Consider the following 57671-nt stretch of genomic DNA (forward strand, 5'->3'; position numbering starts at 1 on the left):
GTGGCATTAACGGAGTGCCGCCATCGGACAATTTGTTCCAAACCTCATTAATTTTTTCACTTGCGTCATTTTCTCGTGATGGGTCAAAATTAACAATGAAGGACACAGATGGATTGATTTTGAAATATGGGCCTGCACTGATTGCCATGAACCTTTGCCCCCAAAGCTCAAACGTTACGATATCGGAGTCGCCTGATGGTGTGTCGTGGATGGTTTTTACATCCGTAATTTTTGAATCCGGGAATATGGAAACATAGAACTCAGCGGCTTCTTTTGCCTCTTTGTCATACCATAAATGCGGTACAATTATCTGTTTTGAATTTGACATGGGTAGTTCTCCTTTATTTTTTAATAATTTTTAGACAATATGAGTATGACCTATTTTCGTGTATTTGTAATCATTTCACAGATATGTTCCCTTATTCGATTACTTAACTTTCTATAAATAGCAGGGGATTCTATCCTTATGGAAATAACCTCTCCGACGTGCGAGGTGATAAATATTTTCATTTTCTATAATATTATAGTTTAGTATAGGACAATCCTGATAGAATGAAATAAGTTGTAAAAAGCCATAAAGGGGAAAGATATGAATGACAGAAGTAAAGGATTGGAAAAATGGTGCCCACGGGCATAAATTTATAGCTTCTTTTAGCGGAGGAAAGGATAGTGTCTTAGCTCTCTATAAAGCTATGAAGGTTGGAGAAGCAATGGGTCTTATTGTTATGCTGGAGGAAGAAGGGAAACGTTCCAGATCTCATGGAATGCCCCCGGAGCTCATCCATGCCCAGGCTGCCTCGATAGGTTTGCCAGCATATACCGCTGCTGCCAGTTGGACAGATTATGAAACTGTATTTATGGGTTTATTAACAAAAGCTAAAGCCCAAGGAGCAGAGGTGTTAGTAACAGGAGATTTGGATATACCTGAACATGGCTGTTGGCATGAAAAGGTTGCGAACAATGCTGGTTTAAAACTTGGTATGCCTTTATGGGATATGAATCATCGTGAAGCTGTCGAAGAATTCATAAATCTTGGATTTACAACAATCATTGTGACAGTTAATTTATCATTGGGAATGCGAGAAGACGACTTAGGGCGAACCTTTACCCACGAATACGTGAAGGAACTTGAAGCACGTGGTATTGACCCCTGTGGAGAAGGCGGAGAGTTTCATACAACCGTCATAGATGGACCCATTTTTAAGCACCCTATTCCAGTTCGTAAGGGAGAGATTATTAAAAACGGAGAATATGCCTTTTTGCCTTTGGAGCTTGATCAGATTTAGCTGGATGGATTTAGTTTCTGACTCATCACCAAGATATAGAAGATCATCTTATTACAAATTAAAAGAGTAGCTTTTTCTATTCGTTACCAGCTTGCTACTTTTCAAGCAAGAACGGGTACGATTAACCTCTATTCGTTACCGCTAACACCCTTTTTTAGCCTGAGTGGGCACGATTAGCTTTATTCGTTACCGTTAAACTCTTTTTCCAGCCTGGGCGGGCACGATTAGCACTTATTCGTTACCGCTAACCCCGTTTATCCAGAAAAACGGGCACAAATACCTTTTTTGGGAAAAAACCTTCTATTCCAAAAATACCCAGTCAATAATTTGGCTGATCTCTCACAAAACCTACGCACATGGATCGGATCGTCACAAAAAATTTAAAACCTTAGTCCGCATACAAAGGGCTAAGGCTTTTCCTATGTTGGATTATATTAATCTAGTAGAACGAGTCGATAGCCACGGATCAATCGCAAACGCAAACTGGCCGGTTAAGCAAAGGGATACATGCCCTGCTTCCACATGCTGATAGGTTTTATCTACACTTGAAATAAGGTCCATGATAGGAAGGCTTTGTGATTCTAGCACTAATTCATCCCGAGTGGATGTGATCACCAATGTACTGCATTTAATATTGCTTAAATCCACCTTCTGACCGCCAATCTTCATTTCACCTTTTACAAGTTTGTTATCTTTGTATAAATCATTCATCATTTGCTTAAATGCAGCACCTGAAAATGTAACGGCATCCTTCATCCATTTGTCCATATTCCGCCACTTATCAACATACTTTTGATCGTGAGCACGGGTGACTAGATTTACTGTTGGTCCAACGTTAAAGCCTTGAAGCGCCATAAAGATTGCATATAAAAACTCTGATGGAATAACCTCGTAAGCATCTGCAAACCGGTCAAAATTTAGTGTGCCGTTTTGAAGTGCTTTCACCCATTTATTCGGAATAATGGCATTGCTGTAGTCAATTGGAACTGCAGCCAGAATGAGATTTTTGATTGGCAAATCTGTTAGTGATGTTAGCATTGCCGAAAGCATACCGCCAATACAATACCCTACCAAAGATATCTCTTTTGCAGCTGAATGCCTTATGGCTCGTTTTACTGCAACTTCCAAATAGTCGATAAGGTAGTTATCTAAAGTGAGATCCTTGTCCTCCAAACCAGGTGAACCCCAATCTAGCAAATAGACATCGTAACCCTGTTTTGTAAGGTTGCCAACCACACTTCCCTCTTCAGAGATATCAAGAATATACGCTTTATTTAATAGAGAATAAACCAAGAACAGTGGCGTACTATACTTCTTCTCTGGAGCAGCGTGATACCACAAAACAGCTTTACCTTTTTTCCAAACCGCCTTTCTAGGTGTTGATTCAATATCAGGCTTCGGTTCGCTCAAAACTTTATAAATATTATTCCACCGCTTCTTCTCACTTTCAAGATTGAGAACAGGGATATTTACTAATGATTTAACCGCCATCATTTATTCTCCTTCACCTTTATTTGGCTACTAGAACTGGTTCTTCCTTATCTTTCTGCAAAAGCTTCTTCATCTCTTCAAATTCATTTTTCATCTCAGATAGTGCAGCAAGCTCCTGTGAAGTTTTTTGCCATTCAAAGTGGATATGTTTGGTGAATTCTAGTATTTCTCCAAGCACCTTATTTTGCTCTTGTGTTGCTAACGCAAAACTATCTTGTAAATTCCAGATTTGCTCTTCAAGAATATCGATCTTTTCTTCCGCTTGCATCGTTTGTTTGACCGCATTGGCTACATCATTTTTTGTTGGTAGATTCATATAACTTGCCATTAGTTCTCGGTTTCTTTTTAACAACTCAATATATCTAGAATTCGCCTCTATGCCCAACTTCGTCACTTGTATTAATGGATTGTTATTTATCGATTGAAATAATAAGCCATTTAATCCCTTTTCCAACATTTCACTTAATTGCCTAAAAGAATCGTAAGGATTCATTTCTGACACTTCCCTCACCTCTGTTTAATATTGTGTACTACAACCCTCTATTTGCGATGTAAAATCCATTCTCCTTCCCAATGAATGAATACTCATTCATTACTAATTACCTGTATTTTACATCGAAAAATAGTCACTTACAATAGGTGAAATTGAAGATTCTGAAAACAAATAATAGATTTTTATCTGCTTATGCTAAATGTTTTCTTTACAAAGTGACCGATTTCTTTCACAGCCTTGTTCGCTTCAGGTAATCCAGCACTGATTTGCCATACATGCCACATACCCTTCCAGACTTTGAAATGAACCTTCACCCCTGCCTGACGTGCTTTATCCGCCAGCATTTGGGCGTCACTTAACAAAATTTCAATACTACCCGTCTGGATAAACATTGGCGGAAATCCACTAAGGTCTGCAAAAACAGGAGAAATTAGGTGATTGTCAAGAGACTCACCCCCTGCATATTGCTGAGCTGTTTTTCGAACAAGATCGGACCTCAAATACGGATCTTTTTCACTGTTTTCCTTGTAACTTTTACCAGAGCTCGTTAAATCAACCCAAGGGGACAAACATACTAACGCTGCTGGAAGTGGATTATATTGGTCTCTAAGCACATGAGTGGCCGCCAACGATAAGCCTCCTCCTGCTGAATCACCGGCAAAGATGATATTGGAAGAGTTATAACCCTGCTTAAGTAGCCAGCGATAGACAGTAAGAGTATCTTCAATCGCTGCAGGAAATGGGTGTTCAGGCGCAAGTCGATATTCCGGCAGGAGGACTTTTACACCTGAATCAATCATGATTCTCGCAGCCAAGGTTCGATGGGTATCCGCAGAACAATACAGATACCCTCCTCCGTGCAAGTAAAGAATCACCTTTCCTTCCACACTTTGATTGTTGGAAATCCACTCTGCGTAAATTCCTTCAATCTCAATCTGTTCCACCTTACAGCCCTTTGGGAGCTTGGAGAACTTCCGAGCAAACGAATCAATGACCTGCCTGCTTTCACCCACTTCCTTTTCTTCCAATTTCAGTTTCTTTGCCCCTGCCTTAATACCTTTTTTTAAAATATAACTACTAATACTAGGCAAAACAATCCTCCCCTTCGGTTTTTAACAACCTCGAATGAATTATTTGTAATCGTCTTTACACCCAATTTTACCAAAAACTGTTTTCATGGGAATATTCACTTTTGACAATATTTTGTAAGAATAATTTATACTTAATCCAAGTTCATTTCATTTAGTATTTTCTTTAATTGAATTAACTCCTCTTTTGACAAGGTAATCCCTTTGCCCATTTTCTCATGTGTTTGGTCCCAATCCCGCAAATCATATTTTGGCTCGCGGTCATTCCAACTGATCAGATTTAGTTCCTTGTTCCATCCCTTTGCACCTTCTGATATAATACCCACGGTTTCTACTATTTCATATTTCAAATTCGCCATAATTGCACCCCTCTTATTTTCTATAAATTAATCTTCCCTTTTAAAAAAAATGTAAAAGGGCTTTCCAAAGGAAGCCCAATTTGTTTCATTTATGATTAGAAAATATTAGCCACTTAAACGCGTTTCAGCAATAAAGTTAGAGACTATAAAAAATTAATGGAGGTGAAAGTCAACGATGATACTATCCTCCATGCCTATCTTCTTCAAATAGGTGACAATCTCCTGGTGTGCGGGATGGGGACCATAGTGGTCCAATGAAGCTTTGTCCTCAAATCTTACCGTCAATCCGATTTCATACCCTTGACTTCTATTAGAAAAATTAAAGCCCTGTTGAATGTCCAGAATACCTGGAATCATATTTTTTAACTGTAAAGTCCTGCGAATAAGTTCTTCCTTTTGTTCTTTCGTGGTTTCAGGTGAAAATTTTATTAGGACAATATGTTCTACCATTATTGAACTCCAACTTTTCGGTTTAGAATATCTTTGTCAAAGCCTGCAATTTGCTTGTACTTACTCGCAATTTCTTCTAATTCACGCTGAGAAATAACATCGTGTAGATTCACGAAACCATTTGGAGCCCGATCTTCTACAATTTGCATAACTTCTTCAGGACCATTCTTTCGATTTGCAAAAACAATCTTGGAAGTTGGTTCTAGTCTCGCATCTTCATATGCTTTCAATGCCATTTCGGCGCTGTGATGCACCAGTATGGCTTGTCCTAAAGCATCTGCATCGAGAATTGCCTGCGAAGCACCATTTGATCCAATTGGATACATAGGGTGGGCTGCATCTCCAAGTAGCGTTACCCGGTCAAACGTCCATTGAGGCAGAGGATCCCGATCAACCATCGGAAATTCAAACACCGTATCCGTCTGCTCAATTAATTTTGGCACATTGAGCCAGCCAAAATCCCAAGATGAAAATGCTGGAGCAAATTTCTCTTTTTCGACTTTCTTGTTCCAATCCGCGCGTGACGGCATTTCATCTTGGACTGTTAGCTCCGCAATCCAGTTGACGAGTGAACGCCCTTTTGCAGCAGTTTCTAGACACACCGGATACGCAACAAATTTTTGGTCTTGGTAACCTGCCATAATCATGGACCTACCTGTTAAAAATGGAGTAGACTCTGTCATACCACGCCATAAAATCCGACGGCTAAATTTGGGTAATCCTTCATCTGGATAGTAGAATTTCCGCACAGTCGAATGGATGCCATCGGCTGCAATCAAAATATCTGCGCTATACGATCCTAACCTTTCCCCTGTCTTTCGATTTTCAAACTGAGCTGTTACTTTGTCACCCATTAACTGAAAATATTTTAAATGATGTCCGGTAAATACAGCATTTGCTCCCAATTGTTTTTTAACAGCATTTAGCAGCAGCATTTGCAGACGTCCTCGATGTATCGAGTATTGTGGCCACTGGTATCCAGCGTCTACTCCCCTCGGTTCCTGCCAAATATTTTTCCCGAATTTATTTACATAAATAAGTTCTGCTGTTCGTAAACCGATTTTATGAAGTTCATCAGCCAAACCTAATTCTGTCAAAACTTTAACCGCATGGGGTAGTAGATTGATCCCTACTCCAAGTGCCGTTATATTTTCCACACTTTCAAAGACTCGCACTGACACGCCAACGCGTTGAAGCCTGAGAGCAGTCGTGAGCCCTCCAATGCCGCCTCCAACAATGATTGCACTTTTAACTTTAGACAAATCCATCCCTCCAAGAAGCAAAAGATTTTAATATGTATTTCGTTAATAGATTTTTGAACTATTCTTAATTTTACAATAGTAGACAAATATTTCAACATTAATTTGTTATCTTCCAACTTTCGCTTCAACCGATAGGTACCAACTCTTACTCTCGTAAAAAATAATTCTAAGAAAAATATCCGATTTTTAAAAAAATGATGGTCATTTTTATTTGTTGTGTTATATAATAACTAATAATAATAAATCTGTTATATAACATTTAGAAAAGAGGTAATGGAGATGAACAAAACAGATTCAATTGCAAGGAGAATTCTAGGTTGGAAGTTAAATCGGTGGGATCGTTGGTTTGATTATGAAAAGGGTGTTTTCATTCATGATTCGGAATTTCAACCTGAGGATAACCTTGAACATGCGATGTTGATTGTTAAAAGGCTGGAGGAATTCGGGTTTACTTTTTCTACAGCTGGAGAATCTGAAGTCAGTTTCAATAACATTCGCGCGAAAGGTGAAACATTAGCACAAGCCATAACTAATGCAGCCTATTCCATCATTGAACAACACTCCGTTGCCACCACCACTAGAATTTGGAGCACCTTGTGCTAACAGATTTGTAAAATTCCTCCATTTTAAAATATCAATCTACTAAAGCCTGTAGCTATGATAAAATCTAGTAAGATATAATACACCTGAGAGGAATAAACAACGATGATATACGTTTGGGCAATGATAATAAGTGCGGTAGTAACCATTCTTTTTGATATGATTTATTCCAAAATTCAACATGAGCGAGAAGTAGAAAAATCGTGGCAAGCTTTGAATGATCAGCTGGAACGCGAAGGAAAACCTCGTTGGGATCAAATGAACCATGATGATGAAGGTAAATAAAATGCAAAAAGAGTCCCAAGACACTTTATGTTTTGTCTTAGGACTCTTTTTAATTTATTCTTTCTCACCGACAACAGTAAATCTTTCATTAAGGTGCTTTGGCTTTTCAACTTCATCTACTAATGCAATGGCAAAATCTGCATAGCTGATATAACTTTCCCCTGTGGAATTAACAAGAAGGTGATCCTTCCCTGACTGATAAGATCCTGTTCTTTTACCTTCCGCATTAAATACAGCCGAAGGACTAATAAATGTCCAAATTAAATCATTTGTATTTTGTAATTCTTGCAGGTTCCTTCCTTGTCCGTTAGCTGTTGGTTTAACGAAATCCGGAAATTCAGGAGTATCAATCAATTTTAGTGTTTTGTTCTCGTCGACAAAAAGACTTCCTGCTCCTCCAACAACTAATAATCTTGTTTTTGTTCCTTTTAACGCCTCGATTAACGCATGACCCGCATCCACATGAGCTTGTTCCTCTCCAAGCGGAGCTCCAAAGGCATTTACAACAACATCAAACGCAGTTAAATCATCCCCTGTTAAATCGAATACATCTTTCTCAATGACATCTACATTTTTATCTTGAAGTTTAGAAGCATTTCTTACAATCGCTGTTACGTCATGCCCTCTGCTTACTGCTTCTTTCAATATTAGACTTCCTGCTTTACCACTTGCTCCAACTATTGCAATCTTCATTGTGATTCCTCCAATTCATTATTTACTTGTTGCTTTTTTTATTACTGGGACAACCTTAGTTGCTAATAATTCAATGTTTTTCGCTACTTTATGATAAGGTAACCCGCCTATATCCACTTGAGCTAGAAAACGTTTATGACCAAAAAGCTCATGCTGATGAAGAACCTTCTCCACAATTTGCTGTGGACTTCCTACGAGTAAAGCGGTATTAGGACTTGCCATATGCTCAAAGTCCGCCCTTGACATCCTTGATCCCATCCCTCTTTGACGATTCACATAGGTCCAATAATTTGAATAGTAAGGGAAGAACTCGTCTTTGGCTTGCTGAGTTGTTTCAGAAATGTAGGCATGACCTGTTACAGCCACTTTTAAAGCTTCAGATGAATGACCTGCTTCCATTCCCGTCTTCCGATAAAGATCTACCAGCGGTTTGAAACGCAATGGATCTCCGCCTAAAATAGCCAGCCCCATTCCAACCCCAAATTTCCCGGCACGAACGGCACTCTCAGGCGTCCCGCCAACACCAATCCAAATCGGTATTTTTTTCTGTATAGGTCGTGGTGAAATTTCTGCATTTCTTAACGGAGAACGAAAATTACCCGACCAAGTGACTCTTTCATTTTTGTTTAGTTGCAAGAGCAATTCCATATGTTCTGTAAAAAGCTCATCATAGTCGTTGGTACTGTATCCAAATAGTGGAAATGATTCAATAAACGCTCCCCGGCCAGCCAAGATTTCTGCACGTCCATCAGAAAGCAAATCCAAAGTCGCAAAATCTTCGAATAAGCGCACAGGGTCAAGCGTACTTAACACACTTGTCGTACTGGTTAGTTTAATGTGTTTTGTTGCTTGTGCAATAGCAGCTAAAATGACCGCAGGAGAAGAAGAGGCATAATCCAAACGATGATGTTCTCCTACCCCTAAAACATCCAGACCAGCTTCATCAGCAAGTTTTGCTGCTTGAATCATTTCATTCATTCGCTGTTTGGGTGTTATAGTTTTACCCGTCAAGGGATCCGGACCGATATCAGCAAGTGTATAAATTCCTATTTCAATGCCAGTATGATTAGTGATAGACATTCGGAGTCCTCCTTATCTTAAACTGCTAACTCGACTTGGTTTCCCGAAGGGTCATGGGTGATAAATGCATTGTTTACTTCCATCACATTTGCACCAATTGCTTTCAAATTAGATACGCATTTGTTACGAGCTTCTTCATTCGGTAAAATGAGTGTAAACGATTCTAAACCTACACTATTTACGGCTGGAGTTGGTGCCCCTGCACCGTTCCATGTATTGACCCCAATATGATGATGATACTTTCCAGCGGAAAGGAACAGTGCCTGCCCGCCATATCGATTGACCACATCAAATCCAAGTCCTTTTACATAAAATTCTTCTGTTTTCCTTAATTCAGAAACATGTAAATGAATATGACCCATTACCGTTCCTTCTGGCATTCCCTGCCACGTTTCACCTGATTTAACAGTTGTTAAAAGATTTTCAAAATTTAGTGGATCCACCGTCATTGCTACTTCTCGGTCTTTCCAGCTCCATTCAGAAGAATCCCGGTCGATATAAATCTCGATACCGTTTCCATCTGGATCATTTAAATACAATGCCTCACTTACAAGGTGATCGGAAGACCCAAATTTTATCCCCTTGTTCACCAAGTGAATCACAATTTTGGCTAAGTCCGGTCTTTCTGGTAGCAGGATAGCGAAATGATATAAGCCAGTTGTTCTTCCCTGTTTCGGAATGACATTGTCAGGTTGTTCAAGTGATAAAATGCTTGTTCTTCCATCACTTGTTAGTTTTACTGTTGAATTGGTTTGTTCTAAAATATCAAAACCAAGAACATCTTGATAAAATTTTAATGAACGTGCTAAATTTTCTACCTTTATTTTGACATGCCCCACAAATGTTGTTGGTTTAGTATGAAATCCCATAAAAACCCTCCTAAAATCATTTTTCTTATGAAAATTTGTCAGCTGCAAAGAAAATATAAGTTAGTTACTTTATGTAAGTAAGTATATTAATGTTATTATATACTGTCAAGTAACTAGATTTACTTTTATTAACGGATGACATTTTGTGGTATACTATTTATAAGAGAGGTGTAATGTAGAATGAAACAACCTACTATATGTCCAAAATTTGAAAAAGCCATCTCCCTACTTAGTCAAAGATGGAGTGCATTAGTTATTTATCAACTATTATCTGGTTCGCAGCGGTTTTCTGAGATTCAGTCTGCTATTGGCATAAGTGGAAAAGTATTATCCGATCGTTTAAAGGATTTAGAACACCAAGGAGTAGTAAAACGTGATGTAATACCCGAAACACCAGTGATAATTGAGTATTCATTAACAGAAAAAGGTCGTTCACTCGAACCGGTCTTACGAGAAATAGAAAGCTGGTCTCAGCTTTGGGTCAAACCGGAAGGTGACCTATCCTAAATGCTGACCTATTATGGAAGAAAACAATAAACCGAAAATGACATTTTCAAAAAAAAGAGCAGGATACCTACGTAAGGTTCCTGCTCTTGTCTATTTCGTTTAGTCAATGCTTTTAAGCAAATTTTTAAAATAGCTCTTCAGCTAATAAGGTATAAGACCGGATTTTGTCCTGAAAGTTATTGATATTTGTAATAATCATGAACTCATCGGTTTGGTATTTTTCACTCAACCGTTGAAGTTCTGTTTTGACCTTCTGTGGGGTACCAATAATCATCCGTCTTCTATTGTTCTGTATCTTCGTTCTTTCATCGGCAGTTAAGGTGAGTTCCTTTGCTTCTTCGACCGATGGAATCCTGGTTTCGATCCCCTTTTCAACACCAAGCAGCCATAAATCCTGACTCACCGCTAATTCTTCCGCTTCTTCTTGGGTTTTGGCACATACCACAAATACACAAACATTCGTTTTAGGTTCTTGTAAAAAAGGCGATGGCTGAAAATGAGTGTAATAATAGTCCATAGCCCGGAGACCATTATCCGGAGTAATGAAATGTCCATATGTAAATGCCGTCCCATGTTCCGCAGCTATCCTTGCCCCTCGATGCGTAATGCCCAGAATCCACATTTCCGGTAAACTTTCTATAGCAGGATAGGCTTTAACATCATGAAAACTGTGCTCATTTGGTAGTTGATTTAGCAAAAATCCCTGTAAATCTTGAACCTGTCTAGGGAATTCATTCATGCTTTTGCGCAGCCCATCGGTTAACGCCATCCGTGTACTCGGGGAACCGCCAGGAGAACGCCCCACTCCGACATCGATTCTGTTTGGAAACAGTGCCTCTAATACCTTGAAGTTCTCGGCAATCTTATAAGGGCTATACTGCGGGAGCAGGACACCGCCGGATCCCACGCGAATTTTTTTAGTATTTGAAGCGATATGAGAAATCAGAACCTCTGGTGAGGAACCAGCGATTCCATTTGTATTATGATGTTCCGCTACCCAAAACCGTGTATATCCCAGCTTTTCTGTTACTTGAGCAAGTCTTACCGTATTTTGTAAAGCAGTGCTTGCTGAATCCCCTTTACTGATGACTGATTGGTCGAGAACACTTAATTTCAATGAATCCCCTCCACCATTTTAGTTTTTTTCAGTCAAAAAACGAGCCTTAAGATAATAAGAAACCCCATCTTCATCGCATGTGAATTCAGTAACGTCATCTGTGATTTCTTTAATTCGATCAGGAGCATTTTTCATGGCGACCGAATAATGAACGAGTCTCAGCATTGGCAGGTCATTATCACTATCGCCTATTGCCATTGTTTCTGTCTCTGACAAATTAAAGTGTTTTAACATTTGCTGAATCCCTGTTGCCTTATTCACGTTAGCTACCATGACCTCGACGTTATGATTAGACGAAATCGAGGTGGTAAAGTCTATTTCCTTCTTTAATTGTTCTAGTTCTTCTTTCCATCGATTGATATGTTCTTTTGACTTAGCAAAGAAATAGAACTTAGAAAATTCATGCCCAACAATCTCATCAACCCACATAATTTTCTCTTTAATCGCTTCTTTCCGGGAAAGCCACTCATTGATGCCGACTCTTTCGGGCTTTGGTTCTGTTATCTCATTTTCAACATAACTTTGATCCTGTTTTAATGTGATACGGTCATATCCATACGGAAATAATTCGTAATAGACTTTGCTTTCCCTTGCTCTTTTAATTACTTCCTCCACCAGGTTAAGCGGAAGAGAATGTTTAAAGATTACCTCATTACCAACATATCCGGCCATTCCATTTGAAGTTACGACTCCATCTACTTCAAAACCTGCCGGTACAATTCCCTCGATTTCATCAAACGCTCTGCCGGTTGCGATAAAAACATATATCCCCTGATTGCGCAGCTGTTCAATGACATCCTTCGTATGTATACTTACCTGATTTTGATGATTTAAGATCGTGCCATCCATGTCTAAAAAAATCACCTTTGGTTTAAAGTCCATCTGTATTCCCCCTATGATCTGAAAAAGTTCATTAAGTAAGTATACACTTTGGCAATACCCGAAACAATTTAGAAAAAAATAACTACTACAAGCAAAAAAATGAGTAAGGATGGAAGTCCCTACTCTTCAGCAAACATTTTATTTAACCAGCATTTCGGTATCTTCAGTTTTGACCAGTCTATTTTTCCAATTTCGTAACCATGCGATCATTATTTCTTTTAATTCAGAATCAATAGGTTGTTTCAGTGATTTTTTATTATTATTCATGATTTTGCTGAAGCTGAATTCCACATCTGTTTTCGAAGCATATGAGTCATGTCTTGTATAATATGCGTTTCACATTCCCCCTGAACAAGCCTCTTTATCTTTTCTAAATCACTAACCTTTACGTTTACATCCTTTGTACCAGTTATAGCAAGAACAGGACAAGTGACATTTTGCAGCGGTTTTGATACGTCAAAATGTATATGCTCTCTATTCCATTTCGCATTGATTTTTTTCCCTTTATACTTTATAACCGGCTCATCTGATGCAAGTAGTGCCTGTATTAAGTCTTCATTCTTTTTTGTAATTTTTTGATCTACTTTTAATAATCGAATTATCCATCCTTGAAATCCTTTTACAGATCTTACATCCTTGATTATTTCCTCGCGTTGCCAGGTCAAGGTTTCTGATAACGGTTCAGCTGTACCTGCAAGAAGAATCATTCCATCTACTGAAACCTTTTCATTCACGAATGGTGCGATAATACTTCCCTCACTGTGGCCTAGTAAAATCACATTCTCTGAGTCTATGTTTGGATGCTGTTTAGCAAATTCTACTACAGCCTGTGCATCGTTGATTAAATCGTGCACGCCCATTTCATAAAAGTCCCCTTTACTGGCACCTATCCCCCTTTTATCATACCGAATACTGGCGAATCCTTCTGCCACCACTAGATCACTTAATTGCTTAAAGATATTCATAGGCATGCCTTTAGCATTCGAATCTCGATCCGTTGGACCACTTCCATGTACCATAACAACCAAAGGGTACTTTTCATTTGACCCTTCTGGAATCGTTAAGCTTGCCGCTAACGGAAATTCTCCTTCTATCATCACTTCCATCTCTTTACCCATCACTCGCATCATCCTTATACATTTCATTTTAAAATAATCAATTACAGATAGTCCGTCTAGGGCAGGAAAATTGTTCATCATTTTTTTAAAAAGATTCTATAAGAATTTATTCCAAGAGTGCAGCCAGTATGAATGGAAGCCATGGATTGGTATGTCTGTTTAAAAAACTACAAAAAAAGACTATTGAAATGTTTTACAAATCAATAGTCTTTTAGAGTTGACATACCATTCCTAAACGCTCTTTGCATTTGTCGCAAATGCTGAAATTTTTCGTTTCTTTATCATCTGACGAATATTGGAAATGCTGAAGATTACTAAAGCCAGCCAGATGAATGAAAAAGTAACCGCATGATCCTTCGTAAACGCCTCTCCATAAATAAGGACTCCAAGCAGTAAACTGATAGTCGGAGCAATATATTGTAAGAAGCCCACTAGGTAGAGTGGAATCTTTTGTGCTCCAATCCCAAACCATAAAAGCGGTAAGGCTGTAGCAATACCCGATCCTAGTAAAAATAAATCATTCTTAAGAGACCCGGTTGCAAAGCTATGCTGACCATTTACACCTAAATATGCTATAAACAATAAAGCGAACGGTACAATAAACAAGGTTTCCAGCAGTAAGCCTAAAATCGAATCTACTTTTATTAGTTTCTTTGACAGGCCATAAAAACCAAAGGATAAGGCTAATATTAGCGCAATCCATGGGAAAGTTCCAAGCGATAGTGTCATATAAATTACACCGATTCCGGCTACCACAAATGAAACTGCCTGCCATTTATTCATCTTTTCACCTAGTATAAAAACCCCTAACAATACCGCAACAAGCGGATTGATAAAGTAGCCTAAGCTAGCCTCCACGATGTGGTTCGAATTCACCGCAAAGATATAGACAAACCAGTTAATACTAATTAATAGAGAAACAAGGAAAAGTCCCAGCCATGTTTTTTTCTGCTTCATTTGAACTTGGAAAAAGTTTTTTAATAGTTTTCGCTTCAAAAGACCTACAATCAGTAAAATGAAAACAAACGACCAAATGACCCGATGCGCTAAAATCTCAAGCGCTGAAACTTGGTCAATAAATTTCCAGTAGATCGGTAAAACTCCCCAAAATATATACGCACCTGCAGTATAGTAAATGCCTTTAGTATTTTCACGTTCCATCTCTGTTTTTCACCTAGTTTCTGTTTTATCGTAGCTGGTAACTCATAAAAAACACATGTAATTATATCACACTATTCTTTTTATGCCAGGATTATAATACTTCTCAATTACTGTAAATGTACTATTACCAATGAATCATTAACAGGAAGTATCTTCATGTTAAACTTTATGGGAATGTTTTTTACCAACAAATACATAATTTTTGGACGAGCAAGAGGAGAGGATATATGTGAAACGACATAGCTTTTTGTTATTGCTGCTCATTTCATTTGTCCTATCGGCATGCAGTAATGAAAAAGAAAATGCGACTACAAAACCTGTTGTGAAGCTAGACGTAGAAAAGCAGGAAACTAGGTTAAAAGAGGTAGAGAATATAAATTTAGAAATATCTAAGGAAACTTTGATGAGTTTGCCATCTGGGACGTTAATGGCAGATCTATCATATGAAGAAGATATTGAAGAGATTGGCAACGATATTCCTGAACTCGATCCTAATATTAAAAGCCAATTACCATCACAGCTGGAACAATTGACAAAAGACTCTGATGATCTGGACACTATAAAAAAAGGATTGGTAGGCCTGCTTGCCAGTCCCCACTATAAACAGGTCATTGAAAGCAGCATCGCTTATCAACCTAATTTTGAAGAACCATACCTGCCGGATCCGACCAGGTCTGAGGGTGACGAAGAAATAACAACTACCAAAAAGGCAATTATCCTACTCGATGCCAGTTCGAGCATGCTGCTGCAATCAGGTGACAGGGTAAAAATGGACATTGCCAAGGATGCTGTTAAAAGCTTTGCGCAAACCATCGGGCAATCTAGTGAGGTTTCTCTCGTAGTCTATGGTCATAAGGGTTCAGAAGCAGAAAAAGATAAATTCGAATCATGCTCTGCAATTCAGGAGCTTTATCCAATGGGAAATACTCCAAACAAGATTTCCAGACAGCAGTTGACTCATTTGAAAGTAAAGGTTGGACACCACTCGCAGGTGCGATTCAAAAGGCTGCAGAAATGAGCAGTAATTATCTGGAAGGCACAACGATTTATATTGTCAGTGACGGAGCAGAAACATGTGACGGGGATCCTATCCAAGCCAGCAGACATTTAGCTGCAAAAAACAGTAACAATACCGTCAACATCATCGGCTTTGACGTTGATGGCAATACAGAAGACCAATTGAAAGCTGTTGCTGAGGCAGGAAATGGCGAGTACTTTAAAGCTGACAGTCCAGAAGAATTGAGTAAAACGATCCAAAATGAATGGCTTCCCTCCACACTTGATTTGGCATGGGCCTTTACCATGGCACCTGATGGTTGGGAATTAGGTGATGAGTACAAAATTGGGGAACAGTATCCATTACAGCTATGGACCATCGGCCGACGCGAGTCACATCGTTTAAGAGATGCCATTACCATAATGGGTGAAAATAATTGGATTACCGATGAACAGGAAACAGAACTAAGAGATTGGGCAATGGAACGTAGTGACGCTATAAAAGAATTCTATATTTCAATGGCTAAGGAAAATCGAGATAAAGCCGATGCCAAAAGCAAAGAAATTCGGCAAAGAATCGATGAATGGGTTGCAAAGATGAAGGAATTGAAACAACAGCGTGGAGATATTTGGTAGGAAGTGAGTAAGATTTTTTTAGAGTAACACAATGAACCTGGTAATAACATACCTTTAGTAGGTAAGGGAGGACAGTAATTATCTGTTCGCCCTTACCATTTTCAATTGAGTTTTCTACTATTATTACTTGTAATGAACATGTAAAAGATTCCAGTCAGTGTTTGAGTTAGTAAAAATATCGGAAAAGAATACGACAAATGATAGTTATTTTGATAGGTAAGAATATGGAGGAGTGTAAATACCCATTGGACAGTAATACCAATCAAAGACCAAGCTGTAATATAAAAGATAAAAGTAATTTTATTAATCTGTAACACATGATAAAAATACATAAAAAAGTAACCAAACGGTGCAAATAGCGAATAATAGAACAGGTCAAATAATTCATAGTGGTTCGTATCATTTTGCTTGTAAAAATCTACCAGACCTCCACCAATCGTAAAATCAAACAACATACCGGTAGATACACCTGCAAGTACACTTATAAATGCTACTTCCCTACTTAGTTTTTTCGGTAAAAATGTCATTAACGAGTAGCCGATCACATTCATGACGATGAGGGATATTTCATTTAGGCTAAAGTTTCCAATCCAAATCATTTAATTTTTAGCTCCTTTTAAAACAAATGAATTGTAACAATATAAAATAAAATATCCTAACAAATGTAACAAGATATAATATAGATAATCATAAATTAAATTCCATTGATGAAAATGGACCACATCAAAACTTAGGAGAACGATTTTAATTAAAACTAAAACAAAGGAAGAAATAAGGATTGCAGAAATTTTCATAACTATCGACGAGTTTCTAGGTATACTATTCATGCCAATTACAATATAGAATGGAGTAATAAAGGTGCGATGAATAATATATGCAGAAAAATTTAGTGGAACATTTGAATATGTAATATATTTTAGTTCATCATTTGTAATCCAACTCCGGTTAATATCAATAATAAATATGAAGAAAATGATTGCCGAAATTTCGATTTTTGAAAATGGTTTCTTCATAGCGTAAAGGATTGTAATACCTAGCCACGCTAAATAGATAATGATTGATAATGCCATCGTACATCCACCTCTTTTTTCTTTCATCACCTACATTTAAGCTTTGAATAAATGAAATCATTTATTCAATTAAATGCCAATTTTATTTTTTTGACGTTTAAGAAATTCTGAAACATCGGATAAACCCATGTTCTTGGTAGACAAAACTCACATTAATAAAAAATGACATATGTCGGTCCATATGTCATTTTCCCGGATGAATACCTTAATGGGAGTACTTTTCTGCTCTGGATTTGCGAATATAATGGATAATAAATGTCACTATAAATGATAAAACCAAGAAACCGATAAAAATTTCGTTTGCAATGTGAATATCCACGAGGGTTAATCCCATTTTGATCGCAATAAAGGTAATCAAAATATAGGCAGTTGTTTCAAGCTCAGGTACTCTGTCCATTAATGCAATGAAGAAGGTTGCCACACCCCTCATGAGTAGGATTCCAATCATACCTCCAAGTAAGATGACCCATACTTCTTCAGAAACGGCAAGTGCTGTCAAAATACTATCGACGGAAAAGGCTAAATCCATAAGCTCTACAGAGATTACCGTGGCCCAGAAGAAACCAAATGTCTTTACCAGCCATCCTTTTGGTTGTACCTGTTCCTCTCCTTCTCCACCTTCCTTTTGAAGCAGCTTGTCCTTAAAGAATTTAACAGCAAGCCACAACAAGTAAAGTGCCCCGATTAATTTAATCCACCAGAGTTTTATTAAAAATGTTCCCAATCCGATGAAGATAAAACGGAATAAATAAGCTCCCCAAAGACCATATACTAAGGCTTTCTTTTGCTGCTCTTTTGGTAATGGTCTTACAAATGCAGACAACACTAACGCATTATCCGCAGATAAGATACACTCTAGTACGGCTAACGAAAGTATTAATCCCCAAGCTTTTGGTGACGTTAAAACCTCCGCCCACATATGCCAATCTAACATCGAAGCGTAGGTTGATACAATGCCTTCCCACATTATGCATTTCTCCTTTAAGTTTTACAGTCTACGTTCATTATGCATTTCTTCTTTACCATTTAGTCACTAGGCTCAGTCCATATTTTCCAGCAATTTATTTAATTTTTTGAGACCATTGATGATTTCGTGCAGCGATTGGTCTGTTTCCCCTTGAATGGCTTTTGAAATTTTCTGGATCAATTCTGAATTGATCTCCTCTACCACACTTTTGCCCTTATCTGATAAAGCCACCTTTACCACTCTTTCATCGCCTTCATCTCTTACACGTGCAAGGAGTCCTTTACCTTCAAGCTTTTTGCACATGGTTGAAATATTGGTTCCAGCAATATGCAGCCGGGTGGCTAAAGTGCCGATTGTGTGCGAACCATGCTGCTCTATTTCTAGAAGAATTCTCCCTTGCAACGTGGTAATCCCATGGTGATCACATAGTGTGCTAATTAAATTACTAGTTCTTTCATTTATTTGCCTTGTATAGCTCCAAAGGATATTTTTAAAATTGATTACATCCATGGCTACCTCCTTTAGATATAATTCATAATATATATAATCTATATATATTATAGTTCATAATGTTTTCTTTATCAAACTGTTATGTTATCAACACTTTTCTAAAAAATGGGCAATTTATTAGCAATGTTATGGAAACACTAACTGAATATGTATAATCACGATATTAGAAGGAGGTAGATGTTTTGGAACATACGTGGCTCTCTCTTTTACCATTTATCATCGTAATTGCCATGTCCATCTGGCTAAAAAACATCTTACCGGGTCTAGTCGTTGGACTTGTGGTTGGTTCTTTGATCTTCACATCGGATTTATTAGATGGAACGATTCAAAGTGTTTCCTATTTGGTCACCACCCTATCAGATGAGACCAATATAAAAATTATTGGATTTCTCTACTTGTTTGGCGGTCTGGTGGGAATGATGAACATTTCTGGAGGGATTAAAGGTTTTTCAGAATGGGTTGGCACGAAGATAAAGAATGAACGCGGACTTCTCTGTTTGATCTGGCTGACTCTCCCCTTTACTTTTATGATGCCGATGTTTCGAATTATGATGACAGGTCCTGTCGTCAAATCTCTTGCGAAAAAAATGAATGTCTCGAAGCAAAAAGTTGGATTGACGATGGACATATCAACGGAATCCGTCATCGTCCTCTTACCAGTGGCGACCGCGTTTGTTGGGTTTATGGTTTCTTTGGTAGAAGGCAGTATTCGGGATTTGGATTTTGGCATGTCGCCCTATGAAGTATTCTTACTAAGTATTCTGTTTAACTTTTTTGCGATTACCACGCTGATCATCGGATTAATTCAAACCTTTTGGAATCGTGATAAGAAGGATTCGAGCGTAAAAGGTGTTCAAGAGCATTTAGAAGAGGAAGAGCATGAATTTCACCGCATTGGTATTAAAAAAGAATTGTCGATGGTAAAAGCGCAGCCATGGAACCTGATTGTGCCAGTATTCTTACTGTTAGGATTGTCTTTGTACTTATTATGGCAGGACGGAAAAAGTAAAGGAGCAAAAACCGTATTCGATGCCTTTTCTATCGCAGACGCCACCTTTGTCATGCTATTAGCGGTTTTTATCACACTGATCCTATCCTTCATTTTTTATATTATTAGAAGGCAGCACCTTAGTGAGTTATTGTACCATTTTTATGATGGCGGGAATCAGATGATGGAAGCCATTAGCTTACTGGTATTGATTTGGTCATTAACCCTTTCAGCTGAGGACCTAGGTTTTTCTACCTTTATAAGTTCAACTTTAGGTGCCTTTCTACCAGCTTGGTTAACTCCGGCAACGATCTTCCTCCTCGGCTCAGTGGTAGGCTACTTTATTGGTTCCTCGTGGGGAACATGGGGATTATTTATGCCGTTGGGTGTTAGTCTGGCAGTCTCAACCGGTGCATCCATCCCGTTAACCGTAGGTGCTGTGTTTGCTAGTGGAGCCTTTGGGGCACTTGCCTCACCTTTAGGAGACACGACGATTACGACCGCTTCCATAATGGATTTGCCAATTGTTGAATACGCGCGATATAAATTGAAGGTCTCTGTCATAGGAGGAGTGATTTCAATCGTCTTCTATCTTGCGGCTGCCTTCTTTATATGACTTGTGATATGAATTAAGCACAGAAAACTATTAAAGGATTTGTCCTTTATATAGGGGATTAAGGACAAATCTCAGTATGCTACTCATTGATTTGTCCTTTATAGAGGGGCTTAAGGACAAATCTCGGTAAGCTACTCATTGATTTGTCCTTTATATAGGCTCTTAAGGACAAATCTCAGTATGCTACTCATTGATTTGTCCTTCATAGAGCGGCTTAAGCACAAATCTCTGTAAGCTACTCATTGATTTGTCCTTTATATAGGGAAAGGTCTAAGAATTTTATAAACGAAAAGAAAAAACCACTCAGCGTGGTTTTTTAATCTTGCATGGCTCCAGCCTCTCGGGAAGTCATAGCACCTTGTCCCTGGCTTACATCTTTTTGAATTTGTTGCTTTACCTTCTGTGCATCTGTTCCGGCAAAATTTGGCTGCATAATAGAACTAGTATTCTTTTTAGCTTGGTGATCAGGTTGCATCGTAGTCCTCCTCCATAATCGTGTCACTTTCTTATTATTTACAGAACTCCGGCAAAATTAATCTAGCTCATCCCTAAACAACTCAATAAATAAATTTCCTTTTGTCCCTACGACAGCGTAAGAGATTTCATGAACAGTTAGGTTCCTTTTATTAAGCTCAGCCATTAACCATTTTTCATCGTAGGTATGTTTGGTTAAGTTTTCGTATAGGATGTTCCCATCATAGACCAGTTCTACCGGTGCATTTTCGGCAGTGCGACGTAAATTTAAATCTTGCTTGGTTGTATTTTGATATTGTGGTTTTTTTAATACAGAGAGTGAGCCATTTACCTCTAAAATAGCGCACTCGACCTCTTCTATGTTGAAGATATCTTTCCCCCGCAATGCCTGTTTAAGAGAATCTAGTGAATACCCCATACGTTCCATTGACTCTTCAAGAATTTGTCCCTTTTCAATTAAAGTAGCAGGTTCTCCAGCGATCCATTTTCGGAAGCGGTGATTTCGAACCGCAACAAGATTCAGCACAAACACGATACCACCCATGATAATAATGGCGATTATAAAATAAAGAAATTTAACTTTTATATTGAATGCTAGATTTCCTGCAATAGTCCCCATTGTAATAGAAGCGATATAAAGGTGATAGGTCCTCTGGGCAATGGTCTGTTTACCCAGCAGCTGGACAAATATCCATAATAAAATAAAAGAAGTAAAGGTCCGAAAAATAATTTCTACAGATCCTAACATCGACGTTTCTCCCTTTTTTAAATCCAAAAAGTTCGTTTGTATAGTTTGTTCCTAAAACATGCCCTTTATAAAAAGCATTTACCTTTAAAATCAGTTAGAATGACTCTTACTCCTAAGTAGGGGGATATCTACTACATATAGGGTTTACCAAAACAAAAAAACTCATCACGTTATAATGAGCTTCTTTGTTCCAGATTATATTTTCACTTAGGATATTTGGGGTAACAGAATTATAAACTCAGTCCCAACATCCTTTTCACTGTTCACTTGTATTTTACCTTTGAAGGAATGTATAATTTGAAAACTCACCATCATTCCCAGTCCTGTCCCACTTTCCTTTAAGGAATAATACGGAGATCCAAGCCTATCAATTTGTTTTTTTGTCATTCCAATTCCTTGATCCTTAATGGAAATCTTAATATACCGATCATCTGTTGTACATGTAATCCAAACCGTTCCACCGTTTGGCATAGACTCGATCGCATTCTTTAATATATTAATTAAAGACTGGTTCAATCTTTGAGGATTCACATATATCCAACAGTTTTCTAGAATATCAGTTTCTATCTCAACATTACGATTTAAGGTGTAGCTGTGAATAATATTTACTACACGCTGTATCTGATAACCTATATTGATCCTTTTCTTATCTTCTATGGATGGTTTGCCAAGAGATAAAAAATCATTAATTATTTCATTTGCGCGGTCTAATTCTTCAAGGGATATTTGGATATATTCCTTCTTTTTATCGGATAAATCAGGCTCATTGAGAAGCTGCAGAAATCCGCGAGTTGCTTGCATTGGATTTCTAATTTCATGAGCGAAAACACTGGTTAACTCTCCGATAACACGTAATTTTTCCGAGTTTTGCATTTCTAAGCGCAGCTGGTGTATTTCTCTTATTGCTTCAATTAACATAGTGAAACACCAAGTGACTAGGACTGCAAAGAAAAGATGAATAATCGGAACCGTAAGATACTCCTTTGAAAAACCTCTTAAAATACCTAACAACGTTAGGCCAATTAGACAATAGTAAAAGGAAAGACCTACAGCAATTTTAACTCTCCTATCTTTTTTCGAACTGGCAAACGATTTTTGAAAATGCACGATGACTGGCAGTGAGAACAGTAAGACAAGGACTGTATTATAGAACCCTATATCCAGTCCAAAGGAAAGTCGATAAAAAATGATAAGTGCTGAAAGAAAGATTCCTGGCAAAAATCCGCCATATAACGTTCCTAACAATGAGGAATTATTCTCAACTCCAAACGAGCATTTTGACCAAAAACCACAGGAAAGGACATGCATGCTATTATTGATATTCCCCATAAAATGGTCATTGTTACTTTTCTATTTTTATAATTTTTTACCCTTTCTGTAATAAATGTATAGTAAATAAATATGGGTATAAGCATAAACGTAAGCTGCAGCAAAAAATCCTTTATTATACTCATCTTTGGTACCTCTTCAATATTGAATCCTTCACTATTTATGTGTGTTCACTCAAACAATATTATACTTTAACTTGGACCAATAATATTATTTTTTTCATTACACATTATACTTTATTATTACCATAAAATGGTCGATATTGTTTTCTTCTTCATTAAGGTCCTGCCTTAATGCCTCACTTTATCATAAAGACTCGATGAAAAACCGCACGCACTCTCCACAATGTATACAACAGAATCCCACTCTAATTAGTAATAATATGGTATGATAATCATGATTTGTTAACCAGTTTATTATTCCTGTTAACATTAATTCAATTGAAACTGTATGAATGGGGGAAAATTTATGTTTAAGCTGAGAGGCCATCATCTATTTTGCCTTTTGGGCTATCGGGGAATGGGCTATTCCCAAGAATACGTTGAAAATATGACACTCCTGCACCAAACCTTGAGAGAAAACCCCAAGAGCAAAATTCAACTTGTCAAGGGTCCTGACCAGTTATGTGAAAGGTACCCAAACTCAGGTGTGTACCACTGCCAAGATGACAATATTTATGAAAGAGACGCTGCGATTTTAGAAGAATTAGGGCTTAAAATTGGACAAATTTTGAATTGGGAGGACATTGAGTTTCTTATCCGAAGGCATATCGTCCCCACCGATATAGAACGTGTATGTAAATCTTGCTCATGGAGATCCTATGGTGTTTGTGAAGAAGGAATTCAAGAGATACTTGATGGGAAAGGGTTAAGGGAAGTTAAATAATCCCGCGAAAAAAACCAGTAATTTTTAACTATTTAGAATAGCGCAAACATGGAAATTCAATTACAATATAATCAGACTTCTTTGAGACAAACCGCATAAATAATATTGGTAATAAGAGAGGCGGTAAAAGAAATGGAAACATCAAAAAAAATAGTCGTAGAAACAACGGTCCAAGCACCAGTAGAAAAGGTCTGGGAATATTGGACAGAGCCAACTCATATCAAGAAATGGAACTCTGCTTCAGAAGAGTGGCACACTCCATTTGCTGAAAATGATTTGAAAGTTGGCGGGAAATTTCTTTCAAGAATGGAAGCTAAAGATGGCAGTTTTGGATTCGACTTTGGCGGGGTTTATGATGATGTTCGATTAAATGAGGTTATTGCTTACTCCTTAGAAGATGGAAGAAAAGTTACGATCAATTTTATTCGTCAAGGAGACGAAACAAAGGTAATTGAAACTTTTGACGCTGAAAACAGCAATCCTATTGAAATGCAAGAAGCCGGCTGGCAGGCGATTTTAGATAATTTTAAAAAATATGTTACTGACTCAAAATAAAATCACGATATAAGGTATAGAACCGGGCAAAGGAAAGTATTGACTCTTTAATTTTGCTCGGTTCTTTCTTTATTTCTCCTGTAAACACAACTCCATAAATATACTGAACTTTATTTATACAATATGTCGTCTCGTAGGGATGCCACTTTTGTTAATGCTGTATCGATATCTCTTTCATTCACTCCAAAGTGAGCAAGCGCGTCGTGAAGATGTTTTACTATTGCATTAAAATGCTCTGGATGCAAATTCATCCCTTCGTGAGCTTTTGCCATAGATTGTCCAGTATATTGATTTGGACCGCCTAAAGCAAAACTAATAAATTTTGACTGATGACGGCGTTGTTTTTCCATATCTGTTTCTTTAAAAAATTGATTTACTGTATCATCCTTAAGAACCAACTCGGAGTAAAAATAGTCCACCACTTTTGCAATCGATTCTTCTCCGCCAACTTTTTCATAAAGGTTTTCTTCCATATGTACACTCCTAACTAGAATTTAATAGAAGTAGTTTTCTTCAGAGAAGTTGTATTTATTCTATAACGATTTTTAAAACCTTTCCGATCGTAAACTCTAGTTTTTGTTTTATGTTCCGCAATAGGTTGTTATAATAGTGGTTATGAAATACTTAGGAGGTTGTCACAATGACCACATTTGAAAAGTTAAAGCCTATTATCGCAGACCAACTTGGTGTCAAAATGGAGAATATCAAAATGGAATCATCATTCAAAGATGACTTCGAAGCTGATTCACTTGATATGGTGGACCTGACGATGGAAATAGAAGATGAATTCGCTATCGAAATTAGCGATAAAGTAGCAGCGACGCTTCAGACAGTCGGCGATGTTGTTACCTATATTCAAAACCAACGTAATAAATAAGAAGACAAATAAATATAAATGAATAAAAAAATCCTTCTCGGTTAAGAAGGATTTTTTGTTATTCCATTTTTTCATTGATTGTAATCGATTCGCTGGCGTCATGACTAGATTCTCCATGTCCTGGTCCAAACAAATTTAATATTACAACTCCAGCAAGAATCAGTATGATTCCTGTAATGCTGGCAGAGTTAATTTTCTCTTTCCAAATTAAAACTGAAATAATTGTCGTAGCCACAATTCCAACTCCTGACCATATTGCATACGCAGTATTTAATGGAATTGTTTTCAATGACAATGACAAAAAGAAAAAACAACCAACGAAAGCTACTATTACCCCTATTGTAGGAAAAAGTTTTGAGAATCCTTCTGATGCTTTTAATAAAGAAGATCCAATAAGTTCCCCAACTATTGCAAGTGCTAAATACAGATACGACACTGTTTCCCATCCCCCTAGGCAACTTTATTTCTTTGCACAACAAAGCACCGCTGTTTGCGGTGCAAGTTGAGATAAAATTACTTTAGATATTTATATAACTCCTTAATTATCAAATGGACACCATAATTTTTCAATAAATAGTACCTACCCAAATAAAGTCATAATAATAACTTGTTATTTTTGTTTCGTTTTTAATAGTCTATATAAGCCAAAACCGATTCCACCAAGAATTACTAGCCATAAAACAATCGGAAATATCGTACCAAATGTTTCCAATTCATTCATCCCTTTCCTCAACTATACAAAATTTTTTCCAATACATCATCGCTAGCCTGCTTAAACCCTTTAAAAAAACAGTTTATATAAAACATAACCCGCTATTAAAACAATAATTAAGATTCCTGTTCCTTTCCAACCTAAACCACCAACTAAATCTGCTAAATTTCCATTTTCAGCTCGATTAAATCCATCTCTTAATGCACCACTCGGATTTTTATTTAGTTCTTTTTGTCTTAATTTCTCTCTTTTTTCTTCGGAAGTTTCTATCGGATTAGTCAAGTCTACACCCCCTATGAATAACGTATTCTCTAATTTTCTTAGTAATACCTTCTTTCATATCCTGCCTTTGTGTTCCATAAAAATTATTTGATTAGTAAGTAGTTGTATCTTACCTTAATCCTCATAGAAAATAAGCCAATAATTACAGGATTTTATGCAAATCTGTAGTTATTGGCTTCCTTATAAAATTCTCTTTATTAATAACCCCACTTGTTCTGCCATGACACGAGGCGGATAAGGCATTTCTTTCTTGAACCACCATTCAACTACCTCTACATAAGCAGCTGCAACAAATCGGAGAATAATCTCTTCACTTAATCCCTTATTTTTGCCTTCTTCTGTATTCACTTCACCCTTTAGAAGTTCAACTGAAAACTCAAGGTATTGAGTCCGAAATTTATCGGCTCCACCGCCGACCAACATTGTTGAAAAGAATAAATAATTCTCTTGAAAATATTCAAAAATTGCTTCTCCACCAGTGATAAAGTCCACATCAGATAACTCTTCAAACATTTCTTGCAGCTTGTTAATGTGTTCTTCGATAATTTTTTCAAGCAGATCAAATTTATCCATGTAGTGAAGGTAAATAGTCCTTCTGTTAACATTCGCTCTATCGGAAATATCTTGTAGCGTAATTTTATCGAAATGTTTTTCATTCATTAGTTCAATTAATGCTTTTTTTATGGCTTCTTGAGATTTGGCTATTCTTCTATCCACTTTAGTCACCTTGATTGACCTCCAAACTCCTTGTATTTATTGCACAATTTTATCGAATTCGTGTATTAATTCTCGAATCAGGATTATTTGGCAATTGAGTACGCCCTTTTTTTATTTTATATTATACACAGTTGTGAATTAAAACCACAATACGAATTTTTAATATGAAACATTTTAAAATTAGTTAAATCAAGATTTAAAAATAAATGAGATTTCGGAGGAAGAAACATGACATAAACAAATTTAGAGAAAAGAATTGAAGAATTAGAAAACGTAAGAGCCCTTAGAGAACTTGTTGATAATTTCTCAATATTGGCAGACAAGAAAGACGTTTGGAAGCAAACGGAGCTTTTTACTAAAGATGCTACTGTAGAATCCTATGTAAATGGACAGTTAACATCAAGTTTAAACGGGACTAAACAAATAGGAGAAGCTTTTGAGGCCTTCTTAGCGAATTTCGAAACGGTTTATCATATTAATGGTCAACATGTTGTGGAAATAAACGGAAATAAAGCTGAAGGGACTCTCTATTGTAGAGTAGACCTAATTGGTTCCGAAAATGGGAAGAAAATAAATAACGCTTCAGCAGTTTCTTATAAGGATGAGTATATCTTTGAAAACGGACAGTGGTTGATCGCTAAAAGAACATCCACTTTTGTGTGGAATGATAGACAAGAATTAAACCAGTGATTGCTTAGTTTGAGTAAATTCCGAAATGGGTTATCCAGTTAATGGATCGACCCATTTACGGCTTTAAAGGCAATAAATCCCATAAATTTATCAAATTCATCAAAAAAATAGTATGAGAACTATAAAGGAGTTGTAAATAATTGAATTCGAAAACAAATAACCATCAGGTTAGATTTGCCCTTTTATTAGCCGTCTTTTGTGCATTGGTGCCATTCACCGTTGATATGTATCTTTCTTCATTTCCCGAAATTATGAAGTTTTTTGGAACAAACGCATCGATGGTCCAAGCTAGTTTAACCTCCGCCCTGTTAGGATTAAGCTTAGGTCAGATTGTAATCGGTCCTTTAAGTGATGTTCATGGCAGACGAAAGCCTTTGCTATTCTCTATGATTCTATTTTTCATTTCCTCTGTCGGCTGTGCCATTTCACCAAACGTGGAAGTTTTTATTATTTTGCGTTTTATACAAGGATTCTCAGCTTCTGCAGGGCTTGTTATAGCCCGTGCAATCGTTCGTGATCTATATAATGGTGTTGAATTAACTAAGTTTTTCGCACTGCTTACCACCATTACTAGTGTTACTCCATTACTTTCACCACTTGCAGGAAGTGCCGTCATTTCTTTTACTTCGTGGATAGGAGTATTTATCGTTACAGGGATTGTTGGAATATATTTGACCATCATGACGGTTTGGAGAGTAAAAGAAACATTACCAAAAACCAATCGTATCTCAAGTGATTTTAAAATATTAGTAAAAAACTATAAAACCTTGCTTAAAGATAGAAGATTTATGGGTTATGGTCTTGCATCTGGCATTTTATTTGGAGGCTGTTTTGCCTACATTTCAGGAAGCCCTTTTATTTACCAAAACATTTAAGGTGTATCTCCTCAGATGTTTTCAATCCTCTTTGCTTTAAATGGAATTAGTTTAATGCTAGGGGCTCAATTCGAAAAACGATTGGCAGGACGAACAACTCCACATACTATTTTTCAGATTGGATTGTTATCTTCCTTAATTTCTAGTATTGCTGTACTTATTGTGGTTCTTTCTCATGGGCCGTTAGCTGCTTTGGTTTTCTCACTTTTCTTATCCAATGCATCATTAGGAATTGTTGGACCAATTTCTTTTACGTTAGCAATAGAATCACAAGGGCACATGGCTGGCAGTGCATCTGCACTTTTAGGAATCCTACCCTTTTTATTAGGCTCAATTACTTCCCCACTTGTGGGAATGGCGGGTGAATATTCTGCCATACCATTAGGAGTAATTATCTTTGCAACCAGTTTGTTGGCTGTCTTTTTTAATGCCGTCCTAATAAAAAACGGAAAACCTGTGCCTGCTCCTCAAGAAATAAATTTGGATTAATTACGTTTAGGAGCGGGGTAGCTTGTTTAATGTGTCTAAACCGTTTTCGTTAAGATAAAATAGAAAAAAAAAGCCGATTATCCTATTAAGAAATCGGCTTTTCTTTGTCCTTTTTGAAGAAATATACTTAAATTCCTAAAGTTCTTTACATTTTTTTACTTCATCAGCAGCAATACCCATACAAATGCAATGGTACGAGCAGGAGATAATGGTTGTACGAACGACAACCTTATCTCTTTTCTTTTCGATTTTAATCTTCAATCTTAAACCATGGACCTGAAGCTTGAATGACCCCCCAAAGTTTTTCTGGAAGCTCAAGATCGCTCATTTGTGAAGTCTTAATTGCTGTCTTAATTTCAGCTTCTTTTCCATTCTGAACCTTTTCTACCCAGTCTGGATTCATGATTAACGTATGACCAACTGCTGCTAGGGATAAACCCTTATTTAAAGCAGATGCAACATCATCAGCAGTTACCATAGAACCTGCAGCTATAACAGGAACTCTTCCGTTTACATGTTCAACAATTAATTCAAGCCGTGTTTTTCCATCTTCAATGCCTCGTGGTTTTGAAGAAACATCATCAAGCGATACATGGATGTAATCCAAATCCTGTTCAACCAGATGGTCAATAAATTCATAGGCTTCTTTCATCCCATAACCCCCTTGTTCTTCAGGTGATATTCTGTATCCGAAAATAAACGGCCTTGTTGCATGATTCTTAATCACATTTTTCATTTTCTGAATGACTGCCAATGGGAAACGCAAGCGATTTTCTAGGGATCCACCCCATTCATCTTCACGTCGATTGAAGAAAGGGGAGAAGAAGTTTTGAAGTAAAAATCCGTGTGCACCATGAATTTCAACACCATCAAAACCAGCTTCAATCGCTCGTCTTGTTGTTTCTCCAAACGCATGAATTACTTCCAAGATTTCATCATGAGACAGTTCCCTAGGTAATACTGAAGGTGCAAATCCCGTAGCTTCAGTTTCTACCGCACTGGAACTAACCACCTCACCATTTGGAGTTAAAGATGGCAGTGCTTTGTTGCCTGCATGGAAAATTTGAAGTAACACAGGAGCTCCACCACTTTTGGCAGCATCAGCTAATTTACGTAAACTTGGAATAAATTTATCGTCGTAAGCTGCGAATTCATGCGTAAAACCTATACCGTTTGGTTGCACATGCGTACAGCCAGTTATCACAAGTCCCACTCCATTGACTCTTCTTTTATAATAATTAACTTCTTCGTCTGAAATCGTGTAATCATCATTACTGGACCAAGTTGTCATTGGAGCCATTACGATCCTATTACTAAGGGTGATACCATTTTTAAAAGTAAAGGGTTCAAATAAGTTGCTATATTTTGTGTTCATTTTTTACCTCTTTCAATTTGTTTTTTATCAAACTTTCATATGTTTTTTATTGGTGCAAGAATAGATTAATCCTTAGAGTGGACTCTAAGGCAAGTATTTTACTATTTTCTATAAAAAAATGATTTCGATAGCTATCTGTAGGGGTATCAAAAAGGAGGCAAACGGAAAAACCATTTAGCTGCTTAATTTGTAGAGAAACAGTCTCCTAGTTCATTTTCATAAAAATTAATTTTATTATCCAGATGCTCTAAACTTTGACGAAGCTTCTCAAATTCCTCTACTACTTTTTTTCTATGATTTTTAAGTAAAGCTAACCGTTCTTCCATTGTTTCATCCCCAATATGCCCCCACATTGCGAATTGTTTCATGTCTTTTAGTGACATCCCCGTATTTTTTAGGTGGAGCAAAGATTCAATCCATAATCTATTTTCATCCGTGTAGATTCTCACATTGTTATCGTCTCTGTTTACTTTTATTAAGCCTTCCTTTTCATAAAACCTCAATGTATGTTCGCTTAACCCCACGATTTTAGAAAATTCTCCTATAGAATATGTCAATATAACCGCCTCCAATAAATCAGATATATCTTATTTCCATTAATTTGTGATACAAAGAAAGGGTAATACTTAGAGTTTACTCTAAGTCAAAAATTTTTAATTCTTCTGTCCGTTTTGAGTTGATTCCCATCGTTAATGGCATATAAAAAAACAAAAATTCACCGCAGTAATATTTGTGACTCTAACCTGCCATGTATGCGTACAAGTTTTTACCAAAAGATATTATCTAAAGGAGGAATGGGCATACATTCGATTTTCTTAACCTCATCCGTTATATCCTCTGTTCCGTTTACAATAACCTTTTCGATTAATGTTGTACGATAACCGGTCTCTCGCTTAATGTCTCGTACAATCTGATATGCCACCAATGGAATTTCACTTTTTTTCCTAGTTGCAAACCTGCCCTTAGATAACATCCTTGTTCCTTCGATGCAAATATGGACTTCCAGATTGAAATACACTCTAATCCCCCCATTTTTGTTGTTATTTTAATTATAGAACATATGTTTGTTTTTGATGCATAAAAAAAGCTGAATGAATCAGCCCAAGATATTAAAACAGATTAATCCCTATTCAAATGATAAATTAGCTGGACAACGCCAGAGGAGAATGATCTTGTATTGACTAATTTCAAATTTAACCTCTCTCGAATATCCATAAACAACGGCTTTCCTTCTCCTAAAACAACAGGGTGTACAGATAATCTAAATTCATCTACAAGTCCTAACTTAATAAACCTTGTAATAAGACTGGATCCGCCATATAACCAGATGTCTTTCCCAGGCTTATTCTTTACTTTACTTCCTCAAGGATCTGATCATTTATAAATATAGCTTTATCATCCGTCCCTTTTTGCGTTCTTGAAAACACATATTTTTGTTTACTATGTACTGCTTCCCATAATTCTTTTTCAATATCCGTCACTTCTGTTTCTGGAGTATATTTCCCCCATAACTCATAGCTCTTTCTTCCATATAAAATGGTATCAATTTGGTGTAAGAAATCAATAAACCCCATGTCCGAGTCTATTATGCACCAATCCACTTCATCATTTTTTCCTTCAATAAAACCATCTAACGTAACGGCTAAATCTAAAATGATTCTTCTTCGCCTTCCCTCTATAGACATCGTTCTGCCTCCTTTTCGTTATATAAAATTGATAAGTGCAAAGAAAAGCTGGAGATAACTCGTTAGATCTTCAGCTTTTGCTCCGTTTTTAATTTGATTAAATGGCTGATCTCTTTCTTAAGAAGGTCTCAAAAGGTCCTCTTATCGATCGTCCATGCATATAATTAGCAACGAATACTGAAAGCACCCAAACGAACACCGCAATCAAATCACTCTCCAATTGACCAATGTGTCCACCAAGACCACCAGCATAAGGAGCTAAAATGATCACAAACAGAACAGACTGAAATAGATAAAAACTCAATGAACGTTGTCCAAGAGCTGCAATGGCATTTGTTATGCTGCCACTTTTTCCTTCCAGTTTAATAACTAGCAATCCAATCAGCGCCGTCCATCCAACTCCACCTGCATAACCTGTGAGTGTATGAAGTGATTTTGCTGTTACTTCCCATACATCACTGTAACTTATCCAAACCAAAGATGACATTAGGGCCATCGGGATCCCGCCAACTGTCGATAGTAAAAGTCCAAAACTAGCAACTTAGATAAGTAATTTCTTATGGCTCAAAGGGTTATCTATTACCTGAAAACGTGCCACTAAAATACCTATTAGCACCCCGGGAATGACTTGATAACTCAGTACAGGTGTGTAAAACATCCAATCAAACATTCGAGTCATAGAGGCCTCAATAGGGTCTGCAATCGTAGCCGAATTCGTGACTTCCATATTTAATACATCAAAACCTCTTGGCATGTACGGAGCAAATACTCCTACCAAAATAAGAAAAAACACAGCTATAATAATTATATTCCGATTGGATAATCGAAGAAATAAACCTGCAAATAGGAGAGCGATAAATCCATAGACCCCGATAATATCCGCGAGAAAAAGAGTTGCATGGAAAAAGCCTATCACTAACATCCATGCTCCTCTACGTCTAAAAACTTTTTTAGTATCCTTCCAACTGTTCCCTTTTCTCTCTTGGCCATTTAATACTTGATGGAGCCCATATCCAAAAAGGATAGCAAATAAAGGGAAGGCACGTCCATCAATGACAACTTGCCGAAGGCATACTGTTACCTGGTCCGTAATAGTAATTTCTCCGTTAGCAAATATAAACTGATTTGCATGTGCCAAAGCAATAAACAATAACATAAAACCACGTATTAGGTCTGGTGTTAATTTTCTTTTATTTACAAATGAAGTAGTTTTCATAAACTTTTCCTTATAATAGAATATTTAGATTTACTTTATTCTCTATCTATCCTTAAACATATCATAAAAACAACTAATCCTATTCACAACCCTACTTTGATAAAACATACGAACCACTTCAGAATCTTACAGGTAAGTTCGTGAGTTTACCTTATTTAGCTAAATAAGATTCATTTTCCTTTACTTCAAAACGTTGCTTTTTTATCACTATTACAAATAGACTTGCTAATAAACAAAACATTCCTGCTAAAGCAAATGCCCATGAATAGGAGTTGAACATCTTGTATACTATTCCTGCTCCACCTGCAGCTACAGCTGAGCCTAATTGATGGGCTGCGAAAATCCATCCGTACACCACCACACTTTTCTCCATTCCAAAGATTTGTCTAGAAATGTTAACAGTTGGAGGTACAGTAGCAATCCAATCTAAGCCGTAAAACACAGAGAATATTATTAGAAAAATATAGGAACCATCAGAAAACGCAAATGGGAGAAACAAAAGTGAAGCTCCTCTTAAACCGTAATACCAAAACAACAACCATCGATTATCAAACCGATCGGATAACCAACCAGAAAGAGTTGTTCCTATTAAATCAAACACCCCCATTAATGAGAGCATGGATGCTGCAGTTACAGCAGTAAAACCAAAGCCTATACAATAGGAAATAAAGTGAGTACCAATCAATCCACTTGTCGAAAGCCCACAGATAAAAAAGCTCCCTGCTAGTAACCAAAACTCCTTTACTTTAATAGCTTCAAATAAAGTTTGAAAGGCAATCGTTACTGGATTTTTCTTATGTTCTACCTTATTTATAGCTGAAGCCTCTTCTTGCCCATATGGAAGAAGCCCCACTTCCCGAGGTGAGTTTTTCATAAATAATAGAATGATAGCCAGCATAATCAGGCTAAGGATAAGAATTAGGCCCATTGCCCATTTCCAAGAATGGGTTTCGACAATTATTGCTAGCAATGGGAGAAGAATTAATTGTCCTGTAGCTGTACTCGCTGTTAAAATACCTAGGGCAAGTCCTCTTCTTTTTTCAAACCATTGATTTGCAATATATGGGCTTAGCACGGTTAAAAACAAACCAGAACCCAAACCGATAATGATTCCCCAAATCAAAATTAACTGCCAAGGTTCTACCATAAAAAAGGTGAGCAGGATACCGACCAATAATGTTGCCATTGCAAACATCATCATTTTCTTTAGGCCCATCGTCTCTATTAAAGCAGCCATGAAAGGGCCAGAAATTCCATATAGAAGAAGGCTAATCGCAAATGCAAAAGAAATTGTTGAGCGTTCCCAACCGAAGTCAGTTTCAAAAGGGACTATGAAGACTCCTGATGAGGAACGTATGATACCTGCTGTTATTATAGAAAAAAACGCAATAAATAAAATAACCCAACTATAATGAATACGCTTCAAGCCTTCACCCCTCATTTATTAAAATTAAAATATATGCCTTTTCTCTTTGGGTAATCAGCTATATATACTATTTTCTATCTTAAACCCTAATATTTAATTCGGCTATAGAATATAAAACTGCTCTTCCAGCCATCTTTACTCGTGTATCCCCATGTTTACAATATAGCGTTCCACCTCTACTAGATAATTGTCTAGCCACCAATTCCTTTTTTCCTAGTCTATTTCCCCAAAACGGAATTAAGCCACAGTGTAAGGAACCTGTTACGGGATCTTCATTTACTTTTAACTTAGGGAAAAACCCTCGGGAGACAAAATCAAATTCTTTTCCTTGCGCCGTAATACAAACACCCAATCCTTCTGGCAATTTTTCTAATTTGGCAAAGTCAGGGCTTAGGTTTCTCACTTCTTCCTCGGATTCTAATACGAAAACAAGATCTCTATTTAAGTACGTTTCTTTTGGTACAATTCCCAAAGCGCTGATCATTTGCTCAGTAATGGAGATTTCATCTAAAGGAACAGAAGGGAAATCCAATTCATATAAATCACCTTGCTTATTAACGGTTAACTCTCCACTAATCGTATTGAACTTCACAGTCTCTAATTGCATTTCATAATAATTTAGAATGATAAATGCTGTTGCTAACGTGGCGTGCCCACAAAGGTTAATCTCTCCTCCAGGTGTAAACCATCGCAGTCGATAATGACCTCCTTCTTTTACAGCAAAAGCTGTTTCCGAAAGATTATTCTCAATCGCTATTTTCTGCATGAGTTCATCTGATATCCAATCAGTCAAGATACATACACCTGCTGGATTTCCTTCAAAAACCTTTTCTGCAAAAGCATCAACTACAAAATATTTCATCTCATTCCCTCCAGTGTTATAATGTATTTTACAATTTATCGATAGTTTACATCTGTTTATATATAACACTCAATACCTATGTATAACACTTAAAAGGGGTGAAACACATGTACATTGAGATTCAACGTAATGCTGACATTTCCATAACGAAACAAATATATCATGCAATCCTCGATCATATCCGTTCCGATCTCTTAGAAGAAGAATTACAATTACCTTCTGTACGCGAACTCTCTAAACAGCTTGGTGTTAGTTTAGTTACTGTAGTAAAGGCCTATCAAAAGCTAGAAAAAGAGGGATTTATCACGTCTGTTCAAGGAAAAGGAACGTTTGTTAGAAAGACAAAAAAGGAAGAAACAGAAAGAAAAAAAGGAACCAGTTCATACGATTGGCAACTTTCCGTTCAAGATTATTTACCAAGGTCTCAATTTGCTCGTTTTCATCAAGTCCCTGAAAAAATTCATCTTTCATCTTCTATGTTAGATCCTGGACTTCTACCTAATCGATACTTAGAGCAAGAGATTCATAGGATGCTTTCTGAAAACCCAAAAGTTCTCTCACAGTACGGAGAGATCCAAGGTGATAAAGCACTAAGGAAGGTAATGGTTGAGTACTTACAAATGATGGACGTGCCAACTTCCCCTGATAATATTTTAGTTACAAGTGGGTCACAACAAGGAATTGACCTAATTGCTCGTACGTTTGTTGGACCAGGTGATGTCGTAGTTATGGAAGCTCCCACTTATCCTGGAGCTATTGATGTGTTTCGTGGGAGAGGTGCTACCATTCTTACCGTTCCCGTTGACAACGATGGAATGAGAGTAGATTTACTTCAGAATTTGTGTGATAAATATAAACCAAAAATCATTTATACAGTCCCTACGTTTCACAATCCAACTGGTGCTGTAATGCCCACAAAACGCCGCAAACAAATTCTTGAGATAGCTAAAAGTACGCAGTGTTTAGTGATTGAGGATGATCCATGGAGTGAAATCTATTTTGAAAGAAAGCCTCCTGCATCAATGATAAGTCTGGACAAGGACGGTCATGTCATTTACTTGAAAGGTTTAAGCAAAATACTAGCTCCCGGTTGTAGAATTGGAATATTAGCTGCTACTGGTTCTATCTTCAAACGTCTATTAGCAGCAAAGGCTAACACCGACTTAGGGAGTCCTTTACTTACACAGAAAGCCATCATTCCATTTATTACTTCAAAAAGAATGATGGACCATCTAAAAAAATTAAGAACAGCTTTAAAGATAAGGCGCGATCTTGTTCTCGAGATTCTGTCACAACATTCACCTGAAGAAGTTTCTTGGTTCATACCAAAAGGAGGATTAAACCTATGGCTCACTCTTCCTTCCTGGATTAACACGGATAACCTCTTAATAGAAGCTAAAAAAGAACAAATCACTTTTTTACCCGGGTCTGCTTGTTACCCTACAGAGCAAGAAAATCATCATTTACGAATAAGTTTCTCATATATGAATGAGCAACAATTAGAACAAGGTGTGACAACTATTTGTAACATCCTTCAATTAGCAATTGACTCAAAAATTAAACAAGATAGCTCTCCACATTTTTAAATAGAAATTGAGATAAAATAAGAAATACCCCATTTTAAGAAAATGGGGTTATTTCCGTTCAAATATATCTGGTTCTTCACCAAAATGGTCTTCCCTCATTTCGATAACGTTATCAGTAGATGAGCCCCATACAGTTCCAAAAACAACTAAGACTGCAGCAAGCCCGGCATTTGTTATTAACTGAGACAGCCGATGGCGTTGATGTTGCATTCCGGGTAGGTTATGAAAGTCCATCACAATTCAGCCGTGAATACTCCCGACTATTTTGTCTGCCACCCATAGAGGATATAAAACGCCTTAGAGAATCCTATGACCAAAGGATAAACGTGTGAATGAAACAGGAGCAGCGTTTTAGAACACTGCTCCTTGTTTCAGTTTAAAGTAACATTATTTTTCCTTTTTCTGATTGTTAACAAGAATGGTAGTTATCTGTAATTATTATGAATGGGTTGAAACAAGTCTTCTTCACTTTTTCGAACAACTGCAAAGTTGTCGACATTGTAATGCCCATGCAATGTTTTATTATGATGACCTATGATTTGTTCTGCAGTTAGAACGGATGAATCTCTTGTAGAATGACCATCTGCTGCTAATGTTACATCAAAACCATTAATGGTAGCGGTTCTCACTGCTGAATCAATACAGTATTCCGTTTGACATCCCATAATGACAAGATGTTCGATTTCATGATCTCTCAAGTAATCTAGCAAACCTGTCCCATAAAAGGAGTTGGTGGCTTTTTTATCAAAAATCATGGAAGTGGGAGGAATATTAATTTTTTGATGAACTTGAAACCCTTCTCCTTCACCGCCAGCCACATCTTTATCCCTAACAAAAACCACTAATGCTTCCGCTTCCTTTGCCTTTTCAATGACCAAGTTAATATTTTTCAAGAGTTCCTCTTTACTAAAAACACTGCTCTCATTTTCATTTCCCTCAATTAATTCCTGCTGGGCATCAATTACGAGTAAAGCTTGATTCACTGCCAAAACCCCTCTCAACATAATGTTTAGCTTGATATTTAATTCTACAATTCAAGTCTACTATCCTTTTTTTAAAATAAAAGCCTTCATTTAATTCGGAGGTGAATTGTTTACTATGACACTTAATAAATCTACAATTTGGGCTAGCCAAAGTGCGATGAATCCAGTACCTCGCTATAGCTACCAAGGCAAAAATTCCAATCAGCTATAATTTATCATCGTCAAATTTCAAGAACATTACTTCCCCTCAGTCTTCATTATGTTAATTTTACCATTAAACTCCAAACTTTTAGACCTAGCTACGTAGAATATTTTCGAACTGTTTTGAATATTAGAATACGATGGCATATGAGAGTAATTGGAGTGATGTACTTGCGGATATTGGTTACTGGTGCTTCGGGGCAGTTAGGTTTAGCTTTGTTAAAACAACTGAAAAATACTGATTTTCAAGTCAAACTAACATCAAGAAGAAAGCCGGCGAACGTAATTTTCGAGTGGGTTTATAGTGATTTAATGACGGGAAAAGGTCTAGAGGAAGCCATAAAAGCTGTAGATGTCATTATTCATGCTGCTACAAGTCCAAGGAAAGATTCGGATATGATTGATGTTTCAGGACTCAAGAAGTTATTGGATATGAGCAAAGACATCAAACATTTTATTTATCCTTCTATTGTCGGCATAGAAGATATACCAATGAAATATTACCGGAATAAATTTCAAGCAGAAGAATTGTTAAAAAACAGTTCTGTTCCACATACAATAGTCCGTGCAGCTCAGTTCCATAGTTTTGTAGAGAATTTATTTTTATCCAAACCTCTTTTTAAAAGATACCTTGTGCCTGGAGAGATAAAATTTCAAAGTGTGGATGTAGGTGAATATGCAGCTTATTTAATTCAAATGATCGATGAGGGTGCAAAAGGAATAAGAGAAGACTTTGGTGGACCAGAAATACTAACATTAAGAGAAATGGCTGAACTGAAAATAAAGGTAAATAATGAATCGAATAAGGTAGTAAATCTCTCTTTTCCAGGAAAACTTTATAAGTCTTTATTAGAGGGTAAAAATACAAATAAACATCAAAAAGTAGGAAAGATAACATTTGAAGAATATCTCAGAAATAGAGCGGTACACAAATAATTATGATTTTTACCGAGTCATTGCTCATTCCAGTTTTTCAGGCACAATTAACCTCGGATAGTGCCCGTAACTAGGTATCATTCTAAAATTGGGTAACAATCCACCCGTGATTGTTACCCAACGATTGCCCTTTGCCTTTTTTCGGGTCCAATCCCTAAGATATCGTTAATTTTCTACTGCTTCGATTCATTTTCCTTTTCCCACTTTGCCACTTCTTCACGAACAATCGGTGCTACTTCTTTTCCTAATAGTTCGATGGACCTCATTACATCCTCATGCTGCATGGTACCGACTGGGCAGTGGAGCATAAACCGTGTAACTCCTACATTCTTGCGAAGGTTAATGATTTTTTCAGCCACGAATTGTGGATCCCCTACATACAAGGCTCCATGTAAACTGCGAGCCGCATCAAAAGTCGTTTGGTCGTATCTTCCCCATCCACGCTCACGTCCTAATTTATTCATCGCCTGTTGGGTAGATGGGAAAAACTTCGCCGCCGCTTCTTCTGTACTTTCTCCAACAAAACCATGTGAATGCGATGCAACTCGAAGCTTTGAAGCATCATGACCAGCATGTTCCGCTGCCTTCTTATAAAGTTGAACTAGCGGTGCAAAATGCTGTGGACTTCCGCCAATGATGGCTAGTACAAGTGGCAACCCGAGCAAACCCGCACGAATAACAGACTCTTGATTACCGCCGCTTCCAATCCACACTGGAAGTGGATCCTGGACCGGTCTTGGATAAATACCCAAATTATTTATGGATGGCCGGTGTTCACCTTTCCAGGTTACCTTCTCAGACTTTGTTATTTTTAATAGCAGATCAAGCTTCTCTTCGAATAACTGATCATAGTCCTTTAAATCATACCCGAACAATGGGAAGGATTCGATGAAGGATCCACGACCGGCCATTATCTCGGCACGTCCATTTGAAATGGCGTCAAGTGTCGCAAAATCCTGAAAAACTCTTACTGGATCATCAGATGAAAGAACAGTAACCGCACTTGTTAACCGAATTCGCTCTGTTTGTGTTGCCGCGGCAGCTAACACGACCGCAGGTGATGAAGCTGCATAATCCTCGCGATGATGTTCCCCTACTCCAAAGACATCCAGCCCAACCTGATCTGCTAGGACAATTTCCTCCACCACTTCACGTATCCGTTGTGAATGACTAATAACCTTACCGGTTTCAACATCCGGTGTAGTTTCTACAAACGTACTTAATCCTATTTCCACAAAATTGCCTCCTACTTATAAATGTTCCATAGCCAAATTAGTAAATGTCTAATTCCTTATTCTAAAATCGCTATAGTGCCACTGTCACTACTCGAAGTGTATCATAGTGATTATGTATCGTGCTAGGCAATGAACTTGCTACTATGAGGACATTTTCCCATGTTCCTAAGATTTCGGGCTTCATGAATGATTCATGAGGACCATCTTTTCAAATTCCTTTTCATTTCAGGCTTCATGAACACTTCATGAGGACCATTTCCCCGAAATTCCTTTCATTTCAGGCTTCATGAACACTTCATGAGGACCATTTTCCCGAAATTCCTTTCATTTCAGGCTTCATGAACACTTCATGAGGACCATTTCCCCGAAATTCCTTTCATTTCAGGCTTCATGAACACTTCATGAGGACCATTTTCTCGCAATTCCTTTCATTTCGGGCTTCATGGACACTTCATGAGGACCATTTTCCCACCCCCCTTTCATTTCGGGCTCTATTGACACTATAGTTTTTTAACAATCCTGTTAAACTACAAAAAAAGAAAGCAGATACAGTATGAATTACTGGTCTGCTTTCTAACTATTATTTAAAAATACTATTTAGGTCTTTATGATTAGTATTGTGGTAATAAGATTCAACTTTCTATTTACAACACAAATGTACTTATTAGTTTTAAGAGCCATAATCAATCCCAGACAGTAAATAAGGAATGGATGGTTTAAAAAAATTTTCAGGCGGTATAGTCATACCCTTTCGTTTCCATTCTACAGAAGCTCCGTAAATCCCCCAACTTAAGATGACAGCATTAATTTTTGATGCTTCCTTATCTTCCGTTGTGGATTGTTTTACTAACATTTTGTAAAAAATGATTTCGAGCTGTTCCCTAATGATTCGGGCAATGGTATCTTCGTATCCTCTGTGACAACGATTGGATAATGACTTTTGAAAATTTGTGATCGCTGTGAAAATACGAATGAACGCTTCTTCATTTAATTTGTCAGTCTTGTAGACATCTTCATTTAAATTCACTAACAAAACCTCTGATAATGCCTTCTCTAATAAATCATAGATATCTTCAAAATGATAATAAAAAGTGGCACGATTAATCATTGCCTCTGTTGTTATATCCTTTATCGTAATATCCTTAAATTCTTTTTTAGCGGAAAGTTCAATGAAAGAATCCATAATTAATCTCCGAGTACGCAGAACGCGCGGATCCGTCTTTGATTGAGTCATTTTTGGTGTCACCTCTGCTTTTTGCGACAATTTGTTCAATGTGTTGTATATACGACATATCGATTGAACTATCGGTATTGGTCACTTTCATTATTTACTAAAATGCATTTATAAAGCAAATACAAAGAACTTTAAAAGGAGTGAATATCAATTGATGAACAATAATATGATTTGTGACTTAGAGACAGGTGTTTGTGGAACAGGTGGAGAGGAAGTAATGGAAATTGTAGATTTTAATCAACCAAAAAAATCGATTGAAGTTTATTATGTAACGGACCCCATTTGCTCCCATTGCTGGGCAATTGAGCCCGTTTTACGCCGTTTCAAAGAGCAGTATGGACACTACTTTAATTTTCTTCCGGTTATGGGTGGATTACTAGAGAAATGGGGTGACGGCCCTGTGGATCCTGCTAACGGCATTTATGGTCCTGCTGACGTTGCCCCTCACTGGAGGGAAGTTGGAGTACATTCCCGCATGCCCATTGATGGATCACTCATGATTGACAATCCCGTTCAATCATCCTTCCCGCCATCCCGTGTATATAAAGTGATTCAAAAAAATCATAACGATGCACTAGCTTATGAATATTTACGACGTGCTAGAGAAGCCCTATTCGCATTTAACCAAAATATTTCGGATCCATCCGTAATGATTGAAATTGTAAATAAACTCGGTCTTGATGGAGAAGCGATTGTCAAAGAAGCGGAACAGCCTGCAGGACAACAATTATTAAATGAAGATTTCGGTCTTGCAAGAAACCTAGGTGTTAGAGGATTTCCAACGATTGTTATGATCAATCAGGAAAATAAAGGGGTAAAAATGGCTGGCGGACGCCCATTTGAATCTTATGTCGATGGATTAAAGCAGGTTCTAAACCTGGAAGAACTCCAGCCAAAACCACTACCTTCTCTTTCTAGTTTACTTGAAAAAGAAAAACTATTATTTTCAAAAGAAATTGAAGTCATGTACGATCTTGAACAATCGGATATTAACGCTTTTGTTGAACAAGAACTCTCACAAGATCGATATCATAAGAAAGAAATTCTAGGCGAATCTTATTTTACAAAATAAAAGGAGACTGACTTATGGCATACGTATTACAGGTAGATTTTACAATGAATGGACCATTCGGAGATGTAATGGCTGCGGAGTTTTCTGGTTTAGCACATAGTATTAATGAAGAAGAAGGATTCATGTGGAAAATTTGGACGGAGAGTCCTGAAACAAACCTAGCAGGCGGCATTTATATTTTTAAAACAAAAGAAACTGCTGAAAAATACTTAGATATGCACACAAAAAGATTGGCTGGTTTTGGGATAACAGATGTCAACGCAAAAATCCTTGCGATCAATTCTAAACTTACTGAAATCACGAACAGCCCAGTAAAATAAATCATCGACTAGTGTGAACAAAAGCAACTACTCTATTTAAGTTGCTTTTGTTCATTTCTGATTGTTTTCTTTATTTCATTTTATCTAACGTTACTTCGAATATCATGCATAATAACAGGGTAAAAGGAATTGAAATGAGTAGTGCTAGAATAGGTCTTGTAAAATGTATTCTAATGACAATAAACATGACTATCACAAATAATAGCGACCATCCGAGATTCCATCCATAATGATAAGAAATTGCGCCCAATTTTACAGATATATATTCTAACACAATAAATACTATAACGAAAAATGAAACATAAATGCCCTTTTTATATATATTTGATTTATATGGGTATTTCGATAAAAATACCCATGTTGATAATGGCATTCCAACTAATATAAGCAGCAACATTGGGATTATGGAGTAAACTACCCCATTCGGTTCCATCCTCCACAGTTGATATTTATAACAAAGGATTTCATACAGTGCATTCCCTAGTGCAGCAAATAACATAGAGGGATAATATTTACTCCAATCACGATCTCCAAATTTCATGGCCGCAATTATCCATGATATAGAGAGAACGATTGCTACCATAACCGAACACCTACCTTACAGGTAGTTTTCCAATAATAGTAAATCTTAAACCCCTGTCTCTTGTCATAAGTATATCCAATAACACAAAAGCCCTTCTAAACCTGAAGGGCTTTTTGTTATTCGTATTTTTTCATTTTTATATGCAATTAACCATTTCAGTTGAATAAACCCTTATTGTTGAGGTGCAGAAGGAGTTGAGATACTTTGTAATGCTTGTTCTGCCTCGTTTGCATATATATTTTGTACTGCTAAATCACCTAGAGCAACCATTCCTACTATTTGTCCATTTTCGGTTACCGGTAATCGGCGAATTTGCTGCTGTGCCATTAAATCTGCTGCTTGATGCACATCCATATCAGGTGTACCTTGTACGATTTTCTGTGCTGTCATGACTTCAGATACTGGTGTTTGTGGATTTTCTCCCTGTGCAGTCGTTCGAAGGGTAATATCACGGTCGGTTACAATTCCAACTATTTCTCTGTTGTTATTTACTACTGGAATAGCCCCGATATTATATTCGCTCATTAATGCGGCAGCTTCCTGTACCGTCTGTGTTGCGTTAACTGTAACAACATTTGATGTCATGATATCTCTTAATTGCGCCATGTAAGTACCTCCAATTATATTTATCCTTTATAGGATGAGGAACATTGGCGATATTATTTATGGTAAATTTTATAAAACGAAATCTCTTCAAATATAGCAGACGATGATTACAAATACCTTTCTTATCATCTAACATATTTTAGACGATCGACAATTTTTACTGCTTCTTTAATCGGACCTTTATAAGAAAAGTGATAAACAAATCCATCACTTGTCTCCCAAGAAATGCTAGTGTATGCTTCGCGTCTTGTGCCTTGAATCGTGATATGCCCATCGTGAATCACTTTGCTTTTTAGCCAATCTGCTTTCTTCATCGCTTTAAACAACTCATCTGCCTGTTGGTATGGCTCATCCCCTTTATCCCCATCAAAATGCATGATCCAAGGTCCCCGCTTGGCATAGATGATCGATCTTATCCACGGTTGAATCCATAACGTAACGCCATCTTTCTTTTTATAAAAAACAAAATCACTCGGTCGCACGCCAGGAGTCATAGTGCCAACATTACCAGATAGTTCTCCGATTTTACTTGACTCTCGCGGATGAAATAATGCTGGATCATTTGCCCGATAATGCTTATCCATCGATAAAAAATATATAACATAGCCATTTTCATAGGCTTTTACTTTTACAGCGGTATGCTTCTTTGGCTTTTTCGATTGTTCTTTCCAATAAGTCGGCAGAAGCACGGGGACCTTTGTATTTCTGGCAGACCTTTTGCAGTCGATCGCAAAAAGGTAACCACTTCGTTGGGCTTAGAAAATGCGGTGAGAAACAATATACCAATTAGAGATAGTAGAAATAGTTTCTTCATAAATAGCCCTCTTTCATGACAAGTTATAAATTATTATTTGGAATAACCAAAAGAACTATTTATGAAGATATTTTATGATTTTAATGAATTTTATATAAATTTATGATGCCTGCTCATGCTGTATGGTTGGTTACAAAATTTCTTTTAACGCTTTTAAGACAATATCTATTTCATCCTTTGTGGTATATCTGCCTAAACTAAAACGAATCGCACCCATTCCGACCTCTTCAGGTACGTTCATTTCCTTAAGCACTGGTGATAATTCAATACTGCCGGCATGACAGGCGGAACCTGTAGAGGCAGCAAGCTGAGGGACTGCATCCAATAAATCCTGCCCAATCCTTCTAACAAAACTGACATTTAGGGTATTCGGTAATCGTTCCTCTTCATGTCCATTTAGCACAACCTGATCGCCAAACGCAGCTTTTAATTGCTGCCAAAAATAATCAGTCAACTCCTTTTGCTTATTGGTACCTAATTGAGAACCTGCGATTTCACATGCCTTCCCTAATCCGACCGCCAATAAGGTATTTTCAGTTCCTGCACGAAGTCCGCGTTCATGTCCAGCACCATGAATCAGCGGTTCAAGCTCAATGCAGCCGCGAACGAACAAAGCTCCAATCCCCTTTGGAGCATACAGTTTATGACCAGCAATCGTTAGCATATCCACTTTTAACTCATTCACATCCACTGGAACTTTCCCCACGGATTGCGAAGCATCCGTATGAAAAGCAATTCCATGCTTATCTGCTATCTTCCCAATTTCATTAATAGGCTGCAGGGTGCCTGTTTCATTATTGGAATGCATAATCGTAATTAAGATGGTTTCTTTTGTAATCGCCTTTTCAACTTCTTCAGGTGAAACCCTGCCGTATTGATCCACACCGACGTATGTTATCCGCGCTCCAATTTTTTCAAGGAACTTACAAGGATTTATGATTGCAGGGTGTTCAATTTTTGAGGTTATAATGTGGTTCCCTTTATGAACGTTTTTAAAATAAAAGCCTTTAAGTGCAAGGTTATTGGCTTCACTTCCACCCGAAGTAAAGATTATTTCTCCAGGAGAACCGTTTATAAGGTGCGCAACTTGTTCTCTCGCTTTATGTAATAGTGCTTTCACAGGTTTTCCCGCCCAATGCAGTGCTGAAGGATTCCCGTAATAATCATTAAGCAGTGGCTGCATCGCGTCAACTACTTCAGGTGCCAATGGTGTACTAGCGTTGTAATCTAAATAAATTTTTTGCATCTGAAAAACCATTCCTTCCGCTGATAAGCTTATATCTAGTTATATCTTATTCTACTAAAAAAAATGGTTTGATAGTTCTAATTTGGTTCTAAATAATAACAGGTCCATTTACAGCTTGTACGGAGTACTTTCTGAAATGGACTTTGTTTCAACGGTTTTGGATGAATTCTTTGTTTGTACATTTAGGTTTACATAATTAAATTATGGTTTCACAATTAGAACTTATGATTTTCCCGCTGTTATATCGTTGTATGGCAGGATCAGCTTTCTCACTCTATCGTAGTTCATTGAACTAATTTCACGGATTAATCTTGGAATCGCTGCTTCAGGGTATCCATAATCACGAAGCAGCTTTTCCATCTTTTTAGTTTCTTCCATACAGGTTCCTCCTAAATGGTTGTTCATGGTTCAACGAAGTGTCACTCTTACTATTCCCTTAATGATGAAAGAGTTATATGGAAAAATTTTTTCTGTACGGTAAATCCAACTGAATAGTTCAGCCATTATTACATAACCTATTTCTGTTTAGGAGGTGAATCATCATGGCAAATAAACAAAATAATAAAGGCGTCGCTGATGGCATTAAAGAAACAGCGGGTGCTGCTTTCCATGCAGTTCATAGTGCATTAGAAACAACAGAAAACGTAGCAATGAATGCTGTTGACGCGGCGAAAAACGCTACAGATAATTTAACTGGTAACCGAAATGAAAAGGGCCAGCGCAATCAAGATTAAGCAAGGAAAAAATCCCTTTGAATTAAAGGGATTTTTTCTTGGGTATCTTTTACGTTTAGGTGCTCATTTATTTTGTAATTTTGTAATTTTTATGATTGACAATCGTGATCAGAGGTTCATCCTTATCCTTTGACATACCGTATTGAACCATAACGGAATTTTCCCTTACTCCCGTAACTACACCTTCTAAAGAATTCCCATCACGTTTAAAGGAAATCTTATCGCCAACTTTTGCATTAGCCATTCTATCACCTCGCCTATATATTTTCCAAAAATTACAATTAAAATACTAGTGTTCTCCATCAAAGGGATGATTAAAAAATAGTGAAAAAAGGAAGAACGAGGATAGCAAGTGTTAGAAAAAATACAGCTAGTGCACTTACCTTTTGTTTTTCCTTCCATAGAGTAACACCAAACCCAAAGGTATAGATTGTAATCGCGACTAGAGTACCGATTGTAAATAATTGCACCCGTTACTCCCCCAACCTTTTAGCATTTCTTGTTCGATTTCCATAGTCAACCATTTTAATATCCACTTTTACATGGATGTCAGCACGCGGGTAAGCTTTCACCCAATTGAATTTTTTATATTCTTGTATGGTTGCAAAGTATTTTTTTGAATATACAGGCAAAGGATATGGAATTCCTTTCAATTCTGTCTGTGTCTTCTTTAAAAGTTTTATATTTCCTTTTTCAAAATGATTAGCGATATGTTTTTTGATGATGTGTTGGTTTTTTTGCTTCGCAAAGTTGACCATGCTAGGATTAGACATAATCTCTATTTGTAAAGGAATGGTGATGAAAATCTTGGGTGTGATTCCCTTCAAGTTCATTTTGATTTTATTGTTTTCCGTTTTCATAATTCTTGCAGCGAATTGCTTCTTATTATCGGAAAAAGGATCTGGAATATTCACTAATATATCTTTTATATCGGTAGTATCATCTAGAATATTGATTGTACGGGTTTCTTGACCGGTTAGTGTAGCAAACATTACACCACTCTTAAAAACAGCTGATCCAATAAATTGTGTGTCATCCAGTTCACCCGTTGCATTTAGTTCCCCTGCCGTATATTCATCCTCCCTTTTTATTTCAGGATCTTTTTGCCTTTTAGCAGTTGTATACATGGCCAAAAAGAGATCGCTTCCTCTTTCCGCCGTTTGGAAATATCGGAATAGGTTAGAATCAGGAATGAGCCCATTTTCAATTCCGTGACTGACCATAAATTGAAAATATTTATGCGGCCTTGTTTCCATTCTAGGTTTATTATTCATAAAATACTGTGACGCCTTTTCTTTAGAAACGGCGATATAACTATTTAGGCGGATTTCTTTATCTTTTAAAACATCAGTAAATGCAGTAGAAAAACTTGAATCTCTAGCAAATTCTTCGGAAACCACAAATATTCTTAATAGTTCGTAGCTAATATTCCGAGAAATGATTGAATTTGCAGTTGCTTTTGCTGCGATGAAATCATTTGCATCAAATGTAATGATTTCCCGCGGTTTCTCTGTTGAACCTCCGCCCCCTTGCATACTTCCCACTTCAGGGTTAGCAAGTAACATTGTAATTTTAATTTTATCTTTATCTTTAGAACGATCAAGTCCTAGTCCGATGACATAGGCTTTATCCTCTAGTTCTTCCCGATCCCAACACCCTGATAATAAGCAAACCATGAGGAAAAACAACAATAATCTACATAGTGTTTTTGTTTTTTGCATGTTTAAATTCTCCCCTTATTAACGCAACTAGCCATAAAAGTATTGAAATTCCAGCGAACATAGGACCTACCGTACTCCATATGATAGGTTTAAATTGCAGACTGACATTAATCGGCGCTTCAGGAATAAAGCCTAGCATCAAATAAATCGTCGCCAGTGATGGGATTAGGTACTCAAAGTCTTTAATTTTAAAAAGATTACCAAACATAAGCGCATTTATGTATAAAAATGCGGTAAAACGAATAAATGCCGCCATGATCCAGATGATGAAAAAAATAATTTCAACATTCGGAATGTATTGGCCTAGTGAAATATAACGAATCAATGTGTGGAAAGGGTAGGCAGTTCCCCCTAAGGATTCGTCAAACATGCAGACAAAAATAAGAATCGACATACTAATTTGAATGCAAATATATATATAGGAAAACCAAGTTCCTTTTTTGAATGCTTTGTTTGATTTGAGATATGGTAAAACCATGGTCAATAGAAAAAAATCGGCAAAGATTGTGACCTTTTGTGCTCCTTCCTTCACCAGCACAAATGCTCCAGAGCCCCAAAGGGGAAACATCGAATTAATATTGGCATGCTTTGTACCTAGCCATAAGGCCACATACAAAGATACTACTGCATAGAACACAATTAGATAAGACACCGACCCAATGTGTTGAAGTCCTTTCTTTGCGCCATATGCACAAATAAACATTAAAATGGCGTAGATGATGAGAGTAGGTGTTGTCGTAAAGTAAAATGATCGAATGATATTGGTATACGTTCTGGTATCAAACGAAACAGCAAATGAATTGATGATAAAAATCACAAGGCAAACCATAAAACCTAGGTATTTTCCGAGTATTTTTTTAATGACGGAAAATAAATCCTTTCCTTCATACAATGACATTGTTTTTATTAATAAATAAAGAGGAATAAAAAAGAATCCCGCTGATAGAAGCGGAATCATCCATGCTGCATTTTGTACATGACTGTACAGATTGGCCGGAGTATCCTCAGTAGCTTTCGTCCCAACCATTAAAACTGCGATGGAAACATATTCACGAACGCCAATTTTTGCAGATTGCTGTTTCATATCGTTTTATCCCTTTCTTTGTTTAACCATATCCCTTGGTTTTAAATATCCGGGCCGGAACCTTTCCTTTATTGGAATATGGCGTATCAGCAGGTCCTTTGATGAAAAGGAATGTGGTGTCATTGGTGCAAAATAAGATGTGCCAAATGATTTCAATGATACTAAATAAAAGAGTCCTCCAATAAATAAAGCGGTGACGCCATATATTCCCATGAATCCGGCTGTGAAAATAAATAAAAAACGGGTAATCCGAATGGCAAAATTCATACTTATGTCAATGATAATAAAAGAGCTTAACCCGCTTAAGGCAATAACGATAATGACGATTGGACTTATGATATTCGCTTGAACAGCTGCTTGACCTAAGATTAAGGCACCCACAATCCCAATCGTTGGACCAATCGGGGATGGTACACGTAATCCTGCTTCACGTATTAGCTCAAAGGCAAGTTCCATCATCAACACTTCAATAATTGATGGAAAAGGTACCCTTTCCCTTGTTCCTGCAATCGCCATCAATAAATCCGGAGGAATCATACCTACATGAAAGTTCGTAATCGCAAGATAGATTGGGGAGGTAAAAACAGCAACAAAAAGAGCTAAGAACCGTAATATTCTTATGAAATTACCGTATGGGACCCGTAAGTAATGATCTTCCGGTGAATGAAACATCGCCCAAAAGGTAGCAGGCAGGATTAAACAGCTTGGTGAATTTTCCATCAGTAAAATAATATGACCTTCTTCAATAAAAGCGGCAGCGCGGTCAGGACGTTCTGTATATACGATTGTGGGAAATAAGGATCTAGGACGTTCCTCTAGATATTGCTCTAAGATGCTTAAATCAATCGTACTATCAGTATCAAATGATTTTAGCCTTTCTTTTACATTTTGAAGCAGCTCCTCATTTACAAGGTCCTTTTGATAAACAAGAAATACAGTATTTCTCGATCGTTTTGAAATGGTCTGCGTTTTAACGATAAGGTTTTCATTTTTAATTTTTTTCCGGATTAAAGCTATATTGTCAATGACCTTTTCATTAAAGGCCTCTTTTGCCCCTTTTACAATGACCTCATTTTCAGACTTTTCAATCGACCGGCCGCGAATTTTTGTCGTTTCAAATAAATAGCAATCAGGATCGCCATCGACAAAAAGGGCCGTGACCCCTGCCGCAATAAATTCCGTTATATCGCCAATATTGGTAGATGTTTTTTCAATTGGGTAGGAAACGATATCTTTGATTTTTGATCCAGGGTGCTCGCTATCAATCAATGGCCCTTCTATGCCTGCCATAATATTATTTAAATCTGCCATTGTACTGATATAAAGGAGAAATGCCTTACGGTTAAGCTGTTGTATCGTAAATTCTCGTAATTTGACATCTGCATTATCCGGTACTGTAAATATCTTCTTAAATGTCTCTAAGTTTTTCTCAATATCAGTACTTATGTCTTGTTTTTTTATTTCAATGTCCTCTATATTGGATTCTTCGTTAAATTCAGGTTCAGTGTTGAGACTTTTCATCAACAATTTAGGAATTTTTTTCTTCACAATAAACCCCTCCCAGTTTTTATATCGTTTTCCATCTAAAGGCGTTTTATGTATGAATTGGTCTACTAAAAATAAAATGAAGTTCAAATGCAATTTTATATTTCGCAACACGAAAAAGATGGTACAATACAAGTTATTAAAATGATTGGTTAGGGGATTGGAATGAAAAAGAAATGGATGATTTACGGAATGTTGTTTATCGCCACGGCTACATGGGGTAGTGCCTTTATTGCAGGTAAAATTGCCGTTCAAAGCTTTGAACCGGCCACTGTTGCATTTTTGCGATTTTTTGGGGCTGCTGTCCTATTGTTTCCGATTATGTGGGTCATGGAAAAAAATCGAAAGAAACCGACACTCAAGGATTATGGACTATTTGCAGTTCTCGGCTTAACGGGTATTGCACTCTATAATATTTGCTTTTTTATTGCCACCAAACAGGCACCCGTTATTAAGAGTTCACTCTTTATCGCCTCAAACCCGGTGTTAATCGTCCTTTTATCGGGGGTATTTTTAAAAGAAAAAATCACGAAGAACCATATTATTGGCATGGTGATTGCTTTATCAGGAGCAGCGATTATTATCACCGATGGACATATCCTTTCCTTGTTCCAATTAGGCTTCCAGACCATTGACTTCGTTTTACTTGGCGCCGTTATAAGCTGGGCGTTGTACAGTGTAGTTGGAAAGGTGGTTTTGAAAGAATATAGTGCCGTTGAATCTACCACCTATGCGGTTGCTTTTGGTACTGTTTTCTTAGCACCGTTTGCATTTGTTGAAACATCCTGGCAGGATATCACCCAGGCTGATTTCTCAACATGGGTGGCGATTGCGCATATGAGTATTTTTGTAACCGTAGTTTCATTTATTATGTATTATTATGGAATCAAAGAGGTTGGTGCTGCCAAAGCTTCGATTTTTATTAATGTCATGCCAGTATCTGCGGTATTAATGGCTACCCTCTATTTAGGAGAAACCTTCACCTGGGCTCACGGAATTGGAGCTGGGTTTGTATTAACCGGAGTTTTTATTGGAACAAGTACGAAGTTATTTAATCGGAAAATACCTGCAGTTAAAGTGGCGGATTCCCGCTGAATAATCTTGAAGTTTAGTTGAAACCTTTTTTTCCGTTCCTACAAGTACCCTCAAATATTGTTAATCAAGCTTTTTTGTCCTTTAATTTCTTTTCGTGATTGTAATTTTAATATATTGTGTTTGCCTATATTGCTAAAAATATAGGCTTCCCTTGCAACTGGAGCAGCATATAAAAAAAGAATTATGTTCGGTAGACTTTAAAGAATGGTAGGATCAAGTAAAATACATCCGATATCCAATTATAATAAGTAAAACAGAAAGCATTTGAAAAATAACTTTACTTGGTATTTTCTGAGACGATATGACACCTAATTGGGAACCTATTGTGACTCCTATTCCTCCCCAAACAACTATCATCCAATCAATGGTGCTATAAAAAAGATTAAATATAATACCAACGATCGAATATATGCATAAACTAAAAATGGATGTAGCCGTTGCATGTTGAGGAGAAACATGCAAATAGTAGACTAACATTGGAACAAGCAGCCATCCTCCGCCTATACCTAAATAACTGGATAAAATCCCCATCAAGAAACCTAATGGGAGTAACTTTTTTAGTTGAAGACTGGGTAAATTCGAAAGATCTCTATCCGCCTTGCGGGAAGATATCCGTTCATCTCCATCCTCCGAAACTGGATGAACCCATTCTTTTCTTTTTAGTACAATTGGAGAATTTTTAATAAATAAAAATATTCCCAGACAAACTAAAATACTTGCAAAAATAAAATAGAAGGAATTAGAGTAGAACAATCGCAGTAACCAAACACCGATTAGGGTACCCGGTAATGCTCCTATTCCTAGGGTAATTCCCAATCGGTAATAAATTTTCTTTTTCCTTGCGTAACCAAAAACTCCAGAAATGGCATTAATAAAAACGATAAACAAACCTGAACTAGATGCAACAGCAGGCTCAATATGAAAAACGGTTAATAGGACAGGAACAAAAATAAACCCTCCTCCGGCACCAACAATTGTTCCATAACCGCCAGCTAAAATTCCGATTAATAGAAGCATTAGCCCCGTTGTTAAATCCATTTTCATCCTCCTAAAGAGTCGACTTTCCTATGGAATACCTATTTCTTTCATTGGCCCCTCCTAATGGTATAAAGCTGGGAATGAACCCCTCCCAGCTTTCATTGTCTTAGCAGGTCAGTAAACCATCTCTGCATACATCTTTTTTAATTCCTTCTTATCAACCTTCCCAATATGTGTAAGTGGGAGAGATTCTTTGAAATAAACTGCCTTTGGAACCATATACTTTGATGTGCGCTCCTTGCAAAAAGTAATGATTTCTTCCTCTGTACAGCTGAATCCATCTCTAAGTGTTACAATTACACAGACAGCTTCGCCCCAATCTTGATGAGGGACTCCAATGCAAGCGCTAAAGGCAACACTAGGATGCTGATTTACCACTCTTTCCACTTCTGAGGAATAGACATTCATACCGCCGGAGATAATCATATCTTTCTTTCGATCTTTGATATACAAAAATCCATTTTCATCCCACATCCCTATATCACCAGTATAGAACCATCCGTCACGGATTGACTCTTGGGTAAGCTCCGGTCTCAGGTAATATCCTTTCATCATTGCAGGTGATTTTACTACAATCTCTCCAAGTTCAAGTGGCTTTACATTATTCCCTTTATCATCAATAAGTCGAATCTCAGTTAAAAGGCATGGCTTACCACAGCTTTTCAAGGCTTCAGGATTATTATGGAACGCCCAAAGATGGGCACTTTTCGATAATCTGCTAATGACGATATTACATTCCGTCATCCCATACTGCTGGCGCATGATTGGGCCAAAGATTTCAAAAGCTTCCTTCAGCCGTGCTGGGGAAATAGGTGAAGCACCATAGTATATATTCCTCATAGAGCTTACATCATAAATCATCTTCTTCGTCTGATCGATAAGCCTGTATAACATAGTTGGGACCAAGAATGTGGTGGTAATTCTGTATTCTTTAATCGCATGAATGAATTGTTCAGCATCGAAGGAGCGCATCAAATGGACATGAACCCCTGAGACGAGCGCTCTCCAAAGAAGCGAACCTGCAGAGTGCACGATGGGAGTGCTTAGCAATAAACGGTCCCTATCATCAAGCGGATCTTCGATGGAAGCAGAGATGATTGAAGCGCCTAATCCAGCTTGCGAATGCATTACACCTTTAGGAGTACCGGTTGTTCCACCTGTGTAAGATAGTAGAGCAAGATCTTCTTCTGAGGAAACCGGCAGTGCCATGTCTGTTTTTCCTTCCGGCATTAGGAATACCTCAAACTTTTCCGGATAACTGACACCAAGACCCGGAAGACCGATAATATGTACCCCAGAATCGTTTGATTTTTCCAAGTATTCTAGAATGGTTGAAACATGGGGCTGTGTTGCCATAATTACCACTTTTGGTTTAGCTTCATTCAAAATAAAAGCAACTTCACGAGTACCTAAATTTTCACCTAATGGTACTAAAGTCGCACCGCATTGCTGAACCGCTAACCCAAACATTACTCCCTCTAAACTATTTGGGATGATAGTTGCAACATGAGTACCTTTTCCTACACCTAATCGCAACAAATAATAGGATAGCTGTTCTACTTTTTCCAATAACTCCTTGTAAGAAATGGTTTCCTCTGATGGCAGCAAAGTAATAGCTGGCAATTCTCCGAATCTATTTAATCCTTTGAATATCAATGACTGAAATGTCAACTGTTGCATGATAATTGTTCCCTCCTTCCGAGATTCGTAGAATTAAACTTTTAATAATTCCTTTGCAATCGTATTTTTTTGAATTTCTGAAGTACCGGTAAGAATTCTGTACATTCGTGAACTTCTGTACATTTTTTCAACCGGATGCCCTTTAACCAACCCTTGAGAACCAAATATTTGAATGGCCTTATCTGCCACGCGATTGTTTACTTCTGAAGCAAAAAGCTTAGCCATGGAGGCACCGGCACGATCCTCCTCTCCGCGGTCAATTTTCTCAATCACATCATAGACCATGCACCTAGCCGCATAGATTTCAGTTGCCATTTCCGCTAGCATATGCTGAATTGCCTGAAAATCACCTATCGGCTGCCCGAACTGAACCCTTGTTTTTGCCTGCTCCACTGCGAGATCAAGTAAGTGCTGCGCCATTCCAATAAATCCTGCAGCATGCGAGACTCGATTTGTATTAATTCTTTTTAATCCTAGCAGCAACCCTTTACCTGGTGCTCCAATGATATTAGAGGCAGGAACTCTGCATTGATTAAAGAGTAATTCTGCATGAATACGTTCACCTGATATTGGTACTTGAATATTTCCGAGTTCAAACCCAGGATTTTCCGAAGTCATTTTATCTACAATAAAAGCTGTAATTCTCGGTTTCTCGCATTCAACTAATTCTTTCGCGATGACAATCGCAAAATCTGCGTAAGGCGCGGCACTGATAAAATGCTTCTTCCCATTTAATACATAATCGTCCCCGTCTCGCACAGCTGTCGTTTGGATAGCAAATGCATCGGACCCAGCATTCGGTTCAGTTAGCGCAAAGCAGCAGCTAGTTTCTCCTGTAATGACTGGAACAACATATTTTTCTATCTGCTCCGGGGTAAAATTTTCCAACATCTGTCCAATTCTTAGCGGTCCGCCAATTTCTCCGAGGACCTGCCCCCAGAGAACAGCCCCCGAGCGTGCCAGCTCTTCTTTACACAAACATAATCCTTTTAAGCTGATATCCTGACCTCCATACTTTTTTGGAAGATTAATACCATAAAACCCTAATTCTTTTGAACGTTTTCTAACCCAATGTATGGCTTCCATGGGAATATCATCTTCAGCATTTAACTGGTTGTTTTGTTCATATGGAAGCAATTCATTTTGGATAAAATCCTTTAATTTTGTTTGAAGTACCAATAACTCCTCTACTGCAACCGTTGTCATTTTTCCCCTTCTCTCTTTTTGTGAATTTTTATAATCTTAAGTAAATTATATATATAAATTTAATTGAAGTAAAATAATGATATATTATATAAACTTAAATAAAATTGATATAAAAAAACAGAAAAAAGCTTCCTATTTTTAAGATAGGAAACTTTTATTTTAGAGTAGCTGTGTGGATTTCAAGACATCTTATAAACTCTTTAGCAGCTCTTGAAAAATGTTGTTTTTTTGATCGAACCCAGCCAAACTCCAAGGAAATCATATTTGTATCGGCAAATGGAATGGGAACAAGTTCACCACTCAGGTAATATGGATCATTACCCAAGCCCATATCATAAGAAAATGAAATTGCCAATCCTTCAGCAACTGATTTTTTTATTATTTCTGTGTTATTAGTATAGAATAAAACATTCATCTCACCATATTGATCAAAAAAGTCCTGGATAAACGCTTTCATTTTTGGACCGTTATATACCACTAGATTTTCATTAATCAGTTCTCCCGGTTTAATGCTTTTTCGACCGGCCAAAGGGGAATTTTTACTAACAGAAACCACCACATTTGCTTCCATCAAGGATTGAAATTCCAACTCTTCCTCTTTTGGTTTTTCTTTCGGGATATTTAACAAACCAATGTCAATTTTATTATTTAAGACATCATGAATGACCTCTTGTCCGCCTTTTTCTTCGATTACAATATTTACATTAGGATACTTTTTCTTAAATAAGGCTAATGATTTAGGTAAAACTGTTAGAAATAAGCTTTGAGTGGACGACACTCGTAGCTCCTTTTCCATAGTGTTCGTTTGTAATTGGACACTTTCCCTTATTTCTTCCAACTTGCTCATTACCTCATAAGATTTTTGAATGATTTCCATTCCTTCTTCTGTAGGAACCGTACCTAACCGAGACCGTTTGAAGATCTTTATACCTAACTCTTTTTCTAGGCTTGTTATTGCCATACTAATTCCAGCCTGGGAGATATGCAGGCTCTCTGAAGCATTTGATATAGAGCGCGTCTCAGCAACCTTA

Annotated in this window: 67 protein-coding genes and 3 pseudogenes (2 of these 70 only partly in view); 19 read left to right on the plus strand and 51 right to left on the minus strand. The window is 37.3% G+C overall.

Going from position 1 to position 57671, the window contains the following annotated elements; all coding sequences use genetic code 11:
• Positions 1-328, minus strand: partial view of a VOC family protein gene (locus F4694_RS18845; protein ID WP_179600773.1) — the 5' portion only. It extends 587 nt beyond the left edge of the window; the window shows 328 of its 915 coding nt (coding positions 1-328); its start codon is at positions 326-328; its stop codon lies off the left edge, out of view.
• A 265-nt stretch (positions 329-593) separates the two neighbouring features.
• Here F4694_RS18845 and F4694_RS18850 point away from each other — a divergent pair, with 265 nt between their 5' ends.
• Entirely contained in the window at positions 594-1286 is a 693-nt protein-coding gene (locus F4694_RS18850) for a Dph6-related ATP pyrophosphatase (RefSeq protein ID WP_179600775.1), read from the plus strand.
• 429 nt (positions 1287-1715) lie between these two features.
• Here F4694_RS18850 and F4694_RS18855 read toward each other — a convergent pair whose 3' ends face one another.
• The 6 genes from F4694_RS18855 to F4694_RS18880 form a co-directional block, all read right to left on the minus strand.
• Positions 1716-2777: an alpha/beta fold hydrolase gene (locus F4694_RS18855; protein WP_179600777.1), complete on the minus strand. Its 1062-nt coding sequence runs from the start codon at positions 2775-2777 to the stop codon at positions 1716-1718.
• Between the two features lie 19 nt (positions 2778-2796).
• Positions 2797-3279, minus strand: a complete 483-nt coding sequence (locus F4694_RS18860; RefSeq protein ID WP_179600778.1) for a hypothetical protein — start codon at positions 3277-3279, stop codon at positions 2797-2799.
• 173 nt (positions 3280-3452) lie between these two features.
• Complete coding sequence (locus F4694_RS18865) at positions 3453-4361, minus strand: alpha/beta hydrolase (protein WP_179600781.1); 909 nt, start codon at positions 4359-4361, stop codon at positions 3453-3455.
• A 131-nt stretch (positions 4362-4492) separates the two neighbouring features.
• Positions 4493-4717, minus strand: a complete 225-nt coding sequence (locus F4694_RS18870; protein WP_179600783.1) for a YdbC family protein — start codon at positions 4715-4717, stop codon at positions 4493-4495.
• Between the two features lie 153 nt (positions 4718-4870).
• The gene (locus tag F4694_RS18875; RefSeq protein ID WP_179600785.1) at positions 4871-5167 is read right to left on the minus strand and encodes a Dabb family protein; all 297 of its coding nucleotides are present in this window, start codon (positions 5165-5167) and stop codon (positions 4871-4873) included.
• Positions 5167-6435 carry a flavin-dependent oxidoreductase gene (locus tag F4694_RS18880; protein ID WP_179600787.1) on the minus strand — a complete coding sequence of 423 codons (1269 nt, stop codon included), beginning with the start codon at positions 6433-6435 and terminating at the stop codon, positions 5167-5169. Before F4694_RS18880 ends, F4694_RS18875 begins: the two co-directional genes overlap by 1 nt.
• A 273-nt stretch (positions 6436-6708) precedes the next feature.
• Here F4694_RS18880 and F4694_RS18885 point away from each other — a divergent pair, with 273 nt between their 5' ends.
• Together F4694_RS18885 and F4694_RS18890 are read left to right on the plus strand one after the other, a co-directional pair.
• Complete coding sequence (locus F4694_RS18885) at positions 6709-7032, plus strand: BC1872 family protein (RefSeq protein WP_179600789.1); 324 nt, start codon at positions 6709-6711, stop codon at positions 7030-7032.
• Between the two features lie 102 nt (positions 7033-7134).
• Positions 7135-7314 (plus strand): hypothetical protein, encoded by a 180-nt coding sequence (locus tag F4694_RS18890; protein WP_179600790.1) that lies wholly within the window; start codon positions 7135-7137, stop codon positions 7312-7314.
• Positions 7315-7368: 54 nt separating this feature from the next.
• On the opposite strand, the gene F4694_RS18895 is transcribed toward F4694_RS18890, so the two are convergent.
• Genes F4694_RS18895 through F4694_RS18905 form a run of 3 tightly spaced genes read right to left on the minus strand, consistent with a single transcriptional unit; the run spans position 7369 to position 9956 of the window.
• Positions 7369-8007: an NAD(P)-dependent oxidoreductase gene (locus tag F4694_RS18895; RefSeq protein WP_179600792.1), complete on the minus strand. Its 639-nt coding sequence runs from the start codon at positions 8005-8007 to the stop codon at positions 7369-7371.
• Between the two features lie 18 nt (positions 8008-8025).
• Positions 8026-9087 (minus strand): LLM class flavin-dependent oxidoreductase, encoded by a 1062-nt coding sequence (locus F4694_RS18900; RefSeq protein ID WP_179600794.1) that lies wholly within the window; start codon positions 9085-9087, stop codon positions 8026-8028.
• A 17-nt stretch (positions 9088-9104) separates the two neighbouring features.
• Positions 9105-9956, minus strand: a complete 852-nt coding sequence (locus tag F4694_RS18905) for a VOC family protein (RefSeq protein ID WP_179600796.1) — start codon at positions 9954-9956, stop codon at positions 9105-9107.
• Positions 9957-10136: 180 nt separating this feature from the next.
• On the opposite strand from F4694_RS18905, the gene F4694_RS18910 reads away from it, so the two are divergent.
• On the plus strand, positions 10137-10463 hold the full coding sequence (locus F4694_RS18910; RefSeq protein WP_179600798.1) for a winged helix-turn-helix transcriptional regulator: 327 nt from the start codon (positions 10137-10139) through the stop codon (positions 10461-10463).
• A gap of 124 nt (positions 10464-10587) precedes the next feature.
• On the opposite strand, the gene F4694_RS18915 is transcribed toward F4694_RS18910, so the two are convergent.
• From F4694_RS18915 to rarD, 4 genes are all read right to left on the minus strand, one after another.
• Complete coding sequence (locus F4694_RS18915) at positions 10588-11580, minus strand: LLM class flavin-dependent oxidoreductase (protein WP_179600800.1); 993 nt, start codon at positions 11578-11580, stop codon at positions 10588-10590.
• An 18-nt stretch (positions 11581-11598) separates the two neighbouring features.
• Positions 11599-12462 carry a Cof-type HAD-IIB family hydrolase gene (locus F4694_RS18920; RefSeq protein WP_179600802.1) on the minus strand — a complete coding sequence of 288 codons (864 nt, stop codon included), beginning with the start codon at positions 12460-12462 and terminating at the stop codon, positions 11599-11601.
• 263 nt (positions 12463-12725) lie between these two features.
• Entirely contained in the window at positions 12726-13661 is a 936-nt protein-coding gene (locus F4694_RS18925) for an alpha/beta hydrolase family protein (protein WP_257029304.1), read from the minus strand.
• A 150-nt stretch (positions 13662-13811) separates the two neighbouring features.
• Positions 13812-14741 (minus strand): EamA family transporter RarD, encoded by a 930-nt coding sequence (gene rarD / locus F4694_RS18930; protein ID WP_179600803.1) that lies wholly within the window; start codon positions 14739-14741, stop codon positions 13812-13814.
• An 888-nt stretch (positions 14742-15629) separates the two neighbouring features.
• Here rarD and F4694_RS32320 point away from each other — a divergent pair.
• Positions 15630-16373 carry a vWA domain-containing protein gene (locus F4694_RS32320; protein ID WP_257029305.1) on the plus strand — a complete coding sequence of 248 codons (744 nt, stop codon included), beginning with the start codon at positions 15630-15632 and terminating at the stop codon, positions 16371-16373.
• 101 nt (positions 16374-16474) lie between these two features.
• Here F4694_RS32320 and F4694_RS18940 read toward each other — a convergent pair whose 3' ends face one another.
• The 4 genes from F4694_RS18940 to F4694_RS18955 form a co-directional block, all read right to left on the minus strand.
• Positions 16475-16972, minus strand: a complete 498-nt coding sequence (locus F4694_RS18940; protein ID WP_218895743.1) for a hypothetical protein — start codon at positions 16970-16972, stop codon at positions 16475-16477.
• Entirely contained in the window at positions 16973-17443 is a 471-nt protein-coding gene (locus F4694_RS18945) for a hypothetical protein (RefSeq protein WP_179600805.1), read from the minus strand.
• A gap of 205 nt (positions 17444-17648) precedes the next feature.
• Positions 17649-18410: a TerC family protein gene (locus tag F4694_RS18950; RefSeq protein ID WP_179600808.1), complete on the minus strand. Its 762-nt coding sequence runs from the start codon at positions 18408-18410 to the stop codon at positions 17649-17651.
• A 72-nt stretch (positions 18411-18482) separates the two neighbouring features.
• Positions 18483-18920: a MarR family winged helix-turn-helix transcriptional regulator gene (locus F4694_RS18955; protein ID WP_179600810.1), complete on the minus strand. Its 438-nt coding sequence runs from the start codon at positions 18918-18920 to the stop codon at positions 18483-18485.
• A 182-nt stretch (positions 18921-19102) separates the two neighbouring features.
• Here F4694_RS18955 and F4694_RS18960 point away from each other — a divergent pair, with 182 nt between their 5' ends.
• Complete coding sequence (locus tag F4694_RS18960; RefSeq protein WP_179600811.1) at positions 19103-20524, plus strand: Na+/H+ antiporter NhaC family protein; 1422 nt, start codon at positions 19103-19105, stop codon at positions 20522-20524.
• A gap of 316 nt (positions 20525-20840) precedes the next feature.
• On the opposite strand, the gene F4694_RS18965 is transcribed toward F4694_RS18960, so the two are convergent.
• From F4694_RS18965 to F4694_RS18975, 3 genes are all read right to left on the minus strand, one after another.
• A complete protein-coding gene (locus tag F4694_RS18965; protein WP_179600814.1) occupies positions 20841-20999 on the minus strand; it encodes a hypothetical protein in 159 nt (52 codons plus the stop codon).
• Between the two features lie 57 nt (positions 21000-21056).
• Positions 21057-21746, minus strand: coding sequence for a DUF421 domain-containing protein (locus tag F4694_RS18970; protein ID WP_179600816.1), 690 nt, complete (start codon positions 21744-21746; stop codon positions 21057-21059).
• Between the two features lie 207 nt (positions 21747-21953).
• Entirely contained in the window at positions 21954-22991 is a 1038-nt protein-coding gene (locus F4694_RS18975; protein WP_179600818.1) for a sensor histidine kinase, read from the minus strand.
• 552 nt (positions 22992-23543) lie between these two features.
• Between F4694_RS18975 and F4694_RS18980 the strand changes: the two genes are divergently transcribed.
• Both F4694_RS18980 and F4694_RS18985 read left to right on the plus strand, forming a co-directional pair.
• Complete coding sequence (locus tag F4694_RS18980; RefSeq protein WP_179600820.1) at positions 23544-23960, plus strand: DUF1284 domain-containing protein; 417 nt, start codon at positions 23544-23546, stop codon at positions 23958-23960.
• 132 nt (positions 23961-24092) lie between these two features.
• Positions 24093-24515, plus strand: coding sequence for an SRPBCC family protein (locus F4694_RS18985; protein WP_179600822.1), 423 nt, complete (start codon positions 24093-24095; stop codon positions 24513-24515).
• Between the two features lie 110 nt (positions 24516-24625).
• On the opposite strand, the gene F4694_RS18990 is transcribed toward F4694_RS18985, so the two are convergent.
• On the minus strand, positions 24626-24988 hold the full coding sequence (locus F4694_RS18990; protein ID WP_179600824.1) for a group I truncated hemoglobin: 363 nt from the start codon (positions 24986-24988) through the stop codon (positions 24626-24628).
• 167 nt (positions 24989-25155) lie between these two features.
• Between F4694_RS18990 and acpP the strand changes: the two genes are divergently transcribed.
• Positions 25156-25392: an acyl carrier protein gene (gene acpP, locus F4694_RS18995; protein ID WP_179600826.1), complete on the plus strand. Its 237-nt coding sequence runs from the start codon at positions 25156-25158 to the stop codon at positions 25390-25392.
• A 58-nt stretch (positions 25393-25450) separates the two neighbouring features.
• On the opposite strand, the gene qacH is transcribed toward acpP, so the two are convergent.
• The 3 genes from qacH to F4694_RS19010 form a co-directional block, all read right to left on the minus strand.
• Positions 25451-25828 (minus strand): quaternary ammonium compound efflux SMR transporter QacH, encoded by a 378-nt coding sequence (qacH, locus tag F4694_RS19000; protein ID WP_179600828.1) that lies wholly within the window; start codon positions 25826-25828, stop codon positions 25451-25453.
• Between the two features lie 345 nt (positions 25829-26173).
• Entirely contained in the window at positions 26174-26386 is a 213-nt protein-coding gene (locus F4694_RS19005) for a DUF6366 family protein (RefSeq protein ID WP_179600830.1), read from the minus strand.
• Positions 26387-26566: 180 nt separating this feature from the next.
• The gene (locus tag F4694_RS19010; protein ID WP_179600832.1) at positions 26567-27112 is read right to left on the minus strand and encodes a TetR/AcrR family transcriptional regulator; all 546 of its coding nucleotides are present in this window, start codon (positions 27110-27112) and stop codon (positions 26567-26569) included.
• 246 nt (positions 27113-27358) lie between these two features.
• On the opposite strand from F4694_RS19010, the gene F4694_RS19015 reads away from it, so the two are divergent.
• The 3 genes from F4694_RS19015 (at position 27359) to F4694_RS32725 (ending at position 29157) form a co-directional block, all read left to right on the plus strand.
• Entirely contained in the window at positions 27359-27793 is a 435-nt protein-coding gene (locus F4694_RS19015; RefSeq protein WP_179601088.1) for a nuclear transport factor 2 family protein, read from the plus strand.
• Between the two features lie 140 nt (positions 27794-27933).
• On the plus strand, positions 27934-28668 hold the full coding sequence (locus tag F4694_RS32720) for a multidrug effflux MFS transporter (protein ID WP_306458493.1): 735 nt from the start codon (positions 27934-27936) through the stop codon (positions 28666-28668).
• A gap of 15 nt (positions 28669-28683) precedes the next feature.
• Positions 28684-29157, plus strand: coding sequence for an MFS transporter (locus F4694_RS32725; protein WP_306458494.1), 474 nt, complete (start codon positions 28684-28686; stop codon positions 29155-29157).
• A gap of 135 nt (positions 29158-29292) precedes the next feature.
• Here the strand turns inward: F4694_RS32725 and F4694_RS32325 are convergent, their stop codons facing one another.
• From F4694_RS32325 to F4694_RS19060, 9 genes and pseudogenes are all read right to left on the minus strand, one after another.
• Positions 29293-29418, minus strand: a complete 126-nt coding sequence (locus tag F4694_RS32325) for a hypothetical protein (RefSeq protein WP_257029306.1) — start codon at positions 29416-29418, stop codon at positions 29293-29295.
• Positions 29408-30532, minus strand: coding sequence for an NADH-dependent flavin oxidoreductase (locus tag F4694_RS19025; RefSeq protein WP_179600834.1), 1125 nt, complete (start codon positions 30530-30532; stop codon positions 29408-29410). The genes F4694_RS32325 and F4694_RS19025 overlap by 11 nt, the downstream gene beginning before the upstream one ends.
• Positions 30533-30714: 182 nt before the next feature.
• Positions 30715-31089, minus strand: coding sequence for a MerR family transcriptional regulator (locus F4694_RS19030; RefSeq protein ID WP_257029307.1), 375 nt, complete (start codon positions 31087-31089; stop codon positions 30715-30717).
• 209 nt (positions 31090-31298) lie between these two features.
• Positions 31299-31550 carry a hypothetical protein gene (locus F4694_RS19035; RefSeq protein ID WP_179600838.1) on the minus strand — a complete coding sequence of 84 codons (252 nt, stop codon included), beginning with the start codon at positions 31548-31550 and terminating at the stop codon, positions 31299-31301.
• Positions 31551-31651: 101 nt separating this feature from the next.
• A pseudogene (locus F4694_RS19040) lies at positions 31652-32217 on the minus strand (dihydrofolate reductase family protein).
• A gap of 97 nt (positions 32218-32314) precedes the next feature.
• A pseudogene (locus tag F4694_RS19045) lies at positions 32315-32728 on the minus strand (DUF418 domain-containing protein); the annotation flags it as partial.
• A gap of 30 nt (positions 32729-32758) precedes the next feature.
• Positions 32759-33433 (minus strand): DUF418 domain-containing protein, encoded by a 675-nt coding sequence (locus F4694_RS19050; protein WP_179600842.1) that lies wholly within the window; start codon positions 33431-33433, stop codon positions 32759-32761.
• A gap of 151 nt (positions 33434-33584) precedes the next feature.
• Entirely contained in the window at positions 33585-34859 is a 1275-nt protein-coding gene (locus F4694_RS19055; protein WP_179600844.1) for an MFS transporter, read from the minus strand.
• A gap of 79 nt (positions 34860-34938) precedes the next feature.
• A complete protein-coding gene (locus F4694_RS19060; protein WP_179600846.1) occupies positions 34939-35721 on the minus strand; it encodes a PhzF family phenazine biosynthesis protein in 783 nt (260 codons plus the stop codon).
• Positions 35722-35828: 107 nt separating this feature from the next.
• On the opposite strand from F4694_RS19060, the gene pdxR reads away from it, so the two are divergent.
• A complete protein-coding gene (gene pdxR, locus F4694_RS19065; protein ID WP_179600848.1) occupies positions 35829-37307 on the plus strand; it encodes a MocR-like pyridoxine biosynthesis transcription factor PdxR in 1479 nt (492 codons plus the stop codon).
• A gap of 119 nt (positions 37308-37426) precedes the next feature.
• A pseudogene (locus F4694_RS19070) lies at positions 37427-37639 on the plus strand (helix-turn-helix domain-containing protein); the annotation flags it as partial.
• Between the two features lie 93 nt (positions 37640-37732).
• Here F4694_RS19070 and F4694_RS19075 read toward each other — a convergent pair.
• On the minus strand, positions 37733-38290 hold the full coding sequence (locus F4694_RS19075; RefSeq protein ID WP_179600850.1) for a cysteine hydrolase family protein: 558 nt from the start codon (positions 38288-38290) through the stop codon (positions 37733-37735).
• A 381-nt stretch (positions 38291-38671) separates the two neighbouring features.
• Between F4694_RS19075 and F4694_RS19080 the strand changes: the two genes are divergently transcribed.
• A complete protein-coding gene (locus F4694_RS19080) occupies positions 38672-39427 on the plus strand; it encodes an SDR family oxidoreductase (protein WP_257029308.1) in 756 nt (251 codons plus the stop codon).
• A gap of 173 nt (positions 39428-39600) precedes the next feature.
• Here the strand turns inward: F4694_RS19080 and F4694_RS19085 are convergent, their stop codons facing one another.
• Both F4694_RS19085 and F4694_RS19090 read right to left on the minus strand, forming a co-directional pair.
• Positions 39601-40662, minus strand: a complete 1062-nt coding sequence (locus F4694_RS19085) for an LLM class flavin-dependent oxidoreductase (RefSeq protein WP_179600852.1) — start codon at positions 40660-40662, stop codon at positions 39601-39603.
• Between the two features lie 670 nt (positions 40663-41332).
• Positions 41333-41896 carry a TetR/AcrR family transcriptional regulator gene (locus tag F4694_RS19090; protein WP_179600854.1) on the minus strand — a complete coding sequence of 188 codons (564 nt, stop codon included), beginning with the start codon at positions 41894-41896 and terminating at the stop codon, positions 41333-41335.
• Positions 41897-42050: 154 nt separating this feature from the next.
• Between F4694_RS19090 and F4694_RS19095 the strand changes: the two genes are divergently transcribed.
• Both F4694_RS19095 and F4694_RS19100 read left to right on the plus strand, forming a co-directional pair.
• Positions 42051-42968 carry a DsbA family protein gene (locus F4694_RS19095; RefSeq protein WP_374757437.1) on the plus strand — a complete coding sequence of 306 codons (918 nt, stop codon included), beginning with the start codon at positions 42051-42053 and terminating at the stop codon, positions 42966-42968.
• A gap of 14 nt (positions 42969-42982) precedes the next feature.
• Positions 42983-43288 carry a monooxygenase gene (locus F4694_RS19100; protein WP_179600858.1) on the plus strand — a complete coding sequence of 102 codons (306 nt, stop codon included), beginning with the start codon at positions 42983-42985 and terminating at the stop codon, positions 43286-43288.
• A 70-nt stretch (positions 43289-43358) separates the two neighbouring features.
• On the opposite strand, the gene F4694_RS19105 is transcribed toward F4694_RS19100, so the two are convergent.
• From F4694_RS19105 to F4694_RS19125, 5 genes are all read right to left on the minus strand, one after another.
• Positions 43359-43871: a CBO0543 family protein gene (locus F4694_RS19105; RefSeq protein WP_179600860.1), complete on the minus strand. Its 513-nt coding sequence runs from the start codon at positions 43869-43871 to the stop codon at positions 43359-43361.
• Between the two features lie 171 nt (positions 43872-44042).
• Positions 44043-44477 carry a CBS domain-containing protein gene (locus tag F4694_RS19110; RefSeq protein ID WP_179600862.1) on the minus strand — a complete coding sequence of 145 codons (435 nt, stop codon included), beginning with the start codon at positions 44475-44477 and terminating at the stop codon, positions 44043-44045.
• A gap of 125 nt (positions 44478-44602) precedes the next feature.
• Complete coding sequence (locus F4694_RS19115; protein WP_179600864.1) at positions 44603-45166, minus strand: hypothetical protein; 564 nt, start codon at positions 45164-45166, stop codon at positions 44603-44605.
• Between the two features lie 255 nt (positions 45167-45421).
• Positions 45422-46537 (minus strand): cysteine desulfurase family protein, encoded by a 1116-nt coding sequence (locus F4694_RS19120; protein WP_179600866.1) that lies wholly within the window; start codon positions 46535-46537, stop codon positions 45422-45424.
• Positions 46538-46759: 222 nt separating this feature from the next.
• Complete coding sequence (locus tag F4694_RS19125; protein WP_179600868.1) at positions 46760-46915, minus strand: hypothetical protein; 156 nt, start codon at positions 46913-46915, stop codon at positions 46760-46762.
• A 164-nt stretch (positions 46916-47079) separates the two neighbouring features.
• On the opposite strand from F4694_RS19125, the gene F4694_RS19130 reads away from it, so the two are divergent.
• A complete protein-coding gene (locus F4694_RS19130; protein WP_179600870.1) occupies positions 47080-47271 on the plus strand; it encodes a hypothetical protein in 192 nt (63 codons plus the stop codon).
• 67 nt (positions 47272-47338) lie between these two features.
• Here F4694_RS19130 and F4694_RS19135 read toward each other — a convergent pair whose 3' ends face one another.
• From F4694_RS19135 to F4694_RS19155, 5 genes are all read right to left on the minus strand, one after another.
• Positions 47339-47515, minus strand: a complete 177-nt coding sequence (locus F4694_RS19135; protein ID WP_179600872.1) for a DUF2187 family protein — start codon at positions 47513-47515, stop codon at positions 47339-47341.
• A 70-nt stretch (positions 47516-47585) separates the two neighbouring features.
• Complete coding sequence (locus F4694_RS19140) at positions 47586-47741, minus strand: hypothetical protein (RefSeq protein WP_179600874.1); 156 nt, start codon at positions 47739-47741, stop codon at positions 47586-47588.
• 3 nt (positions 47742-47744) lie between these two features.
• Positions 47745-48992 carry a Ger(x)C family spore germination protein gene (locus F4694_RS19145; protein ID WP_179600876.1) on the minus strand — a complete coding sequence of 416 codons (1248 nt, stop codon included), beginning with the start codon at positions 48990-48992 and terminating at the stop codon, positions 47745-47747.
• Positions 48967-50076, minus strand: a complete 1110-nt coding sequence (locus F4694_RS19150) for a GerAB/ArcD/ProY family transporter (protein ID WP_179600878.1) — start codon at positions 50074-50076, stop codon at positions 48967-48969. Before F4694_RS19150 ends, F4694_RS19145 begins: the two co-directional genes overlap by 26 nt.
• Positions 50077-50082: 6 nt before the next feature.
• Positions 50083-51624 (minus strand): spore germination protein, encoded by a 1542-nt coding sequence (locus F4694_RS19155; protein ID WP_308806386.1) that lies wholly within the window; start codon positions 51622-51624, stop codon positions 50083-50085.
• Positions 51625-51786: 162 nt separating this feature from the next.
• Here F4694_RS19155 and F4694_RS19160 point away from each other — a divergent pair, with 162 nt between their 5' ends.
• The gene (locus F4694_RS19160) at positions 51787-52716 is read left to right on the plus strand and encodes a DMT family transporter (protein ID WP_179600880.1); all 930 of its coding nucleotides are present in this window, start codon (positions 51787-51789) and stop codon (positions 52714-52716) included.
• A gap of 213 nt (positions 52717-52929) precedes the next feature.
• On the opposite strand, the gene F4694_RS19165 is transcribed toward F4694_RS19160, so the two are convergent.
• The 4 genes from F4694_RS19165 to F4694_RS19180 form a co-directional block, all read right to left on the minus strand.
• Positions 52930-53754 (minus strand): sulfite exporter TauE/SafE family protein, encoded by an 825-nt coding sequence (locus tag F4694_RS19165; protein ID WP_179600882.1) that lies wholly within the window; start codon positions 53752-53754, stop codon positions 52930-52932.
• 114 nt (positions 53755-53868) lie between these two features.
• The gene (locus F4694_RS19170; protein ID WP_179600884.1) at positions 53869-55434 is read right to left on the minus strand and encodes a class I adenylate-forming enzyme family protein; all 1566 of its coding nucleotides are present in this window, start codon (positions 55432-55434) and stop codon (positions 53869-53871) included.
• Positions 55435-55467: 33 nt separating this feature from the next.
• Positions 55468-56640, minus strand: coding sequence for an acyl-CoA dehydrogenase family protein (locus tag F4694_RS19175; RefSeq protein ID WP_179600886.1), 1173 nt, complete (start codon positions 56638-56640; stop codon positions 55468-55470).
• 154 nt (positions 56641-56794) lie between these two features.
• Positions 56795-57671 carry the 3' portion of a LysR family transcriptional regulator gene (locus F4694_RS19180; RefSeq protein WP_179600888.1) on the minus strand. Its footprint extends 29 nt past the window's final position, so the window shows 877 of its 906 coding nt (coding positions 30-906); the start codon falls outside the window, past its right edge — the gene reads right to left on this strand; the stop codon is at positions 56795-56797.

Origin of the sequence: Neobacillus driksii (genome assembly GCF_013409995.1) — a bacterium.
GTDB lineage: Bacteria > Bacillota > Bacilli > Bacillales > Cytobacillaceae > Neobacillus > Neobacillus driksii.

What these genes read in the sequence shown, in the direction of transcription:
- F4694_RS19160 (WP_179600880.1), top strand. Translation starts at nt 51,787, where the DNA reads ATGAAAAAGAAATGGATGATTTACGGAATGTTGTTTATCGCCACGGCT.
- F4694_RS19105 (WP_179600860.1), bottom strand. Translation starts at nt 43,871, where the DNA reads ATGGTAGCAATCGTTCTCTCTATATCATGGATAATTGCGGCCATGAAA.
- F4694_RS18925 (WP_257029304.1), bottom strand. Translation starts at nt 13,661, where the DNA reads ATGATGAACAATTTTCCTGCCCTAGACGGACTATCTGTAATTGATTAT.
- F4694_RS18965 (WP_179600814.1), bottom strand. Translation starts at nt 20,999, where the DNA reads ATGCAACCTGATCACCAAGCTAAAAAGAATACTAGTTCTATTATGCAG.
- F4694_RS18875 (WP_179600785.1), bottom strand. Translation starts at nt 5,167, where the DNA reads ATGGTAGAACATATTGTCCTAATAAAATTTTCACCTGAAACCACGAAA.
- F4694_RS18855 (WP_179600777.1), bottom strand. Translation starts at nt 2,777, where the DNA reads ATGGCGGTTAAATCATTAGTAAATATCCCTGTTCTCAATCTTGAAAGT.
- F4694_RS32320 (WP_257029305.1), top strand. Translation starts at nt 15,630, where the DNA reads ATGCTCTGCAATTCAGGAGCTTTATCCAATGGGAAATACTCCAAACAA.
- F4694_RS19175 (WP_179600886.1), bottom strand. Translation starts at nt 56,640, where the DNA reads ATGACAACGGTTGCAGTAGAGGAGTTATTGGTACTTCAAACAAAATTA.
- F4694_RS19165 (WP_179600882.1), bottom strand. Translation starts at nt 53,754, where the DNA reads ATGGATTTAACAACGGGGCTAATGCTTCTATTAATCGGAATTTTAGCT.
- F4694_RS19125 (WP_179600868.1), bottom strand. Translation starts at nt 46,915, where the DNA reads ATGGAAGAAACTAAAAAGATGGAAAAGCTGCTTCGTGATTATGGATAC.
- F4694_RS18955 (WP_179600810.1), bottom strand. Translation starts at nt 18,920, where the DNA reads ATGGATGTAATCAATTTTAAAAATATCCTTTGGAGCTATACAAGGCAA.
- F4694_RS19110 (WP_179600862.1), bottom strand. Translation starts at nt 44,477, where the DNA reads ATGGCGCAATTAAGAGATATCATGACATCAAATGTTGTTACAGTTAAC.
- F4694_RS18880 (WP_179600787.1), bottom strand. Translation starts at nt 6,435, where the DNA reads ATGGATTTGTCTAAAGTTAAAAGTGCAATCATTGTTGGAGGCGGCATT.
- F4694_RS19145 (WP_179600876.1), bottom strand. Translation starts at nt 48,992, where the DNA reads ATGCAAAAAACAAAAACACTATGTAGATTATTGTTGTTTTTCCTCATG.
- F4694_RS18905 (WP_179600796.1), bottom strand. Translation starts at nt 9,956, where the DNA reads ATGGGATTTCATACTAAACCAACAACATTTGTGGGGCATGTCAAAATA.
- F4694_RS18910 (WP_179600798.1), top strand. Translation starts at nt 10,137, where the DNA reads ATGAAACAACCTACTATATGTCCAAAATTTGAAAAAGCCATCTCCCTA.
- F4694_RS19060 (WP_179600846.1), bottom strand. Translation starts at nt 35,721, where the DNA reads ATGAAATATTTTGTAGTTGATGCTTTTGCAGAAAAGGTTTTTGAAGGA.
- F4694_RS18895 (WP_179600792.1), bottom strand. Translation starts at nt 8,007, where the DNA reads ATGAAGATTGCAATAGTTGGAGCAAGTGGTAAAGCAGGAAGTCTAATA.
- F4694_RS18850 (WP_179600775.1), top strand. Translation starts at nt 594, where the DNA reads ATGACAGAAGTAAAGGATTGGAAAAATGGTGCCCACGGGCATAAATTT.
- acpP (WP_179600826.1), top strand. Translation starts at nt 25,156, where the DNA reads ATGACCACATTTGAAAAGTTAAAGCCTATTATCGCAGACCAACTTGGT.
- F4694_RS18940 (WP_218895743.1), bottom strand. Translation starts at nt 16,972, where the DNA reads ATGATTTGGATTGGAAACTTTAGCCTAAATGAAATATCCCTCATCGTC.
- F4694_RS19050 (WP_179600842.1), bottom strand. Translation starts at nt 33,433, where the DNA reads ATGAAAACTACTTCATTTGTAAATAAAAGAAAATTAACACCAGACCTA.
- F4694_RS18945 (WP_179600805.1), bottom strand. Translation starts at nt 17,443, where the DNA reads ATGGCATTATCAATCATTATCTATTTAGCGTGGCTAGGTATTACAATC.
- F4694_RS18970 (WP_179600816.1), bottom strand. Translation starts at nt 21,746, where the DNA reads ATGTTAGGATCTGTAGAAATTATTTTTCGGACCTTTACTTCTTTTATT.
- F4694_RS18885 (WP_179600789.1), top strand. Translation starts at nt 6,709, where the DNA reads ATGAACAAAACAGATTCAATTGCAAGGAGAATTCTAGGTTGGAAGTTA.
- F4694_RS18985 (WP_179600822.1), top strand. Translation starts at nt 24,093, where the DNA reads ATGGAAACATCAAAAAAAATAGTCGTAGAAACAACGGTCCAAGCACCA.
- F4694_RS18980 (WP_179600820.1), top strand. Translation starts at nt 23,544, where the DNA reads ATGTTTAAGCTGAGAGGCCATCATCTATTTTGCCTTTTGGGCTATCGG.
- F4694_RS18920 (WP_179600802.1), bottom strand. Translation starts at nt 12,462, where the DNA reads ATGGACTTTAAACCAAAGGTGATTTTTTTAGACATGGATGGCACGATC.
- F4694_RS32725 (WP_306458494.1), top strand. Translation starts at nt 28,684, where the DNA reads ATGTTTTCAATCCTCTTTGCTTTAAATGGAATTAGTTTAATGCTAGGG.
- F4694_RS18890 (WP_179600790.1), top strand. Translation starts at nt 7,135, where the DNA reads ATGATATACGTTTGGGCAATGATAATAAGTGCGGTAGTAACCATTCTT.
- F4694_RS18870 (WP_179600783.1), bottom strand. Translation starts at nt 4,717, where the DNA reads ATGGCGAATTTGAAATATGAAATAGTAGAAACCGTGGGTATTATATCA.
- pdxR (WP_179600848.1), top strand. Translation starts at nt 35,829, where the DNA reads ATGTACATTGAGATTCAACGTAATGCTGACATTTCCATAACGAAACAA.
- F4694_RS19150 (WP_179600878.1), bottom strand. Translation starts at nt 50,076, where the DNA reads ATGAAACAGCAATCTGCAAAAATTGGCGTTCGTGAATATGTTTCCATC.
- F4694_RS19120 (WP_179600866.1), bottom strand. Translation starts at nt 46,537, where the DNA reads ATGCAAAAAATTTATTTAGATTACAACGCTAGTACACCATTGGCACCT.
- F4694_RS19130 (WP_179600870.1), top strand. Translation starts at nt 47,080, where the DNA reads ATGGCAAATAAACAAAATAATAAAGGCGTCGCTGATGGCATTAAAGAA.
- F4694_RS19100 (WP_179600858.1), top strand. Translation starts at nt 42,983, where the DNA reads ATGGCATACGTATTACAGGTAGATTTTACAATGAATGGACCATTCGGA.
- F4694_RS19135 (WP_179600872.1), bottom strand. Translation starts at nt 47,515, where the DNA reads ATGGCTAATGCAAAAGTTGGCGATAAGATTTCCTTTAAACGTGATGGG.
- F4694_RS19025 (WP_179600834.1), bottom strand. Translation starts at nt 30,532, where the DNA reads ATGAACACAAAATATAGCAACTTATTTGAACCCTTTACTTTTAAAAAT.
- F4694_RS19090 (WP_179600854.1), bottom strand. Translation starts at nt 41,896, where the DNA reads ATGACTCAATCAAAGACGGATCCGCGCGTTCTGCGTACTCGGAGATTA.
- F4694_RS18990 (WP_179600824.1), bottom strand. Translation starts at nt 24,988, where the DNA reads ATGGAAGAAAACCTTTATGAAAAAGTTGGCGGAGAAGAATCGATTGCA.
- F4694_RS18900 (WP_179600794.1), bottom strand. Translation starts at nt 9,087, where the DNA reads ATGTCTATCACTAATCATACTGGCATTGAAATAGGAATTTATACACTT.
- rarD (WP_179600803.1), bottom strand. Translation starts at nt 14,741, where the DNA reads ATGGAACGTGAAAATACTAAAGGCATTTACTATACTGCAGGTGCGTAT.
- F4694_RS19095 (WP_374757437.1), top strand. Translation starts at nt 42,051, where the DNA reads ATGAACAATAATATGATTTGTGACTTAGAGACAGGTGTTTGTGGAACA.
- F4694_RS19170 (WP_179600884.1), bottom strand. Translation starts at nt 55,434, where the DNA reads ATGCAACAGTTGACATTTCAGTCATTGATATTCAAAGGATTAAATAGA.
- F4694_RS18950 (WP_179600808.1), bottom strand. Translation starts at nt 18,410, where the DNA reads ATGTGGGAAGGCATTGTATCAACCTACGCTTCGATGTTAGATTGGCAT.